Genomic DNA, 57,671 nt, shown 5'->3' with positions numbered 1-57,671 from the left:
TCATCGCGGCGGCCGCACTCAGCGATCGGGTGATCATGAACCCGAGCATGACGGCGATGATCAGCCCGAGTCCGAGCATCGATACACCCCAGGTGAGCCCGAAAAAGCCTGCGCTGCGCGGGCGTTCCCAGCGGCCGTACATCCGTGGGGTCATCGCCGCACCTCCCCCGGGCCCAGCGAATCCGGGTCCAGCCCACCGCTCTCGGTCGCCTCCCGGATCTGGCTCTCGGCCGCGGAGACTGTCTGCTGCCCAGCGGCGCTCACCGCGGCGCCGACCATCCCTGCCCCCGTTGCCCCGGTCGCGGCCGCCTCCCCAGCACCACCGGTCGCCGCCACACCCGAGGGCTTGGCTCCGCCGGGCGGATTCGCCGGTGTCGCACCACCTCCGGACGGGGTGCCGCTACCTAGTCCTGGTCCACCGCCGCCGGGCGGTGCGCCGCCACTGTCGCCGGAGCCACCGGACATCGACCGGCCTCCTCCACCGTCGCCACCCGGTGGCGGTGGTGACGGCGGTGCTGCTCCGGCCCCGCCTGCTCCCGGGGAATGCTCGCCTTCGGCGACTTTGCGTCCTTCCGCGCCGCCGCCGCTGCCTACACTCGCCATCGCAACCCCCGCGAGCCCGCCGGCCAGGGCCGCACCGGCTCCGCCGCCGCCTCCTCCGAGGGTGGCCACCGCGGGGGTGACCAGGCGCATGAGAGCGGGGAGCACGACCACGGTCATCACCAGCAGAATCAGGCCGAGCAGGATCATTTGCGGATCCTGGGTGCGCCCGGCGACGGTGAAACTCATCGCGTACACCAGCGCGCCAACCGGTTTCCACAACAGGAAGGCCAGCGACCAGCTCAGCAGCCGTTTATAGCCTTGAGAGCCCGGACCAGTCCCCGACGCGGCGGCCGCGATCGGCAGGACCGCGACCACGAGAATCAGCAGCGCCTGGCGGATGACCATCATCGTCAGTTGCACCAGCATGCTGATGGTCCCGAGCAGAAACAGCACCAGCAACAGACCTGATCCCAGGCTGCTGTTGTGTCGCAGATCGAAATCCACCAGATGGGTGATCGCACCGTCGAGATCGCCACGCGTAGCGTCTTGGATCACCCAGGTCGAGAACTGTTCTCCGGCACGGGTTCCCGCGGCGATCACCACGGCGAAGGTCATGCCCGCGAACACCGCTCGGCCCAGCGTCAGAAACGACTCCTGCGCTTCCCCAGCCGTCCCGCCACGCTTGGCCAGAGCCAACCGCGCGGCCGCGAACAGCAGCCCGCCGGTCAGGAGAAGGACCTGCAATCCACTGGTGTAGTCCCTGATCCCCGCCAAAACGGGACCTGGACTCCCATCACTGTTCGTCAGTTGCGGTGAAGGCGTCGTGGTCCACCACGTCATCACCATCCGCAATGCCCAGGCCATACCATTGCCGAGCTTGCTGACCAGATCGTCGAAGGCCGAATTCGCCACGTCGGAGGCGGCGTTTCCGAGGTATTCGCAGGCTTGCTGTGGTCCGCCGGGCAGGTCGCAGATGCCGGGAAGCTGGGTGTGGATCGGTGGGCCGGTGCGCGCGACGTTGTTCATGGCTGGCCTTTCCACGGCCCGAACCCCTCGTCCAGCGTCGGGGTCGGTATTCCTGGGCCCCAAAGGGTTTCGATGTCCTCGGGTACGCGCACACGCCAGTCCCCGTCGATCCAGGCCATGGGCCAGGTCGTGATCCGGTAGCCGCCTGTCGTCCGGTTGGCGAGCTCCACGACGGCCAGGTCGTCGCGGTATCCGGGCCGTACACGCACGCCGTCCGGAACAACGACATATCGGGCCGCGGCGGGGGTGTTCTCGCGGGAGCGCGCGAACCGGTTCACCAGTGCGGGTCCGCCACCGTAGTAGCGCTGCGCTACGACCTGCTGCCAGGTTCCCTCGGGCGCTGCCAGCGCCCGCCCGAGGGCGTCGAGAGCGGCCAGCGCCGCGCCTTGCGGAGTGTGGGCGAAATCCTGTGCGACACCGTGGACTATCCGTGCCGGTCCGTCGCTGCCGGAGACAGGCAACGCCGCTCCGCCCCATCCGCGCTGCCACTGCATACGGGCCGGTGCCGCGCTGAGGTAGCCCGGGCGCGCTGGGTCGGGGCGCGTGCCCGGTTCTTGTTTGAGCGCGACCCCGGATTCCTCTGCGGGTACTTCCAGGCGCGTGCCGAACAGATCGGTCGTCGGTGGCCGGGTTACCGGCAGACTCTGCGGCGGGTCGGGGAAGGTCCGCTCGGTCGGCATCGTGGTGGTGCCAGGATCTGCGGGCGTGTGCGCGGTGTCGTCGGCGCGGGTCAGGGTCCAGGCGAACGCCGCGACGACGAGGGCGGTGATGCTGGTGAGCAGGATGATCAGCAGGCGGAACGATTTCATCGACGGTGCTCTCCTATCGCGGTGCGAGCGCGACCATCTCGGCCGGGGGTGCGGTCAGGGCGGTGACCGGGCTGGAGGTGGGGTTTGCGGGTAGCTGTAGGCGCCAGTCCTCGCCGTGCCAGATCACCTGGGTGTGGTTAGCGGTGACGGAGTTGTCGGGGTACAGGCTGTAGACCTCGACGTCGGCGGCATCAGGGCTGTACTGGCTGATGCTGTAGCCCAAGACTTTTGGTGCCCCGCTCGTGGTGGGTGCGGTGATCGAGATCTGGGCGCGGGCGGTAGCCCAGGCATCACGGCCGGGGCCGGCGGCGAGCATGCGTTGCCCGACCAGGGGCCATTGGTTGTCGGTGGCGATCGACATCCGGACCGTGGCGTGAATCGCGGCCAGGGCCGCACCTGCGGGCCGCCGATCGAATGCTGTGGCGACCGCGCCGTCGATCTGGTGCGGGCCCTCGCTGCCGACGGGCAACTCGACGCCTTGGAAGGTCGTCCATCGCAGCGCGGTCGGTGCGGCGGTGAGAACGGTCGTGGAGATCGCGGGGTCCGTGGAGTCAGCGGGGTCGGTGTTGCCGCAGGCCAGCAGACCGGCTGCCGCGACAGGACCGGTGAGGGTCAGGATCGCCACTGCGACGAATCTGGTTGTGCGGGAAGATTTCACGGGTGAGTTCTCCAGTGTTCGGTCAGGTCGGCAGGACGTGGATGGCGAGCGAGCTCGCGGTTCCCACCAGGGCTGCCCCGGCGAGCGAGCCGATCAGTCCTTCGATCGATTCCTCGCGATACAGCCGGATCGCTAGTTGCCCGCCGGCCCAGATCGCCCGGGCGATACAGATCAGTAAGACGAACCAGGCGAGGTAGCCCAGGAGCTCGACCAGAGGCGAAAGCACTTGAGGGGGAAGCTGTTTGGCGGTCACGAGACACCGCCGGTGAGCCGATGGTTCCGGTAGGCGACTTCCAGTGCTGCCAGGATCGGTTGGCTGGCGCGGTCGGGATGGACGTGCGGGAGCGAGTGCCCGGCGCCGGGGACGGTGTCGTACTCGGCCCAGATCTGTTCGGCCAGTTGGCGCGACCAGCGCGGCGCGACGACGGGATCGAGTTGCCCGGTCTGCACCCAGGTCGGGATGCCGCGGAAAGCGTTGATGGCCTCGGCGCTCAAAATGCCACGCGGGTAGGCGGCCAGATCCGCCATCGTTGTCTCGATCGGCTCGTGCAGTCGCTGAATGGTCTCGGCCAGAGCAGGTGTTCGCGGACGTCTGCGGCTCCATCGGCCGCGCTGCGGTGCCGTATAGAGGTAGCGGCCTAGCTGTTCGCACATCGTGTGGCGCCCGAGCCGCTGGTGAGGTTCAGGTATTACTTCATGCGATGTCGCTGGCGCGTAAGGGAACTCGCCACATCCACTGAACAGGACGATCCCAGCCAGATCGCGTGCCCGGCGTGGGTCACGGCTGACCCATTCGTGTATCAGGAGTGAGGCCACCGAATGGGCTACCAGCACGAGGGACCCGTGTACGTGGTCCAGGACCCGGTCGAGGTCCTCGGCCAGCGTCCGCAGGCTCAGCCGGGTGTGCGGGCCGACGCGGTCGGAGTGGCCGTGGCCGCGCTGGTCGTAGCGGATCTGGGCGATGCCGCCGTCGAGGTGGCGATGCAAGTGTGAGATCAACGGCAGCCAGTAGCCGGCGTTGGTGAGCATGCCGTGGACGTAGACCACCGCCGCCGGTGCCGAGGCCGCGCCTGTGCGTATGGCTGAAAGCCGGAGCCCGTCGTGCGCCGTGACCGCGAAAGCGTGGTCATCAAGGGTAGGGATCATGCGGGAACCTCGGGGCGAGTGGGCGGCGGGGGAATCGCGTTGACCCGGTCGCCGAAGATGTCTGTGCGGAGGTGGGGATGGATCCGGGAGGCGCGCATGGGGTTATCCGCCTCCGGTCACGACGGCGTTCATGATCGGCCCGGCGCTGGTGGCGACGATGCCGCCGAAGAGTGCGCCCAAAATGATCTTGGGTGATTCGACAGCGCCGCCGTGAAAGCGTTCCCAGCCGAATTTGCCGCCGCCGTAGATCACCGCCGCGATCCCGGCGAGGGACACGAACCAGGCCAGGTAGTTCACGAGGTTGACGAACTTGTCCATTTCCGGCGGGTTGCGCGGTGTGATCGTGATGTCTGCGAACAGGGTGAGCGCCTCACTGATCGTGTGCGCGGTACTCATGGTTGATCCTCCGAATCCTGTTGTGTGGCAGCGCGACTGGCTGCGAGGCGGCTGATGATGCGTGTGCCGGCTCGGTGCACGTCGAGCGGCACTGCTTCGGTGAGCCGGGTTTTGCGGCGCGCGGGGGCGGGATCGAATGGGCTGTATCGGGCGAGTTCGGCGAGGTCGAGGACGACGAGTTCGTCGTGCCAGCTGATGGTGTAGACCTCCTGCGCCAGCTCCGCGACGACGCCGCGGTAGCGGCGCACCGCGGCGGGGACCGCGCCGGGCCGGGCCGGGGTCAGCACCAGCCCGATCACGGTGACTCCCGGCGGGGCGGATCCGGCGTGCCATTCGCGTAGGCGTTCCGCGGCGGCGGTGAGGCCGGGGATGCAGAGCCGGGCGGCGATGAGCACGCGTTGGGTGGTGCGGGGTGAGCCGGGCCAGGCCGGGCCGGTGTCGGCCGCTGGAGCCCACCAGCGGGCCAAGGTCGACGCACCCGCGCCGCCGTGCGCGCCGAGTACCGCGAACAGCGGTGGATGTTCGGCGGTGGTGGGCAGCGCAGATTCGCGGACCGGCGCCCTGCGTTCGGGTGTGGGGCCGACGATCGTGGCCGGATCCAGCCGACCTCGTGCCGGGGTGTGCCGGTGGAGTTGCAGGGGCGCGGGGTACATCGGTTCAGCCCCGCTTCTGGATGTTGGTGATCACGGTGCCGTGCTCGCCGGCCCCGGCGTTGATCAGTTGCAGGTAGTCCATGCGTGAGCCGTCGGGGTGGCGTTCGGCCAGGTGCACCTCGGCGGCGGTGCTGTCGGCGATCGGGGTGATCGCGACGCAGTGCGTGGTGCCGGGCGGGATCGAGGTGATTCCCGCCGCGAGGCCCTCGAGGGTCAGTCCTGCCGTAGGCGCCACCACGGCGAGTGCGGCCGCGGCGTCGCGTAGGACGTAGTAGGCGTGTTCGAACGCCGCGATCACTCCCGTGAGGCTGGCGGTGTCGCCGGCGGTGTCGGTGACCGTCGTCCCGGACAACCCGGTGCACGCGTTGCCGAGTGCGGCCGCCGCGGAGCTCGGCGGTGCGGCGGTCGCTGTAGGCTGAATGGTGGCCGTGCCCGGTTCTCCGGCATGGCTGCCGACCCAGATGCCGGCACCGGCGGTACTCAGCACGGCGGTGAGCGCGAGCCCTATCCACCAGTGCCGCACCCGGTTCGGCGATTCGGGCTCCGGTGCCGGTGGTTCGGCGTCGGGGTTGATCCACTGCCATTCCGACCCGGTAGGGGTGTCTTCGCCATCGGCGAGGGTGGGCGAGATCGGTTGTACGGCTGCGGGTTGTGTCGGTTGCAACCATCCCCAGCCGTGTTCGATCTGGGGGTCGTCTGGGGTATGGGTGCTGGGCATGGCGTTCGCCTCCTTCACACAGTGGCGCGATTGTGAGATTGGGGCCCTCCGGGCGCGGTGCCGGGGAGAATCAGGCGACGGGAAGAAGGTGGGGTCGTCGGCTGATCCGTTGCGCCCGAAGGGGTTTAACGACCACCACTGGTCGTCGCTGGCGCGGTGGTGGTGTTGGTCTGGGGTTGCGGGGTGGTGAGCGCTGGTGTGGTCCGGGCGAGGTCGTGGGCCAGGGCGGTGAACCATTCGGCGGTCGCGGTCAGCGGTGAGCTGCCGGTCGGGGTGGCCGGTGTGCTCTGGTAGGAACCGTGGCGGCCGGTGGTGGAGCTGTATTGGGCCGAACTGGCCACGCTGTAGAGCTCTCGCTGGTCGGTGACGGTGCTGGTGATCGCCTCGAACGCGGCGTTGATCCAGCGGCTCGCGGTTTGGGGCGGCACGAGCTCGACGACCGCGTCGGCGACTTTCGCGCCCAGGGCCGCGACCGCGGCCCACGGGTTGGCCATGCCGACGACCGCGAGTTCGGCGATGGTTTGAGGGGTGATCACCTTCTGCGCGACCGAGATCACCGCGTTGAGCCCGATGGTGCCCAGTTTCATCAGCGCCGCCAGCGCGTCGTGCGGGCCTGGTGGTGTGGCGTTGGGCTGGGATGCTTCGGCCAGGCGCTGACCGAGCGGTTTGCCGGGCTCGTAGGACAGCTGGTCGAGACTGGTGCCGTGGAGGTCTTCGTTGATCACATCGACCGCGGTGGTGAACGCTGTCGCCGACAATGCCTCGGCGACAGTGGAAATCGCCGCGATCGGGTCGCGCAGATCCGAGCGGGCCGCGATATTGGCCACCGTCGTCGCCAGCGGCCCACCGATGGGGGCGTCGCAGGTCGCGTCGCCTGCCACGCACAGATCGGCGATCCGGCCGGTCAGCGCCCCATAACTCGACGGTGGTGCGGCGGTGATACCGGCACCGGTCAGTGCGGGGTTGTTCAGCGCGACGGTCGCCGTCTGCTGCCCCGCACTACCGGGTGGGGCGGCGGGCTCGGTAGCGTGGGGCCGGCCGGGCAGTACTGGTGTGTTCGCGGAGCGAGTGGGGTTGGCCAGCAGCGCGATTCCCGCGACCTGGTCGGGGGCGATCGGGGCGGAACCGGTGCCGACGTGCTGGGCGAATCGCGACACTGCCGGTGCGCCCTGGCCGTAGCCGGCGGCGGCGAGTTTGGTGGCCGGACAGCGGCGCACGAGTTCGGCGGCCGCGTTGTCGAGCCGTTGTGCTGCCGCGGTGACCGCGTCGTCGTAGGTCAGGTCGGTGCCGTTGCCGTCGCGGCCGAAGGGGATGTAGGAGCGTTGTACCGAGTCCCCGGCCTTCGCCGCGAGGGGTGCGAACATTTGACCCAGCGCGCCGCTGTCGCTGCTGAGTTGCGCATCCGGGCTCGACTCATCACCCCCCTGGACCCCGAACACGTAGAGGGCAGGGCACTTCGGGCCGATCGGCACGCTCGTATCCGGTGCTGCGGTGACCGCGCTCGTCCCGAGACCGGATACAGCGAACACCATCAACGCTGTCGCGATCACGCGCACTCGTGTGGACGTGACGGTCGTGAGGTTCACGGTGCTGTGCATGGCGTTTCACCTCCTTGGAGGGGTTGGCGAGGGGCCTGCCCGCACCCTCGCCGAGGGGGTTGCAGTGGGCGCGGGCAGGCGATTCAGGTGGTCTTAGGTGCCGCGGACGCGGGCGTCGTGACTCCGTCGGCTCGTGCGGGCCGTCGTTGCAGGTAGCTGGCCAGGCGGGAGATCGCTTCGCCGGCGCCGTCGGCCGCGGTCCCGAGGTGGCTGTTGTGGTACTCGCGGCAGCTCAGGTCGACACCGAGTTTGCGGTAGGCGGCGTAGAGTTTCCGGCCCATTGCGACGGGGACAAGGGCGTCATCGATGCCGTGGTAGAGGTGCACTGGCACTCGTGGTGCCACGCGAGCGCTCTGCTCGTTGGCCAATACGTACCGCCACATCGCGTCGTTCCAGGGATCGGGTCGTTCGCACCATCGGCCCAGCGGTTGATGGCGGTAGTCGGCCTGGATATCGGCCGCGTCCAGCTTCGAGGCCCGCTTGATGACCTCGCGCCCTGATTCGAGCAGGATGTGGTCGACCGGCAGGTGCCGGTAGGCGCGCCCGAGCCCAATCAAGCCAGCCAGGGCGAGCCCCGCCCACGGGCCACCGTCGATCTCGGAGATCAGCGCGCCGGGGTCGGCGACCACGGCACCGGCGGCCACGCCGCGCAGATCCAGCTCTGCGGCATAGTCGACGTGGGCCTCCCCGGTCCAGATCGCCGTACGCCCGCCATCACCGAATCCCCACACCGCACAGGGGCTCTCGGTCGCCTCCAGCTCCGGCATATCACGGACCGCGCGCGCCAGGTCCAGCACCGCTCGCGCGCCCGCGTGACCGGCCAGGAACTGGTAGGGGCCCAGATCGGTCATGCCCAAGCCCGGACCGTCCGGTACCGCCACGGTCCATCCGCGCTGTAGCCCGGCGGTGATGAATCCGGCCTCGGGCTCCTCGCCACGCACCAGCAGCTGCGATGGCGCGCACGGCCCAGCCAGTCCATGAAAACGCGGGCAATACAACAGCGTTGGACCGGCCCCGGCTATCTCCGTGGTCGACGGGGTGATGACGATCCCGGAGGCCGGCAGCGGCGCGCCGAAGCCGGTGCGGGTGGCGTAGACGATCTGCCAGGCGCTACCGGCGCCCTCGAGTCCCGCCAGGTCTACTTCTCGTCGACGCAGGATCGTTCCGGGCAGATGCTCGAATCCGACTCTGCCGCTGTAGAACTCGTCGCGCATGTTCGGTGTGCTCATCATCGGCTCCCGGCGATGTCGTGGGCGAGGGCGATCATCCAGGCGATGCCCGAGTTGAGTTGGCCGCTGGCGGCGTAGCCGGTGTGGCGGGCAACTGTGTCGGCGTAGCGCAGCCAGACCGCGGGGTTGACCAGGTCGGCGTTGTCGGCGACGAGTTGTCCCCAGGCTGTGGATAGTTGACCGGCGAGTTTGAGGATCAACGCGATCGGATTCGCCGCGATGGTGGCGGTGATCTCGGTCCACCGTGCCTCGGCAGCACCGCGTTCAGTCGGTGCGGACAGGCGGGGGTCGGCGGCTTCGATCAACCGGTCTGCCAGCGACAACTGCGGGACGTAGTCGACATTGCCGCCACCGACCTGAAAATCGGTGAGGACGACCGTGGTCCAGGCATCACCGAGTGCCGCGGAGAACACCGCTTGCAGCGAGCCCAGGGCCGTGACGGGGTCGCGCAGATCGGCCTGGGCGGCGACTTCCGCGCCGACCCGCAGCAGCGTCGCCCGGTCCGGTGCCGAGCAGGCCAGGTCGCCGTCGGTGCAGATGTCGGCGACGCGACCGGTCAGCGCGCCGTAGTTGGTGTGGCCGTCGGCGATTCCGGCGCCACCGGCGGGCGGGTTGGTGATCTGCACGCCCGAGACCGCTCCACCGCTGGTGCCTGGCGCCGGGTCCGGTGTGATCTGGCCGGGACGGCCAGGAAAGGTCGGGGCGTCCGGGGCTCGATCAGGGCTCGAGTACAACGCGATGCCCGCGATGCGCTCCGGCGCGATCGGCCCCGCGCCGGCGCCGACGTCGGCGGCGAAGCTCGATATCGCCTGGGCGCCTTGGGAGTATCCGATTCCGGCGATCATCGTTGCCGGGCAGGTCTCGGCGATCTGGGTCACTGCCGCGTCGAGCTGGCGGCGGGCCTCGGCGACCGACACCGCATACGGTGACGACCCACCGCCGGGGACAGCACCGCCGAAACCTGCGGGATAGCCGATATAGCTGCGCTGCACCAGATCCGGGACAGCGGCCAGAACCGGAGCCAGCAGCGAGCCGAGCATTCCGGTGTCGGCCAAAGGATCCGCACCTGGTGAGGATTGACCGGTCCCTTGGACTCCCAGCACGTATAGGGTAGGGCATCCCGGCCCGATCGGCACCGCCGAACTCGCCGCCGCGGTCATCGCGGCGGAAGCTCCGATAACTGCCACCACCGCCACTGCCCACGCCGTACTGCGCTTCTTCATCGCACGGGTGGTCATGGTTGCCCAACTCCCACCCCTGCTCCGAAACCCGCGCCGACCGTGCCTCCGGCGACCGCACCGACGGCGGCGGCCGGGATGCCGACGACTGCCGCTCCGGCCGCGGCACCGGCCGCAGCACCGAGGGCGGTGCCGGCGACTCCGGAAGTGACTGTGCCGATGACCGGTACGGGGATGACGGTGCCCAGGGCGGCTCCGGCGATACCGCCGATCGTGCCGCCGATCAGTCCGCCGACCACCGCGCCCGCGGCGGCGACCGGGACACCGGCGATCGCCGCGCCTGCCACGCCGCCGATACCCGCGCCGGCCAGCGTCGCGCCGCCGACACGGTCCGAACGTCCGGCCTCGATGCCGATCGAGTCCAGCGCGGTCGCGAGCTGTGCCTCGGCGTCGGCGGCAGTGGCGTTGATGGTGTCCGCGCAGTCCGGGGGAAGCCAGTCCTGGCGCGGGGTCTGCCATTGCCCGATCCGAATCGTGTTCTCCGGAGCCTCGATTGGCGCCACGGGCGCAACCGGTTCGGGGAGATGAAGTTCTTCGATCCGGATGGGTTCCACCGGCTCGTCGACCGGCGGAGCCGGCCGGGCGGAGGTCCCATTGCGCACCTCTGCGGGCTGCGAGTAGTACACCGGGGGTGCAGGCGTCGTCGGTTCCGGCGCCACAGCTGGCGGAGGAGGCGGCGGTGGGGCGGTTGTCCCCGGTTGTGACGGACTGGTCACACCCGGCTGATCGGCAATCACTGCTGGCGCGGTCACCGCACCAGCTGGACCCGCGACCGCGAGGACCATCGCGAGCGGCACCGCACTTGCCAGGATCACTCGACTGCCGCGAATGCTGTTGTTAGTCAGAGCGTTCCGGCGAATCGGTAGGCCCTTGCCGTGATGGGCACTGCCGCGGCGGAGACTCGAGCGTTTCCTTGATCTGGGCATAACGAATGACCCTTCGTCCTGAAGGTTGGAATGGGGATTAGTAGGCGAATGTGACGCAATGGCGTCACCCGCACCTCCCAGTCGCGAATGCTCCCGGGAGGCACCGCTTCTCAGGGCGTGTGTCAGATGAAAGGAAGGATCAATGCCAGCGCTTGATGAGCAAAGGACAATCCGCTGCTCAGCAAAGAAAATCCAGCGTTGACCCAACCCAGAATCATGAAGGGGTCCAATTCAACTTCCTCTCAATCGGTTCGGATGAGCACCCTTATCCAAACTCCGCGAGCGCCTGGATGACCAGGCCTTGGACCCATCTCATTTTCGCTAACGGTTGCAGTGTCAAATTGCAAAACCATAGCCTACCAGGACTTTTGGTGGCACTTTGACACTGAGACCGTTAAACGATACTTCTTCCGAAACCTGAGACGGGGCCAGATCCATGCTGTAGAGATCACGCCTCCAGATACCTTGCGGCAGCGAAACTCTGCCAACTTCCACATGACAGTTCTTGCCGGGTTGTGGCCAATCTGGTAAGAACGAACCAGCCACGAGGGGGCAATCTAATGGCGTATCGCTATCCGCCCACGGCGGAAGACACCGAACAGGGGACTTCGCATGAGCTGGGATCAAAACCTTCGCCCCGACAAGCCCTGGCGAAAGCCCAGCATCCCCAGCCTGGGAGCCACTTGTCGGCATATCCGCGAATATCGGGATCTGTCACGGGATACCGTGCGCAAGCGCCTCGGCCTAAGCACGTCGTACCTGTTCAGGATCGAGATGCAGGGAGTCATGCCCAGCATAGAAGTTCTCGACCAGATCATCGAGGGTTACAATCTCGACACCGCACAAGCCAGGCACCTACGTGAGCTTCGCGCGCCGACCGAACAGCTGGAACCCTCGCATGAACTTTGCCACCGGGTAGCCACAAATGCCGCGCATATGGCCCACCTGAACGACCTTGAATCACTGGGCGTGCTCGGCGCCTACGTCGATCCGTTCGCCTCAATCTTGGCTTGTAACAATCTATTTCGGTCAGCGATGCCGGGCATCGAAGATCTGAAATCCTATCCGATTTGGCTGTTCAGCTCGGCGGCGAAGGAGGTGGTTGTCGATTGGGAGCGCGAAGCCGATCACTGCATAGCAAGCAACAAAGCCACCCTTGGCCGCTACCGCGACGCCGGACAAGCCCAAGACTTCCTGCGACATCTGAGGAACAACAAAGAGTATCGAAACCGGTGGGCCGCGAACATTCACATCTCATATGGCCGTGACACCAACGATCTGCTACATCTTCGCGATCCGGGCAGTAAGGCAGTCATCGACTACAACTTCAGCCACTCCAACGAGTCTCGCAACGTAATGCTCTATGTCGGATTCCCCAAAGCCGATGCAGCGCAACACATCTCTTGAACTACAGGTCCGACGCGGATTGGCAGCCTGTTCAGAGCTCATTATAGCGAGAGACCCTGCAGAAAGCCCGCCGTCGATGCCCCTCTCGCCACAGCCACAGACCGCGTTGGCTTCTCGCGCACAATCTCCCGCCATGTCATCGCCGATCCGCACTACAGGCACGCCACCCCGGGCTCGGCCTATCGTAGTCGAAATCCCCTCGCTCTAAGAGGAATTGACCAAGCTCAAGCATCCAGGATTGCCCAAAACTCGCCCTTTCGCAAAGAGACGCCGTCGGCGGCCAGCCGTCACGCCCTCTTACTGCGGAATGTGTTCATTCTACGTCGCTTGCCACTCCGGGAGGCACTTACCCTGCTTTGCAACAACATTCAGCAGCATCAAGTCAGAGGTTTCGGGCACGGCCGACATCGTCAGGCTGTACGCCACAAGTTCATCGGATCCCGGAATGCGGAAGTACTCCAGATCGGTACTGTCACGACCGTAACTGATGTCGATATTACTGGCCCATATGCGACGAAAGTCGCTGTTGCGCCGGAGTCTTCGCAGGAGCGCTTGGGCCTGATCGCTCTCACGGTGCCGAGCGAGAACGGGTTTTGCCGCAGCGATTGCACGAGCAGCTTCGACCTCCCAATTGGCATGCACTTCCTTCGCGACCGGGGTGAACATCCACACTAGAATTGAGCCCGCTTCGTCGATAGCCGGGAATACCGACCGGAGCAGGTCATTGCACATCAGCACGGTGAAGAGCGGGTTGAGATAGGCACCCGGCATTCCCCGTTTCTGCAAATCGTCCAAATGCGCAGAAAACCCCGCCTGAGAAGCCACTCGTTTCCTCAGTTCCTCGTCCGGCCTGATGTCTACCGACCGGGAGCGAAGTTCGCGCAGGTAGCGCGCCTGGTCGTCATTCAGTTTGTAGCCGGCGATGAGACTGTTCAGCTTCTTCTGACTCGGCTGCGATAACCCATGCTCAAGTTGGGAGATGTAGCTGGGCGAGACACCACTACGTTTGTACGCCGTTGCCCGCGACAACCTCCGATGATCACGGATTTGCCGCAGAGTTGAAGGCAGCTCCAGGGCGTACACGTCAGCAGGACCGACCCCGTTACTGCCACGGCCGCCCGACTTCTCGCTCATGCTGGAATGCCCCCTTCCGTGTCAAGCCCTGGAACAGCCCCTACTGGAAGTCCCTCATCGCTCAGCAACCGCATCGCACACCGCGATTCAGATAGCCAATGCATCACTGCTGCTGCAACTGTCTCAAATATTTGCAATCTACCCAAGACCTCCTAGCAGGACGCAACGTCCTCAGCATCGGATTCCAGTCGCGTCAATCCGATTCGTCTCACGCCAGGGCGCGTAGGTCCCGGGAAGTCCGCGACTTCTCTGTATCTGTGGTTGTCATCGATCGACTGGTTCCAACGCCGCGGCCTCCTCCATGTGCGTCGTGCGGCGAACCGGAGACTATATCACAGAGCAGGCCGAAACCATCGCGACAAGCATGAAAACATGCACGCACGGAACAGAGTCGGAACATTGAGCGCGATAGCTCCGATGACTACGGGGTCGGGTTAGCGCCTTCGGCCACGATAGGCCTGCGACAGGTCGGAGTCAGATGACCCGGGTGGTTCCTTCCGATCGGATGGCCCCTGGTACACGTGCTGTCGCACGCATCCGCAGTTGCCGAGGTTGCGGCACAACCGCCAACGTAGGCCTGATGTCCGTACCTGGAACAATCTGCATCCGCCAGCGAGCGGCGACGGTTGCTAAGGCCAACGTCGCCTCCGTCACGCCGAAGTGGTCACCAATACATTTGCGGGCGCCCGTGGCAAACGGCAACCACGCGCTACGCGGGGCTGGCGTGGAGAGACCCGGATCGAATCGGTCAGGGTTGAACCGCTCCGGGTCGAGATACAGATCCGCACGGTGTTGAATCGCGTACGAGCTGTAGATCACGGTCGTACCAGCAACCAGGACGTGATCTCCGAGCTTGGTGTCTTCGGTCACCGTCCGAGTCTGCAGCCAAGCGGGCGGGCGCAGACGCAATACTTCGGCAATCACTTGACCGGTGAACTGCAGCCTCGACACATCCTCGTAACCGGCGGATCGGCCAGCAAGAACCGCATCGACCTCAGAGTGCACACGAGCGGCGAAGTCGGGATGCTGGTCCAACAGGATCAGCGCCCACGCCAGTGTCGCCGCACTTGTGTCGGTGCCACCGAAAAAGAACGCGAGCACCTGGTCGACAATCTCGTCGTCGCTCAACTGCCCGCCCTCCTCACTGTCGCGGGCAAATACCAACGCCGAGAACAAATCTCCGCGATCAACCCGCTCCGCGCGCCGCGTCGCGACCAGCTCGCTGAGGATAGTGCGCATTTCCTTCGCAGCCGTCTCGGTAGCCCGGTTGCCTAGAATCGGCAACCGACGCAGCCACTCGGGCATCATCATCTGCCGCAAGACACCAGCGAAAACGGTTTCTACATCGTGGAGTATCCGCTCCTGCGTCGCATCCGAGATCGCCCCGTCGAACAACGTCGACGCGATCACGCGTCCGGCAAAGGTGTGCAGGTCTGCTTTTACATCGACGACCTGCCCGTCCTGCCAGGAATCGACGAGTTCGGAGATCTTCTCTGCCATAACCGGCACATACGCGGCGATGCGTTTCGAACTGAACGCTGGCTGCAGCAAACGCCGTTGCCGTCGATGCTTCGCATGGGGACACGTTGCCAATCCCTCGCCGATCATCTCTCGACCGCTGTCGAATTCCGGCCCGCCCTTGTCGAAGATACGGTCGTTAAGCAACACCTGTCGGGTCAGTTCAAGATCGCAGACGACCACCGCGGTCATCGGTCCAAGCCCAATCCTGACCAGGTCACCGTGCTCGGGCAGTGACGCCACGAACCCCAACGGATCCCGCACCAGCGGAACCAGATGCCCGAATACAGGCAATCGACGCGGCGCCATCGCGATCGTCGCGAGGTCGCCCCGCCTGTCCATCTGCCTATCAGGCGCGCACCCTGCTATCCGACGCATTGTTGCTACCCACCGACGAAATCCAGACAGCTCACCCACGCCCATCTCCCTCCCGAGCAGGTACAACTACCCGTCCCAGTGTCCATCAATCCAAACTTCCCTACCACCACCCGCTTGGGTGGATTAAACCAGCAAGCGGCACCTGGTTTAGTTGAGTAGCTTCTCGATACCTCGGCTCGACGACGGTGCGTGGCAGTGGTTGGTTGCGCCCCAGGCGGATACCACGTGTGGGACAACAAGGCTGGCCGTTGATGGGGCGATCGCTACGAGTTGTGCCCTGACGAGCTCAACAATCCGCACCGGTGTGACCAAATCATCGAACTCGCGAGGCAGGCGCGCGCCCATAAGCCTTGAGCGGTGCTCACCTGCTGTGATGACCAACCACGCGGAGAGTCGACACCAGCAACACCACCGCCAGTTGAACATCCTCGACAGAGCGCACACGTTCTCGGTCTGAATCTGTGGACGTCGTTTCTCACGCGTCCAGATCCGCACAAAAGAGTCCCTGACTGGCCTGGAGGTCGGATTGCCTTGAGCCCACCTTGCGTGATGGCCATCACAGCGACTATGGTTGGAACCGGTTAAAGTGGTTCCAACGCCGAGTCAGGAAGAACTCAGATGGCAAGACGATCGCATCGACTGTGGAATGAAGACCTCCGTCCTTCGACCCTCAGGCCCTGGGGGACTTACAGCATCACGTCCATCTGGTTCGCCTGTATGCACAATCTCGGCGTATACACGGCAGCGGCAGGTTTTCTACTGTTAGGCCTGCCGGCCTGGCAGGCCCTGGTGGGCGTGTTCATCGGACTGTTAATACTGTGGGGTGCAACGCAATTGATGGCCGAGCCAGGGCACCGGTACGGCATCCCGTTGCCGGTCATTGCTCGAGCAAGCTTCGGCGTCTTCGGGGCGAACTTTCCTGCATTGATACGGTCAGTTGCCGCGGTCGCCTGGTACGGCATTCAAACCTTCCTGGCCTCACATGCGGTTATGATTATCGTGCTACTGGCATTCCCTTCGGGGGAAACCGCACTTGGGCGGTGGAACTTCGCTGGGCTATCCCTGCTGGGTTGGCTCTGCTTTCTGTTCACGTGGGGTCTTCAGCTGTTCATCGCTGAGCACGGCATGGAAACGATCCGTCTCGTGCAGAACTGGGCGGGCGCTGTCGTGTCGGTCGTAATGATCGTCATGGCTGCGGCATTGACGTTTCAAGTCGACGGAGCCGTTGACTGGAGTTTCGGATCAGCCGGGTTGGAGATAAGGAGCACGCTGTTGGTGATTCTGCAGATTGCCATGGCAATGTGTGTCGTCCATGCACCCATGGTGTTGAACTTCTGCGACTTCACCCGCTTCGCCCCCAGGGCCCGTGACGTGGCGCGCGCGAACCTCTACGGCCTGCCCGTCAACGGGCTGATCTTCGCCGTCACAGTTGTCGCGGTGACAACCGCTGGATACCGACTCTTCGGCGTCTTCATCGCCGAACCCACTCAGATCCTCGAACGCACCTCCAACAGGTGGGTCGTCGGGATCGGCGCATTGCTGTTCTTCGCTGCGACACTTGGCGTCAACATCGTCGCAAATCTTGTGTCGCCAGCGTTCAACTTCGCCAATGTGGCTCCGTCCAGAATAAGCTTCCGAAAGGGTGCATTGATAGCATCAGTCCTCGCCATCGCTGTAATGCCCTGGAAGATCTTCAACTCCCCGGCAACGATCAACTACTTCCTCGGCACGCTCGGAGCAATGCTCGGCCCGCTTCTTGGTGTCATCGTCGCCGACTACTACATCCTGCGCAGAAGAATTCTGCGCGTCGACGACCTGTATACCGAGGACTCAAACGCGATCTACCACTACTCCTTCGGGTACAACTGGCGTGCATTCGTCGCGGCGGCGGCGGGAATGGTGGTCGCCGTCCCAGTGTCGGTAATACCCCTCATACCTGGCTGGGCCAGTCTCGGCTGGTACGTGGGTGTCGCATTAGGCGCGACTCTGTACATCGGACTATCGCGCAACAACAAAGCGGCCATCGTAGAAATACAGGCTCTCGAAGTTTCCTTACCCAGACAGTGACGGGCATTGCGCCAAGCTGAGACCGCTGGGCCGCAGCTGGACACACCATAGCGAACCAGTTCAACTGGTTCACTATCGACTAACGGAAGGTTAAGAGCATGAACAGCGAACAGACCAGGGTGGCGGTGCTCGGCACTGGGATCATGGGGGCACCAATCGCCCGCAACCTCGCCAAAGCCGGCTTTGCCGTCAGCGCATGGAACCGCACTGCCGCCAAGGCCCAGCCGCTCGCACAGGACGGCGTGCGGATCGCAAGTACACCCGCGGACGCGGTTCGCGACGCGGACGCCGTGCTGACGATGCTCACTGACGCCGATGCGGCGCTGGACGCTATGCGGCAGGCCGCATCCTCGCTGCTCGAAACTGCAGTCTGGATTCAGACCAGTACCGTTGGCGAGGATGTGGACGAGTTGCTCTCCTTCGCCGCGGAGCGGTCGATCACCTTCGTCGACGCGCCGGTGCAGGGGACCCGCCAACCTGCCATCGAGGGAAATCTTCTGGTCATGTGCGCGGCCGATCGCGCGCTTCGCGACCGTTTGCAGCCCTTCTTCGACGCCATCGGATCGCGCACACTCTGGGTCGCGGATAGCTCTGCCCAAGGCACTGCAAGCAGACTGAAAATCGCCACGCACGCGTATGTCGCGGGTCTGACGCACGCTCTCGGTGAGGCGTTGTCGATGGCGACCGCACTAGACGTCGACCCACGACTTTTTCTTCAGGCAATGGCCGACGGACCACTCGATTGTGCGTTCATGCGGGGTAAGGCCGAAGTCATCGTCAACGCTGACTACACCGCGTCCTTCTCCGTCCTCAACTCCGTGAAAGACGCGCAGATCGTCCTCCGGGCAGCGGACCGACATGGCATCGCGTTGGACTGCACCAACGCAGGTCTGCATCGGTACGAGCGACTCGTAGACGCCGGCCGCGGCGACGACGACATGGCAGCAACGTATCTCGCGAGCTTCACCTCAGAGCTGCAGCAGCCCTGAACATCGGCACACTCCAAATGTTAGGAAATATCATGGCTTTCGAACGCCACACATTTGATCACATCGGCATTCCCACGACTGAGCGCCACACGGGTGAGGTGTTCATCGAAGAAACCAAAGTATGGCTGACGAGTCCCCGCGCCCACCCTGCAAATGTCGAATGGCTCCGATACGAGCCGGACACTGACGTTCCCGCACAGGTTCGAGACTGCCCGCATGTCGCCTATCGTGTAACCGACATAGAAGAGGCTGTCCAAGGTCATGAAGTATTGATGAAAACTTTCGAGATCGGAGGCGGATTCGCAAAGATCAGTTTCATCCTTTTCGAGGACGCAGTCGTAGAATTTATGCAGTATCGCAACCCTGCTGAGGACGGATGGTTCGAGTGAGCTGGTTGCACAGGCTTCGTACACGCCTCTCGGTGGAGCGTCTGCTGGTGGGAATGGTGTTCATATACGCGGGGCGGCGGGTGTTTTGCGATCCGGAGGGCCCGACCGCGAAGTTGGAGCGCGTTCTACCCACAACGCGATTCACGGCCGAGACATCGCGCACCGCCGTAAGAGCGAACGCCGCGGTCATGGTTATTGCCGGCACAACGCTGGGACTCGGCATCGCACCGCGCCTGTCGGCATATCTACTCGCCGGGTCACTGTCGCCCACGAACGTGGTCGGTCACGACTTCTGGTCACACACTGATCCGAACGACCGAGCTACGGAGTTGAGTTCGTTCCTTTCCAACCTGGCGATCACGGGCGGGTTGCTCTCCGTCGCGCGCACGAAGAGTGCGGCAAGCCTTGATCGACAAAGGCACAGGGCGTCGCATCCTCAAGTTGAATGAGATCTCCTGACAAGGAAAATTAGGTTCATGAGTCCAATCGCTGATTCACAATTTCGTCTCGACAATGAGTCCTTGGCGTTTCGCTTCACCGCCACGCTGACTGATCGATACGGAAGAACCCGCGAACGTTTGGATACCCCTGAGTCGTTGAGCCGCTGGTGGGACCTCAATGATCTCGATCTCGGGACCGCCGACTTGGGCGAGGTCGACCTCGCCAAAGCGCGAAGATTGCGCGAGACGATTCACCGACTGGGCACCTGCGTCGCCGAACAGTCAACCCTCCTTCCATCGGACGTCGATGCACTGAACAGCTTTTCGCGATTCGGTGGGGCGGACCTGGTACTCGACAACGGGCGAGCACGATGGGAACTCCTCGACGGCCTGGCGAATCGGGCGGCACTGAGCGTCGTCGCACAAGATGCCATCAGTACTTTCGGAGGCGCCAATGCTGACCGCGTACGAACGTGCGGACGAGACGAGTGCCGGGGCTTATTTATTGATACCAGCAGGGCCGGCAAACGCCGTTGGTGCTCGATGAATACCTGCGGGAACCGAGAGAAGAAGGCTCAGATGAGGCAGGCCGGCACCAAAGCCTCTTCATGACTCCGTGTCGGCAGTCGCATCAGCGGCTGCGTGTATGTGCTGTGTCATCGCTTCGCCGGCGGCATCACTGTCGCCGGCGAAGATCGCATCGACGATAGCTTGGTGCTGCGCCGATACGGTCGACGCCCACGCAGGGTCAGCCAGATTGGATACAGCTGACACCGCGATGCGATCCCATACCCGACCGAGGAAATCGGCGAGCATCGCATTATCGGCCGCTTCGACGATGTGCCGGTGAAACTCGAAATTCCGTTGCGCGATGATTCGGGGGTCACCAGCATCCACCGCGTCCTCGATCGCCTTGGCTTTGCGCCGTAGCTCCTTCAACATCACGGGGGCGAGTTCACCGTCACGTTGCCTGCGCGCTGCGGACTCGCTCGCCAGCCGCTCGAGCACGGCACGCACACGGAACAGGTCGCGTCGCTCCTTGTCGGACAGGCCGGCGACTACCGCACTGCGACCAGCCCGCGCAACCAGCCCATCAGCGTTCAAGCGTTGCAGCGCTTCCCTGACCGGAGTGCGGGACACTCCGAGCTCCTCGGCGAGTTCCACCTCGGCCAACCGGTCGCCTGGTGCATAGCGTCCGGCTGACAGCCGACTGCGCAACGTGGCATACACAGATTGGGCGCTATCGGCTGCTGTCGCGCGGGTCATGGGCCAACTGTACACAGGGAGTTCAGGCCACGGTCGCCGATTGACGATTTGAGCATGCATTGTATACAGTGAATGCATGAGCGTGCTGGGTGTCACATGGACCAACTGGGCTGTACTCGCGGCCGCGGGACTTCTCGCCGGAGCGATCAACACGGTCGCCGGTGGTGGCTCGTTGATCTCGTTCCCTGCGCTGGTCGCTCTGGGCTACAACCCACTGGTCGCCAATGTCACCAACGCCGTCGCCACGGTGCCTGGTTATGTGGGTGGATGCATCGGCTTCCGGACCGAGTTTGCTGACCAGGCAGCTGAATTGCGACGCCTGGGTGTCGCTACTATCTTCGGCGCTTTGCTGGGGTCCGTGCTGCTGATGACCTTGCCTGCCACGAGCTTTCAGAAGATCGTCGGGTGGCTCGTCTTGGGGTCGGCGATCCTGATGCTCGCCCAGCCTCGAATCCGGCGTGTTCTTGTTGAACGTGCACACCCTACGGCGGCGGACGCAACGCCGACTTCAGTGTTGAGTCTCTACGCCGCTCAGTTCGCCGTCGCAGTGTACGGAGGCTATTTCGCGGCCGGTCTGGGCGTGATGATGCTGGCGGTCCTCGGCGTCTTTCGCCACGACACCCTGAATCGCTTGAATGCGTCGAAAACGGGTCTGTCACTCATCGTCGGCGTTGTCTCGGCGGTGTTTTTCGCGTTCAACGCACCAGTCGCTTGGGCGCCGGCGCTCATCCTGGCAATCTTCAGCCTTCTCGGTGGGCTCGCCGGTGCCGGCATGGCCCAGGTGATCTCCGCAAAGTCCCTGCGTCGCATTGTCATCGCTGTCGGCTTCATCGCCGGAATAACCCTGTTGATAAGGAAATGAAATGGCTTTCGAACGTGCCGACGACCTACCGCAGCGGCAAACTTTACTCATACGCGGCGGCCTGGTCGTGGCGATGGACGACGACGAACCCCGCCCTGCCGACATCCTCATCGAGGACGGTGTAATCGTCGAGATCGGGTCTGAACTCAGCTGTGCCTCGGCATTTAGCATCGATGCTGAAGACCACCTTGTGTTGCCCGGCTTCATCGATACCCATTGGCACCTGTGGAATTCATTGCTACGGGGCACAGTGGGATCTGCGCCAGGCCATGACTACTTTTCGGTCAAGCGGGCATTGGCGCCTCACCACGATGTCGACGACTTTTATTGGGCTGCGCGCTTCGGGCTCGCCGAGGCGGTAGATGCCGGTTTCACAACCGTCCACAACTGGGATCACAACGTCCGCGATATCGATGATGTCGATGCCAACATCGCAGCGCACCTCGACGCCGGACTTCGCGGTCGGTTCTCCTACGGCCCGCGCGACCACAGCGGAGAAGGCGAGCTGATGGACCTGGCAGGAATGCGGTCCATGCTCGAGCGCTGGACTCCTGAACTTCTCGACAACCGCATCACCTTCGGCGTGGCGTTGCGAGGTCCATACCGGACCACGTCGGAGGTCTATATCGCGGAATGGAAGGCAGCCAGAGACGCCGGATTGCCTATTACGATGCATTGCGATCGCTGCCTACGCGAACCGAACTGCAATCATTGTGGTTTGACCCGACTGGCAGACGAGGGTCTCCTCGGGCCCGACGTGCAAATTGTGCACGCAGTGCATGCGTCCGGCGAAGATATCGAATCACTTGCTCGCTCGGGCACCACGGTGTCGTTGAGCCCCGTCACCGAACTTCAGACAATGGGATTTCCGCTTGTCTCCGAGTTACTCGCCGCCGGCGTTGCTGTGAGCTTCTCGATCGATACTTTGGCGATGCCTACCACGGCCGACGTCTTCACTGCACTGCGGACCGTGTTGTCCGTCGAAAAGGCCCGGACACAATCCGATGATGTCACGGCGCGACAGCTGCTGCGAATGGCGACTATTGACGCCGCAGCCTGCCTCGGGATCGGCGACACGACGGGATCGATATCAGTAGGAAAACGTGCGGACGTGATTGTGATAGGTCACGATGTGAATCTTCTCCCGACCGGAGATCCGTTCGATTCGCTCGTCTACAACGGCCGTACTGACAACATCAGAACCGTTGTGGCAGACGGTCGGGTGCTCAAACGTGATGGCGACCTGACCCAGGCGTCTGCGTCCAATGTCGGACTGATCGCACAATCGCGCCGCGATCACATCGTCGCTCGTGCTCGGGCTGCTGGCGACTGGCAGTACTGACCAAATAATTTGAAGGACGATGCATGTTAAACGACAGCCGTAAGAACACGAGCCCGAGGCCACTGAACGACACGGCCGCATGGTCGATGTTCACAGTACTACTACTGGCATATTCGGTCAACGCGATGGATCGGATGATATTTCCGGTGCTACTCACCGATATCCGTGACGAATATCACTTCAGCCTGTCGGCAGCCGGACTTCATTCCACGATATTTGCGCTGGGTATGGGAATGACGGGGATACCACTTGGTGTAGCGCTGCAGCGGTTCGGCCGTAAGCCCATCTTGGTCACTGGCACGGTTTTGTTTTCCGTGGCGACTCTGCTCACCGTCGTCAGCATCGGTTTCACCGACATGCTGGCGTGGCGGGTCCTGTCGGGTATCGGCGAGGCAATGCAGCTCGGCGCAATCCTCACGGTGGCATCAACTGCCTTTCCTCGACGCCGCGGGCTCGCAATAGGGGCCGTCAACACGGCCTTCGCGCTCGGCTCTGTCGTAGGGCCGGTATTGGGCGTGGCGTTGCTGGAGCGCTTCCACACATGGCGTGCCCCTATGATTGCCTTTGCCGTGATCGGCGTAGCCCTCGCCGCTCTAGCCGCTGGAGTCGTATCACCGAGACTGACCGATGTGGGCCGGCCGGCCCACGACGATCCAGATGGTTCATGGTCGGGTGGCGCGTTGCTCCGAAACCGCAACACCTGGCTCTTGGCAGCCATGGCAGCGCTCTTCGGCCTGATCGACTTCGCCTACATCGGAATGTACGCGACCTTTCTGCGTGAGCACCATGGATTCAGTGCCAGCAATGCAGGCCTGGCAGTGAGTTTATCGGGGCTAGCGGCATTCGCTTCTCCGCTCGGTGGATGGTTGACCGACCGCGTCAACCCCGCCCGGCTGCTCTCCGTGCTGTGTATAGCGCAGGCCGTGTCGGGCGCCATGCTGTTTGCCGGCCCGGCAAGCTTTGTGTGGCAGTGTGCGTGGTCGTTGTTGTTCGGCCTCATCGCCAGTGGCGGACTATATGTTGCGTTGGCAACGTCCATGGTCAGAAGCGTCGCTGCACACCATGCCAGTCTCGCGTCGGGGTTGTTCATCACTTGCATCTACGTCGCTGCCGCGTTCGCGGGACTGCTCTACAGCCGGCTGGTCGGAACCACATCCTGGACCGTCGCAGGCCTCCTCCAGATCACCGGCTTATCCACAGTATGCGCCGTGCTCACGCTTCTGCTGAAACGATCCGAGTTCGGCATGCCCTCGAAAGATCCAATGGCAATCGCACCGAAAGGAAATGCTCGTGCTGACACCACCACCACCAATTACGTCACCGTCGGTCCGCATTCTCGACACTGGCGAGAAATTCTACGTTCGCCGGATCTACTGCGTTGGGCGCAACTATGTAGACCACATCAGGGAAATGAAGGAGGGCAATGAACGCGACGATCCGTTCTTCTTCCAGAAACCGACCGACGCCCTCGTGCGTTGCGGTGCAGCCGTTTCCTATCCACCCGACACCCAGGAGTTCGAGCACGAGGGTGAGCTCGTTGTCGCGATCGGTGCCGAAGGCGCTGAGGTACCGGTCGAATCCGCGCTGGGACTGGTGTACGGCTACGCAGCCGGCATCGACCTCACGCGCCGCGACCGACAACGGGAATGCCGCGCCCAGATGCGCCCTTGGGAAGCCGGAAAGTCATTCGACCAGTCTGCACCATGCGGTGTGATCACCCCTGCGCAGCAGTGGGACGGCGGCTATGACGCCCAGCTCGCGCTAGCAGTCAATGGCAATATACGACAAAGTACTTCGCTTGGACTGATGATCTGGCACGTGCCCGAGATCATTGCTCAGTTGTCGAAACAGTACGTGCTGAAGCCCGGAGATCTGATCTACACAGGCACACCTGCTGGCGTCGGGACCCTGGTCAAGGGCGACATCGTCACTGTCCACATCGACGGACTGCAAACGCTCACAATTTCCATCAACTGAAGTCAATTCAAACAGCATCATCGGCAATCAAAACAATATGGAGAATCATGTTACCCCACGAGCGTATCAGCTATAGCGCAATCGGAGACCGCCCAGTTCGCCGACTACCGAACGGTAATCGCATGGCCGTATGGCTGATCGTCAATGTCGAGGAATGGTCACCCGAAGAACCTATGCCGCGAACAGTCCTGAGCCCGCCGGCCGGCGGTGTTCCAACGCCGGATATCCCGAACTGGTGCTGGCACGAGTATGGAAATCGAGTGGGTTTCTGGCGGCTCCTCAAAACGATTGACAAACACGATATCGCGACGACACTCGCGATAAACGGAAGCGCTATCACCGGCTATCCATCAATCACGGAAGCTGCCATCGAAAGGCACTGGGAATTCATCGGCCATGGCTTCGGGCAACGGAACATGCAGAAGGTTCCTGATGAACGCGCCGATATCCGCGCAACCACGGAGGCGATTATCGCCGCCACCGGTAGTGCGCCTCGCGGCTGGCTCGGGCCGGGACTGACCGAAACGTGGGAAACGCCAGATCTTTTGGCCGAAGAAGGATACGAGTACGTCTGCGACTGGGTGCTTGACGACCAACCGATGCAATTGAGCACCAGAACTAGGCAAATCACCAGCATTCCATATACTCAGGAGTGTAACGACGTGGCGATGATGCTTATACAACATCATTCCGCCGCAGAATACCGACGGCGCGCCATCGACCAATTCGAGCAACTGTACGCAGACTCTGCCGACTCGGCTCGCATTATGGCACTGGTCGTGCACCCTTACATCATGGCAGTACCCCACCGAATGAAGTATCTCGATGACGCACTCGCCCACATCCGCGGCCACGACGACGTCGTTTTCATGACCGGCTCGCAGATTCTCGATTGGCATCTGTCAACGCTGTCAGAGAGCTCGTCGCCGTCTGACATTACTAAGCCGGATCGCGCAGCAAGAATAGGACCTGTTCGAATACCGGTGTAATGTGTATTTATTGATCTACTTAATTCGAGCGGTCAAACTTGCAAGGCGATACCGCAAGTACTCGGCGCGACTTTCGATCGGGCCGGTTCTGACCTTCCCAGAAGGTTCGAACAGGTTGCGAAAGACAAACTACCGCTCGCACCGGATTTCAGGATAAACCTGGAGAAGCGTGCAGATCGGGAACTATTGCGTGGGCGAATTTCTGGGTCATTCGAGAACTTTGTCTCCTACATCGATCGAAAAGTACTGAGCGGCCCGATCACAGTTGTCGATAACGGCCTATGTGGCAGCACGCAAGAGATAATGGCCCACGTGCTCAAAAAGGACGTCAATGGCCACTACGCCTTTGTGTCAATATCCTAATCAAGAAAGGGCACGTATGTCACCTGCCGACAAACGGATGGCAAGGAGGAAACGTCCGCACTCTGCCCGAAGATCCGAGATTTACATTCCTATACCACAAATCTCTTTGGACCCTTGAATCACTGATACCTGGTCGGAGAGGGCCGTCACGACCTGGCGCGGCGGATCTACCACGGGAAGAAAGGCGAGATGACCCGCACCTACTACGAGGGCATGGAAGATCAGCTCTCCACGCTCGGGCTGGTCCTCAACTGCGTGGTTCTGTGGAACACCCGCTACTGTGACCGAGCCCTGGATCAGCTTCGCGCGCAAGGCTATCCGGTGCGCGATGAGGACGCGCAACGGTTATCGGCGTTCATCCGCAGCCATATCGGCATCGACGGCCACTACGCTTTCCATCTGCCCGATCTCGGCGGCACCCACCGGCAGCTGCGCGATCCCGACGCCCGCGACGACGAATGAATAACAGTTGGCGCTGTTGCACCGGGTAGGTGGCAACCGGGATGACCTGCCCACATCGTGAATACCCGGTAATCGGCGTCTTCGAGGATGCTCAATACTGGTTCCTGTTGCGGCCTGTTATACGCTGCCATCTGGTAACGTCCCGCCCTGCGGCGCGGATTCCACGGTTATCGTTCGATCCGCGGGTATTCCTTCCCGAAACTGCATTCGCGCCTCCGTCAGGATCGGATCATCGCGCGACCATACTTGCGCTTCGATGTATCGCCCGTTGTGAACTGCGTTGAGGTAATTCCGGTGTTCTCCATCGAAGTCAATCGAAGTGTCCGCATCCACACCATGGATGACGTGCGGCACGAGCCCCTCAGGTGTATTGGAGGCAGGCGTTCCCGCCACTATCTGGTAGTTGAAGAAGCTGTCCTCGACTGTGAACGTCAGGCGCTCGGCAGGGATCGAGTCGGCGGGAATTCGAATTACGACGGATCCTTCGGGGGCGGATATGTGCCTTGCTCGCTCACAAGCTTGAAGTAAAGTGGACTGTCGGCAGTCGGATTTCCTTTCTCCGCAGCGTGTGATCGCAGCCAGGCTTCGGCTTGCTTGCGAGTGTCCACGTAATCAGCGCCTTCAATCCTCTTTCCCATCTTGTGCGCGATCTCGGCCGCTTCATTATGGGGCAGGTCCATGATTGATGCGAAAGGGTCAAGCGAGTCTGCCGGTACCTTTCTTTCCAACCAGAGTCCACGAAATGGATGTGGCGGGCATCCGGAACCTACTCCGCTCTCGATGCTCTCGACGTTGCCGGGGTGGTGTCTGCTCGACCGCTCGGGAAAATATTGACCATTGTGACTGTCATCGCTGGGGTGTGATGACCGTTCCATCTCACGCGCGCTCGTGCTCGCCGCGATCTGCTTCCCATCATGCTCATCGGCGCCTTCAAACTTGCGCATCGCATTGCGGAGCTCAGCAGCGTCGCCCTTGTACCCGGCGGACAGGTGAGTGCCGACCTGGCGACTGAGCGGTTCGTCCAAGTCGTCCCGCAACCGCCGCAACAGCACATTCAGTTCATCAGAAGAGAAACCCTTCACCACAGACCACCCCGGTCGACACACGGCCGAAGTTCGAGCGCGGATCTCATCCCCTGGATCACCGCTCCCGCAGCCGACGCGGGGCAGGGTCACTGTCTGCTTGATAACGCCGCAGCCCCTCGTCGGACACCCGCGCATACTTCGCGAGGCTGCGCACCGAGGTATGTCCCGACAGCTTCATCAAAACCGGCGTCGACGCGCCCTCCTCCGCCGCGTGCGTCAAACGCGAATGCCGCAACTGGTGCAGCGTGTACGGCCCATCGTCGAAGCGGGCGGTGTGGGCCTCGAACAACTCAGCGGCGCGGCGGTAGGACAACCGCGCCCACCCCGTCGCAGGGTCAACGTCGTTGCTGGCCACCGATGGACGGGCCTTGCGGTCAGTGACGAACAACGGACCGGACTTGCGGCCGCCCAGCATCCGCGGCAACAACCTTGCGGTCCCGGTCTGCCACGCGATACGCTCCCGCGCCCCGCCCTTGCGGGTCACCACCGCACACCGGTTCGCGGTGTCGAGATCGGACACATCCAGCATCAACACCTCCTCGGCACGCGCCGAGGATTCGTAGAGCAGGTGCCACAACACCCGCTCCCGCAGCGGCGCATCCGATCCCAGGATCTGCCCGACCAGATCCCTGCTCAGTGCCTTGCTGATATCCGGCGGCGCGGGCCGTGCTCGCAACCGCACCATCGGGTCACCGACCAGCCAGCCTTGCGCCCGCCAGTACCCGCACGCCGACGCCAGCGCCGTCAGCCGGATGTTGAACGTTTTGGCCGACTTCCCGCCCACACGAACGTGAACCAGCCACTGACCCGGTCCGGCTCCTGATCCAGTAGCGACACATCCGTGTCCGCTCCGAAATCGGCCACCAACCGATCCACCGCCGCCGCGTACGTCATGCGCGCGTTGCGCACCGTGATCGTCGCCAAGTAGATCCGTGCCGCATCCGCCAGCCGCACACAACTCACCAGCGTCGGCGGCCTTTGAACCCGCCCCATCTGCCATTTCCTAGCACTACCGCACATAGCTTTCCGAGTCGATCCCGCCCGAAAGATGCATCGAGCCAGGACGACCCCGAGAGTACCGCATATAGTGCGACACTATATGCGGTAACTCCCGCCCGATTCGACGGCAGCGAGCGCGACGTCCGGCTTCTGGTGGACCACCACGAAGACCTGGTTGCCGAGCGCACGCGCATCATCACCCAGCTGCGGTGGCAACCTTCACGAGTTCGATCCTGCCCGGACACCGCCCGGCAAGCTAGAGCACACCAGCGCCTATGACCGCGTCGAGCGGCACCTCGCCCAGTTCGATGGGCTCGTCGGCCGGCTCGCGACGAGCCTGGTCACATACTTCGCCCGCCACAACGGCACCACACCGCTACCGGTCTGGTCGTCCAACCGTGCCAGACACCGACTGTCGCGCACCGGAATCGTCAATTCAACGCAGCTTCACCGCATGATCCTAACTCAAGTTCGCTGCCACCTGGACGCGCGGGCGCTGATGGCCAGGCGCAAATCCGGCGGAGACGGAGGAACGGAAGCCTTCCGAGTCCTAAGCGACGGCCCTTCGACGTCGTCTTCCACGCCATGCTTGCCGACCAACACTTGATCGACCTGACCGCGGCTTGACAGAGGAGCCGTTTACCGTCCCCTTTCGCTGGCTTCAGCGACTCCGATGCCTGCACGGCAGCACGTGGAATCACCATCGGAAGCGGTACAGAGCCGATGCTGGTGTAGCCCCGGCGACTTCTTTGATGTGCTTGTCAAGCTTCGAGTCGACCCTGGCTTCGGGACTCTTCACTGAAACCATCCGTGCGCCACTTCTTGAAAAAATATCGCATGTACAGCTCCTAGCCCATAGTCAGAAGGATCCGTTGGCCTCAGACACAAATCGAGCTGCTGGACGAAGCGATCGCCATGCACGTGGCGGACGCTGCGTCGCGGCCATGTGCCGATTTCCCTCTGCTGGGAACCGCTCGCCTGTAATCGCAGAATACTAAGACATGTCCAGGTCTGCGGAGGTACGAAGCTCAAGCAGCGACGATCTCCAGTTCGCGCGTGTTGCCCGCTCATGCTGCCACATTGAATCGATGACGTGTGACGATTCGATGTTATCGATTGTGGCAGTGCGCAGAGCGCTGGAGCTTATCGAGTGGCCCACCGGACACCATTCCAGCACCGAACATCGTGAGGAATGAATGCGCGAAAGCTTAAAATATCTTATGACACAGATTCGAGATTCCCTTCGCCGTGCCGCCCCAGATGTGAAAATGATTACCGCAGATCCGCTTAAACGTGCTCGCGATTCAGCTCGTGCAGCGGCCAAGGAAACGTCGGCAGTTGATCACAGTTTCCAAATGGGCCAGCGCACGCGCCCAGAGTCAGATCGTAACGCGCGGCACGTACGCCCTCTAAGGTCACGGCCGCAAAGATACCGACCCGGCGTAGCGGAGCGTGCGATGGCGGCACGTCGTCTTGTCGCACCGCTTCCAGGTGAAAGAACAGAGATCGGAGTGAGCAATTCGGCGCGTCTCTTGCGATCCACGGATGGTAACCGCAATGTTTACAAGCCCGTGTCCGGTGAGCAGCTCGGTCTCAGGTCGACGATTCCTAGCCGTCGGGGAGAGTATGCCAAGAGAGAGGTGGCTGCGTACCGGGTCGACGAGGCCGTTGGATTGGGAGTGGTCCCACCTACCGCAATGATACGCGGGCCAGACGGGATCGGATCTGTTCAGGAATTCCGTTCTCTTAACGCAAGACCGCTGTTTCCGCATGGAGGACATAACTCTCAGTCGGAGAAGATTGCTGTGCTCGACTACCTCATCCTGAATACCGATCGGGACTTCAACTATTCGACCGGGGTAGCCTACGATAATGCCCTGTCGTTCCACGAAGGACCAGTTGTCATCAGGAGCGAGTCCGTCCATTATTATCGAGGACGTGCACTGAGTGAGGGGATGATGAACAGTCTCAACGCGGTTGATATCAAGCGTCTGCGTGCGGGTCTCTACGAGGTAGGCGCAGGGGTTCTGGATGAGAGTGAGGTTGGTTTGCCTAAAAAGGTTGTCGACGGCGTAATCGACCGCCTCAGGGAACTCAAAAAGCTGGGCTGCATTCCTTACTACTGAATCTGTCGTAGTTGGAGGTAAGATCCGCGATCTTCAGGCCGATATGTCGCGGGCCGACCATGGCATGCCGCCTTTGTTCCCGCTGCATTCCACTCGACCCTCGCGCGGCGCGAATTTCATGATATCCTGGAAAACTCATCATTCTGCGGAATTACCCTACCGATCGACCTTATGTGTCATGTATGTCTATTGGAAGAGGACGAGCATCGAGCGAAGCCGACCCATGCCCTAGATATGGATCATCGCCAACAGACGCTGTCGGGACTGTTAGGCGCCAGATGCCAAGCGGTACGGATTGGAAATCGAGGCCCCTGAGAAAGAAGCTTCTACAGCATCTCTCCAGGCAGGGCGGTCCCCGATAGACCGCGTGCGACCGGTGGCATCGGATTGCAGCGGGCGGGTTATGTGCTCATGACACACCGCCACTTCGATTTCGACCGTCATCCGATGTCCACTCTGCAGAGAGGTCGACACCACGGACATCAGCGAGGGCTTGCAGCCCTTCCGACTCATCGACCGGGACACACGCGTAGGCATGCAAGCCGTCATCGTCGCGTCGGAGAATGTAGTGGTTGGTGCCGTCGGTCAACTGGTTGCCGGCGGCATCGCAGAACAACCACCGAACTTTGACGAGGAAGATCTTGTCGGTGAGTTGGTCACAGTCCACGAATTCGTGCCCGACCGAGGACCGAGGCCAGGCCGAGCTTGCGATACAACGGAAAAGACCGCTCAAGTGCCTGAGCCATGGTTTCCCGCGATTCGATGGTCCCCACGTCGCGGTCATCGAGGATCATTCCGGGCATCCCCACAGAGACGCTCCTACTGCGGCGTCGTAGTCAGTCAAGGCGCCAGCATAACGACTGAGGTAGTCATTGATTTCCTTTTTGAGTTCGTCCATGACATCGACCCTAGATCGAACAAGCGAGCAAGAAGCCGGTTCCGTGTGCCCACGAGTGACAACAGGTCGCAGACGACGCCGTGTGCGACCTACGTCAGCGACAATCAGCCTTACCGAGAGGAGCCTGCCCTGCGAGTTCGATTGAGCTGTGGTTTCGTCTGCGTGACATCGTTCCCCCTTGTCGAACATGCGATATCGGCCTCGGTACACCAAACTCCCTGTCCACAAATGATCCGCCCACAGCGCCATCGCTGATCCGATCGGGGGACGAGGGCACCTATATGCACAACTACGGGCGGCCTGCATGCTCGCCGACACTACGCAACCGCGGGTATGGCACAAGTCGCCTACACCCCAGTGCGGGGTTTCTGGTCGCAGCCGGAGATCAGCTCGACTTCACGGTCAGGCGCGAAATCTCGATCTAACAATCGAACCCAACGCGCACCGCTGACTCGCAGCGCCCACCCAACGCACATGGGGTAGATTGACTGCTCTGCCGGCCGAGAGGCCGCAGCGGTTGCCAGCCGTTCCTCGGCTGGGGTCAACCAGTTACTGCACACGTCTTTTCGTACCTGAGCAGTGTTCGACGTATGGCTGGCCCGCCTGCGGACGGCGCCCAGCGACACCACGTTGATAGAATCCACACAGGTCACACGCCACGTTGGTGAACGATCATTTCCGCGACGATGATGACTATTTGACGAACTTCAGCGGGCGGTCCAATTTTGGGAAGCTGGTGCTAGACGGAGCCGGAATAGCGGCGGATGCTCCTATGTATGTTCTCCCTTGCGCCCGAAGAATTCTCAGCCGAAGTCACCTACCTGAATACCGCGTCGTTCGGGCTGCCGTCCGCCCGCGCGCTGGCCGCCGGTCGCGACGCGACCGCCCGATGGGCGGCCGGTCGCGGCGTTCCGATGTCGAACGATTACCTGATCCCCAAGCTGCGCGAGTCCTACGCCCGGCTGCTGACCGGGGCCACCGCGGACGATATCGCGCTCGGCAGCGCCGCCTCGCAGTTGATCGGCCCGGTCGCCGTCGCGCTGCCGCCCGGTGCCGAGGTGCTGGTGGCCGAGGGCGAGTTCTCCTCGGTCACCATGCCTTTCCTGCACCGCGGCGATCTCGCGGTGCGCACCGTGCCGCTGGAGCGACTGGCAGAGGAGGTGCGGCCGGAGACCGCGCTGGTCGCGGTGAGCGTGGTGCAGTCGGCGGACGGGCGGATGACCGATCTGCCGACGCTGCGGGCGGCGACCCGCGCACATGGCGCGCGGCTGCTGGTGGACGCGACCCAGGCGGCGAGCTGGCTGCCGCTGAGTTTCGCCGACGCCGACTACTGGGTGTGCGCCACGTTCAAGTGGCTGATCGGCGCGCGCAGCGTCGCCTTCTTCGCCGCGGGACCGGAGGCGACCGAGTCGGTGCGCCCGGTCGGGCCCGGCTGGTACGCGGCCGCGGATCCATGGGCCGAACTGTACAACCCGACCAAACTGCCGACCACCACCCGGCGCTTCGATTCCACGCCCGACTGGCTCGGCGTGATCGCGGCGAGTGCGGGCATCTCGCTGATCGAGGAGCTCACCGTCGAGAAGATCGGCGCGCACAACCTCGACCTGGCCGACCGCTTCCGCGCCGGGCTGGCCGAGATCGGGCTGACCTCGGTGCCGAACCGGTCACCGATCGTCACCGTGCCCGGCGCGGGCGACGCCGCGCCGCGGCTGGAGGAGGCGGAGGTGATCGCGTCGGCGCGCAACGGAGGGCTGCGCTTCTCGTTCCACCTGTACAACACCGTCGAAGAGGTGGATCGGGCACTGGAAGTGCTTGCCACGCAATGATCGACGGAGGTTACGGTCGTGCTGCCGCCGGCACGGTGACGGCGTTGCGGCAACGCCGGACCGGCCGATACCCCCCGATCTCAATCTCGACCTCCAGCACGTCACCGTCGCGCAGGTACGGATAGCGATAGGGATTCAGCAGGTAGGTTGTGCTACAAGTTATGACTTTGCTGTGATACCGGCCGACCAGGTGGCTTCAGTCGAACAAGCTGTTGAGATTTACCTTGCGATGCGCACTACCCGTGTGCGACTCCGTCGCCGAAATCAATCATCGCCACAGCGCCAGAGGATGGCTTTCTGTCAGTCGAGACCACAGCAGATACTCCGGGTGTCATCGTGTCGACTTGGTCGCCGAGCCTTACTCACAATCTATGTTCGGTATTGGAACTGACGAAAGCGCGACCCAGCCGTGTGGGACCCCCAGGCCCACCGCCTATACACCCACGTGGGCGTGCTGATGTCCTCGTCAACGTCGGTGACGGAACTATCTTGCCGTATCTGACCAAGAAGTTACTCGAGGAGCTGCTCGCTGATCCTGCCGATCCGGACAATCCGTTCCTGGTCGTGGAACGTGAAGCCAACACTACATTCAGACGTACTTGGACTCCGACGGTACTTATGAAATGGAATATCGTCCTGTTCGGCCGAACAGCACTTATATGTCCATACCTGTGACTGCATCCTCGTCGGCGAGGTCATCTGGGCCTGGTCGACCGACAATCCGTGGTGGCGCGATGCTGTCTGTTGGCGCAACGCACACCAGGCGACCGACGAACTTTCGACTCTGATTGGGTGCGTGACGATGCAGTTGACCTCGATAGGTGATCAGGTGTCTGCCACATCAGAAATGATCTTGAATGCGACAGCGGTCGCGCTGACCGTCGCGGTACGGGCAGACGGTCCCATCGACGGCGAATCGGCTCGAACCCCTGATCGGCTACCGTCCGATTGAGATCGAACCGCCAGAATGAATCGCTCTAGGGTGTCCGGAGAGGTCTCCCGACACCCTAGAGCAATTCAGAAGGGCTGACTTGCGCAGCGGATGAGTCCAGCGGATGGATTGGTCAGGAGTTAGGAGCGCCAGGCAGCCCGTCGAGGAGGGCCGGCAGCTCTTCCAAACGTGGCGCGAAGATATTGTGCAGGGGTTTGATCGTGATCTCGGTCTTGCGGTCGATGCCCAACTTTTCCATAGCGGGAAGCATGCGCCGACGAGCGAAGTTCTCGAAGCCCTCCTGCGTCTCCCAGATTTCTATGATTCTATAGCCGAAGTCGGTTTGGGCGGTTATATGAAGGTAGATGCCAGGCTCCGGCCTGGACTCGACCCCCATTTCATCGAGCACCGCACGATACTCCGAATTGGGCATGTCATAAACGTCGATGGTGGTAACAACAGTCATTGTGGCTCCTTAGGGTAAAGCTGGGCACGCCCAAGGCTGCGCAGCTGCTTCTCTGTACTTCAGAGATGAGACCTGGGCGTTGTCTATGAATACTCTTCACCCCTCCCTGGCGTCCTCCCACTCCTGGGAACACGACGACATCGTCGAGCACGTCATCACCGCTATCAGGCAGATTCTCGTCGCCGACCGACCCAACGGCCGGTTCGGGCCGTTAACGATGACGTTGGCTACGTCAATACACCGCCGCAAGGGCGGTGACTACGTCAGCGTTTCATGCCACAAACGGCGATGGCAATAGCGTGTGTACGCAACTGCTAATCCACGCGTACCACACTCACCGACCCGGGAGCGCATCCTGGAGTACGAGCATCCACCCCACCGAAACGACACTTGGAATGGGCCAGACGGCCAACAGCAACCAACGCGGCAGCAGTAGTCGCCAACGACACTCATAACGCACCGACAAGATGCATCCAACATGCCTCCAATCGATGCGATCCATATTTCCCAGAACGGCCCGGACTGCCCCGCTGGTCGATAACGTCTCGAGAATCCAGAGGCAGCAATTTATCACAGCGTAGACAGTTGTTCCACATTACATGTCGATATCGGGAGTATGACTGAACAGACAATCCGCCCGGTGCTCGATCGCCGCAAAAGCCAACAAAGGGGATGCGGCCGATACCGGCAGAATCTGACGATTAAGCAGATCATACGCGTCGATAAGCCTGCCGAGAAGACCTCCAGCCAGTGATTCCGTTCCTACTCGGGCGTGCCCGTTTCGATCCAAAGCTCGAATGTTTCGACCCAAGCCGCCGGCCATTTACCATCGCAAGGCATAGCACCCTGTCGGACCTGGTCCAAGATCGCCTGGGCATGGACTCGCACATCGTCGATCGACCAGAGATCGAATGCGAACACCATCGAGTTGCGGTCGCGTGGCCGGAACAGCGGCTTGATATGCGCATCGAAGCTAACGGTCTCGTCCGGACTCGGCAGGGCGACCTGCGGTGCCACCTCCTCGACCGGCGCCAACGCGGACACCCTGATGCCAGGCGGGCCGGCTGTGGTGTTCCAATCCCAATGCGGCATAGGCATGTTCTCCGGCGGGTGCGATTCGGATTGCGAGTTCTCCACAGCCAGTCTCGACCCCCATTCGATGTAGGACTGGAATACCGACCGGAACTCGGGATCGTTCGGTAGCTCTGCATCGCTAGCGGCCCGCAGCAGCAGCTCAACCCATCGTGCGCGCATCTCCTCCGTTATTTTTTTGCCTATGTGCTCGGACAGCATCCGCTTGTACCCGCCATACCCCGAGCTGTACCGCGTCGGACCACCGAACACCTCACCCAGCCATGCGGCAACTCGTTCAGGATGATCAGGCGACATATTCGAGAACACCGTCGACAGCAGCGGATCCTCGGGCACATATTTCTCGTAGAACAGCTTGGTCATACGCGTGAAGGCCGGGAAGCCACCAGCCCAGCGGAACATGCTGGGAGTCTCGTCCTCGGACAAAACCGGGTCAGTGAACTGGACGTAGTAATGCATACCACTGCAGAAGGGCTTGTTTTGCGACTTCCCGCACCGGCACAGTGCGTAATGCTCACGCGAGGCACCCTGCGCCCGCGTCAGATCGTCACCCGCCGCGTCCTGCAACGGGAGACCTCCCGTTATCCGGTACGGACCGTTGACAGTGGCCATGATGCTCTGGGGGCGGCGATCGTGATGGTCGACAGACCCACGGGCCTCGACGCCGTCCATCGAAAAGCTCAGTGCCCCAGACGGACAATCGCGTACTGCACGCATGATTTCGTCCATGCGCCCACCACTGGGTGCGACGAATGGCTCGGCTCCCGCCCGGAACACCGTCCCGAGGCGGTCTGTGCAAAGACCCGAATGCTGGCATATGCCGCGGTTGTCGTGAATCGTCACTTGTTGACCGACGTAAGTATCCCGCCGATCGGGTTGCCGATCGGGGCTCACTTCGTCGGTGAATCCACTGTCGAGGTGACTACCGTCGCAATAGGGTTTGCGGTTCGATTCACCACAGCGACACAGCGCCAGCAGTGGTCGCACCGCGAGCGGGCAGCCGAATCCGTCGGTCAATTCCGTCGCATTCAAAACCAAATAGGGACCATTCTTCGCGGTCCGGATGAACGCCCCCCGGTCGCTGGTCAATGCGGCGAGCCGAGCCAGGTTCGACTCGATAACCGACTCGTCCGGTTGTTCATCCCAGCGGCACGCCAGATCTTGCAGCGCAGCCGCGGCCTCAGCGAACTCGGTCGCACCGTCCTCAGCGAACAAACGGGTGGCTGTTTCGGCCAAAGCCCAGAGCACAGAGGAGTCAACGCTCACAGAAAGGGGCTGGACTGTCGCCTCATCCGCCTCGTCACCGAGCAATCGGTTCAACGGCGTAAGTACGGAATTCGCTACGCCCGGGGCGAACGCCGCCACCCTGGGATCAGCAGCGGCCGTACACGCGTCATGCAGCCCGACCACCGAAGCACGTAGTACCGCAGCATCTGGACGAACGCCTGTACCGTAAGTCGTCATCAGCTCCACCTATCAAGCTCGAGCCGGGAACCGATGCCCAGGCACGATTACACCGACATTCCCTCGTCGACAGCACGACCACCACGCGAACGACTTCCTATCTACGGGCCGTCGGCGCCACCGCAACTTGTCCGCCGCGGCCGCGTCCTCGCTCAGCGAACCGCGACTTTGTCTCTGGTCGGGACGAGGATCTCACCCGACGATGAAGTCTGCCCGACTGCCCACATCACGCACCACGATCGGCTTCCCACCACTGGGAAGCTCCCAATTCGCGGGCAGTCAAACCCGCAACTCAACGCGGAAACGAGCCGGTTTCGGCACTGCCATCGGAACACTGCTACCGACGAATGGCACCTTCATGCGAGCCCGTCACATGCCTCGCATCGCCGGGCGCCCGCAGGCGGTTTCCGAGGGCGACGACAGGCCTGACGAATCTGGCGCCCCACGCCGCAGAAGTCACGCCGAGCCTCTGGGGTACGCACTATCTCGGCGGCATACAGGTAGCGGTTGTCAGGGCAGTACGACGAGGCGGCGTCCCCGCCAATCGGTTCTCTGCCAGGCCGATTCGATCTCGTTCAGCGGGGTTGGCGCCACGTCGAAAGTTAGTTCGCCCGCTCGTGTCCACTGGACTATCTGTTGATAGGACTCCGTCATAGAGACCGGATTGGCGCCTTTTGCCGCACCGCAAATTTCGACTCCTGACGTCCGCAGGCTCGCGGAGGCGACGGAAACCACCGGCCCAGCCGATTCGCCCACCTGTACCACCATCGTGGGTTTGGCGGTCGTGAATTCGCGGGGAACGAGCGCGCGCAACAGGAGTTCGGTTGGCCGACCCCAGAGGAAGTCGAGGACAGCGTCATAACCGTCCCCCTTCGCCTGAATGAACGCCTGAACGAGTTGATCGTCGGGAACGGCGGTGTTGATCACCCTGTCCACCCCCAGAGCAGCCAGCTCTTGCAACGCTTCATCATCGCGGCCAGTTGCGACGATTCGGCCAGCACCGAGCAGGCGGGCCACCCGCACCGCCAATCGCCCGGCAACTCCAGTGGCACCTTGAATCAACACTGTCGCTCCGGGCTCGAACCGGGCGGCGAACCGAAGGCTCATCGCCGGCATGGCCGAGCTGAGCACGACCGCGTCCACCGGGTCCAGACCCTCGGGCACCGCTGTGACGTTGCCGCTGGGCACGACGGTCTTCTCCGCCAACGCTCCGTAGGGCTGGATCGGGTTCGCGAAGCCGACGAGAGTGCCATCAGGCAGCACACCCACCCCGTCGAAACCTGGTATTGCAGGCAACTGTGCCACATACCGCTCGGAGGCGTAATGCTGTCCAGCCGCGATCATCTTGTCGACATTCTCGACAGCTACCGCTTTGACCTCGATAACGACCTCACCCTCGCCAGCGACCGGGTCAGGAAAGTCCTGATAGGACGGAATTCCCCCAACTTCATGTAATACCGCCGCCTTCATAACGCTCTTCCCTTCACTCAAGACTCTAACACTGTTAGACGTCCACACTAACAGTGTTAGAGTGGACTGCACAAGGAACTGATCGCGAGGTAAACATGCCGCTGAACAGGCAGCGAGTTGTCACGGAAGCCGTTGCGCTACTGGACGAAGCCGGCCTAGACGGCGTGACACTACGCAAACTCGCCCAACGGCTGGGGATACAAGCACCAACGCTGTACTGGCACCTCGAGAACAAGGCCGCACTCGTCACCGCACTCGCCGAGGAGATCCTGGCCCAGGAGTTCACCGCGCTGCAACCACCACGACAGGATGAGCCGTGGCAAGACTGGCTGATCCATCTCGGCGAACGTCTTCGGCAGGCACTGCTCGCTCACCCGGACGGAGCACGAGTCGTTTCCGCCGCACATCTCTCTTTGCGAATGGCAGGTATTTCCGAACTAGCCATGAAAACGTTGGTAGAGCGCAATATCCCGCTACGCGAAGCACGCCTCAGAGTGCTGGCAGTCGAGCGATTCACCATCGGACACGTCCTCGAAGAACAGGCCGCCAAACCTGGCCTTGCTTCGCACACCGACTTCGACGCCGATGACTTCGGCCGACGGCATCCCACGATTACAGCCGCCATCACAGAATATTTCCAACCCGGCCGAGATCTCGACGATCTCTTCCGCGACACCCTTCGGTTGATCGTGAACTAGCCGGCAGAACACCATGCCCAGCTAGATCATCGCGCACTAACGGGCTCGGACTGCAATACGTCCACGTGCATAGGGCAACCGCTGATCGAACAACTCTCATCTGAGCGTGTAAAGGCGGCAAATAGCGCAGGAGCGCGAGGGGCCACCGGTGCACATAGGATCCACCGCCCGAGAGGGTATCCGTATTGGACACGCACCGACAAGTAGCAACGGTTATGCATCCTCAGGCGTCGCGCGCATCAGCAGTAGGTTCAGCAGATACGCGGCCGCTGCCATCAGCAGCACCCCGTCGAGATAATGACACGCCATTGCACCCAGATAACCCGGCCCTCCCCACGCGTTGGCGGTGAAGTTCGGGTCGAGGCCGCCAAGGATCTGCATACCCATACGAAACGGGCTATACAACAATATGGCAATAGGGAGCAGGCTACCCACTATCCGCAACAACGCGGTCGGGTGCCGGAGCGCAGAACGCACCGTCACTGTCAGTCTTTGAACAGCGCTGACACTCAGCGGCGCCAGCAGCAGGCGAACAGCAGCAGCCGCGCCACGCTGAAGAATTATCACGATGATTCCGACGACCGCCAATGAAAACAAAAAGGCGTGCGGAATCCAGGCAGAGGTTCCGTCGACATGATGCTTGAGATCGGCAGACCGGTTAAGGTACATCTTGCCGCCTACCGCGACCCCGGCTGCCACCAATAACGTGGCAACGGCGAGCAGTAGGGGCGACAGGTGCAGTCGAACACTACGGTCTTGCATCGCTGGCATCCTCACCTCTGGCAATGGGCAGATAAATAGTTGAAGACTGTCCACGCTTTCCCGTTCCGAGGAACCTCCTCAACGTAGTCCGTCATTGCGGGTGGCACGCAGAACTCTTCCCACTGGCGGTAAACCTACGCTTTACCGCCAGGTTTCGAGTCGGCCGTAGGGCAGCCCGGCGCGCATTATCGCGCTGAGGCAACCAGCAGTGACGATCATCAGCCAAACGGTCCAGATCCCGACCATCGCATCAGAACACCTTTATTACGTCACGTGACGCCATCACGGTTGGGGCCACGAACCACGATTCGCGACGCAGACTGGACGAAGCCAAGTCCCGGACCATACACGGTGACCTCGATGCACCGCGTAATAAGTCCGGGGACCAGGGAAAGGATCTAAATAGTGTAGTCGAGGGTATATGTGTACCCATCGCTTGAGGGCTCCAACCTGCCGGTCCCGCTGATGCCTTTGAGCTCGCCAGTGCCAGAGTTCGGGATAACCCGGGCTTCCGCTCCGTAACTAGACGGATCGAACGTGCCGGTCAGCAAGACGACAAACGTGCCCTTTCGCCCACTAATCACACATTCCATGCGCTGAAGACTATAGAAGACGCCCGAATCCTCGGCACCCCCGAAGGTCACGCCGGACATCGAAGCGGTCCCTTCGATGTCACCAACGTAGCGATCCGTGCCGCTGATCGTCGTCAACGCGACCGTGTCATCAATTTGTGAGAACGGCGTCTGATTCCAGGTTTCGGCTTGGATTGTGCCGCGTGCAATAGTCATGTCCTCGACAGTACGAAGCCTCATCAGCGCAGTCTTGAACAAACGCGCATAATGTCGTTATGACCGGACTGCTGCACCCCGGCGCCGGGGACGGCGCATATCACGAACGGATGAGTCCATCTCCCCCGGATCTGACCGATGTCGTTAGCCACTTCTGGCACGTGCGCTGGGATCTCTCCGCTGGTCGCGGGCATAATATCGACGTACTGCCGCCACCTTGTATCCAGCTGGTTGTAGAAGGTGGCGTCGGCCGGGTTCATGGTGTTGCCCGAGGTAAGTACCACCGCCGGCTGACCGGAGCCGGCGAGATCTTTGGGATCACATTGCGCCCGGCTGCGTTCGGGCTGTTCAGCTCCATACCCGTCAGAGATCTGACAGAGCGCGTCGTATCGGCCGACATTCTCGATATCACTCTCCCCGTGTCGGTCGCGCGAGCCGAAGCGGTGATCCGCGCCCACGTCCGCTCAGTTCCAGAACGAGTTCTATTTGTGAACTCGATCATCGATGCGATCGAGACGGACCGGACACTCACCACAGTCGACTCCATCACGCAGCGCTTCAACATCGGCAAGCGATATCTACAGCAACTCTTTCGAACCCATATCGGAGTCTCGCCAAAATGGGTTATCCAGAGATTCCGTTTACAAGAGGCAGCGATGCTGATCGACACTGGCGCCACGTCACTGGCCCAGCTCAGCGCAGACCTCGGCTATGCCGACCAGGCTCACTTCACCCGAGACTTCGCCGCCGTCGTCGGGTACACGCCGGGCACCTACCGCAGTGCAAATTCCTGAGTAGTATCACCGCGGTAAGTGCGCGATCGCTGCGCCGGCCGGTGACTCGCGAAATAGCGGCCGATGGGACACACCTCGTGCCACAGTTGGGGCGGACATCGGCACTGTAGATGAGTCGCAATCTCCTGGCCGACAACGGGATCAGTGCTGCGAGCTCGATCCGGACCGACGAAGCTTCTGATGGAAGCGAGCCACCGGGGAGCATAGGCATCGAGCAGGAGCGCTACCCACGCGGCAGCCCGCTACACCGAAACACGTTGACTGCCAGCGGCGTTCAGCAGACCACTGACCACCGAGCGTTTTGGTGCGCCCCAGGTCCATGCAGCTATGCGGATGCTCCGTGGCGACAGCGATGAAGTCCGCCCGCGCGCGAGAAGACAATGCAAGCGGAGCCCTCAGCTCGACTTTAGCGTCTGGCCACATGAAGAGCGACAGTTCATAGCCGATACGCCTGCAGAGGGTCAGGATACATAGCTCCACGCAGGTATTTTGCCGCCGCCCAGAATTCAAAGCCTCAGCCTCCCCAATTATGGGAACGACCGCGCCAAGCCGTTGTCCTAACCTTGCGGGCGGACGACTTTGCGACGGGGAACTAAGGGAGACGATGAAGGTTAGACGCGGCCGTTGTCTGTACATGCTCACTGTCACGGTCGGTACGGCAACTTCACTGGTGATGCCAGCGCACGCGCATCCCGAGCCAACGAAATCTTCAATTGTCGCGGTGCGGCAGATCGATACGCGCAAAGCGACGCTGACAATTCATTCTGTGGCGATGTCTCGTGATATCCAGGTCGAGACACAGCGTGCACTCGATACCAGCACGCCGCGCCCTGTCCTGTATCTACTACAGGGGGCGGGCGGTGGCGAGGACGGTGTGACGTGGGCGACCGAAACCGATGTAATGGAGTACCTTTCGCCGAAAAACGTGCACGTTGTATCGCCAATCGGCGGACAGTTCAGCTACTACGCGGACTGGGTCGCCGACGACGAGCGACTCGGGCGGCAGAAGTGGAAAACCTTTCTGACCCAGGAACTCCCGCCGATCGTCAATGAATACCTAGCGAGTAACGGTCGCAACGCACTCGCGGGTTTCTCCATGGCTGGTACTACTACACTTGCGCTTGCCGCGACCACCGGCAATCTGTACTCCAGCGTTGCCGCATACAGCGGATGCGCACAAATCAGTGATCCGATCGGCCAAGAGTTCCTGCATCTTACTGTCGAAACATGGGGCTTGGCGACCATGGCAAACATGTACGGACCGCCCGGCGATCCGCGCTGGGTCGCCAATGATCCCTACATTCAGGCAGAGGGGCTACGCGGGAAATCTATCTACATCTCCAGTGGTGGCGGAATTCCTGGGAGATATGACGAGCTGGACGGTAAGTATTCCTTGCCTGGTGTCGATGGCTTTGCGGCGCAGCTCATCAAAGGCGGCGCCATTGAAGCAGCCACCAATTATTGCTCGCGCAATATGCAAAACAGACTGAACAGCCTGGGCATTCCAGCTACGTACGACATTCACCCGGACGGCACTCATTCGTGGGGCTATTGGGAAGAAGCATTCAAGAAATCTTGGCCAACGCTGGCCACTCCATTGGGAATTTAAATGTGGTTTTGGAAAAAGCCCGGGCGAATCGCCGGGCTGCATCGGGCTGCGCGCATCACTGGTCTCGTCATGGCCACTGGCTGTGCAGTCGCACTGAACATGCCGATAGCGGCGGCTACACCGAATCTTCCACCGATGCGTGCCGCGAACGACACAGCGTGCAAGCCATCCCAGGGGCGACCGCATCCGGTGGTGCTCGTTCACGGCTCCGGCACCGACGCGGTTCGCAGCTTCTCGCTGCTCGCGCAGAGGCTGGAAGCCGAGGGATATTGCGTTTACGCGGCGAATATCGGCGAGGCACCCAGCTTCCGCGATCTGGTCAGTGGCCAATCCGGATCCAGCACAACAGGTGTCGGTCCGGTCGGCGCCGCGATGCTCGGTCGCACCATCTACGGCGTCGCCGACATCGATCGCATGGCCGCCGAGTTGACCGAGGTCGTGCAGGCGGTGCGCAACGCCACCGGCGCGCGGCAGGTGGCACTGGTCGGTCACTCCACCGGCGGCACGGTGATCCGGCAGTACCTGCGCGCCCAGGGCGCGGACGCGGTCACGCAGGTGATCACCCTCGGTACCCCGTATCGCGGATCGACCTGGGCCGGACTCCGGACGAACTATCCGGATCTGGCCTCGCTCGGCCTGGAGAACGCGCAGATCGCGGCCCAGGTCTTCGGAACTCCGGGACAGCAGCAGGTGGTTGGGTCACCGCTGCTGAACCGGCTGAACGCGGGAGGCGAGACCGTGCCCGGTGTCCGGTACACGGCGCTCGCCTCCCGCGCCGACGAAATCATCACCCCGCAGGAGACCGCGTTGCTCGCCGCACCCACCGGCGACAACCGCAACATCTGGCTGCAAGACGGCTGCCCGACCGATATCGCGAATCACAGTGGGATGCTCGCAGACCATCACACCTTCGCCGCGGTGCTGGCCGCACTGGCCGATGACAGCCGCGCCCAACCCTGCTGAGCTTGATGTACTGACCATGGACGTTGGTGACGGCGTGGTGAGCTGACATAGCGAAGACCTCCGAGTGAAGTGAGAGCTGTCTAGGAACTCATTCACCTGCCGGAGGTCTTCGTGTCTCACCGTAATGCCCCGCTCTCGGAGTTGGGCCGGTTACGTCTTGCTCGTTGTGTCGTCGATAACGGCTGGCCGCTGCGACGGGCCGCGGAAAGACTCCAGGTCTGCCACAGCACCGCCAAAAGATAGGCCGACCGCTACCGAGACCAGGGCGCGGCCGCGATGGCCGACCGGTCCTCCCGGCCCCACCACAGCCCGGCCCGGACCCCGACCCGCACCGAACGCCGCATCATCAAAGTCCGGGTCCTGCGCCGGTGGGGCCCGGCGCGCATCGCCTACCTGCTCGGGTTGAATCCTTCTACCGTGCATCGGGTCTTCTCGCGTTACCGGCTTACTAGGTTGCGGTGGCTCGACCGAGCGAGCGGCGCACCGATCCGCCGCTACGAACACGAGCACCCCGGTGATCTGATCCACCTCGATGTCAAGAAACTCGGGAAGATCCCCGACGGTGGCAGCTGGCGCAAACTCGGTCGCCAGCAAGGCCGAAAGAACTTCCAAGCCGACAAAACCAGTGGCGTGATCAGCGCAATCCCGTGCGCGGCTACCACTACCTGCACACCGCCCTCGACGATCATTCCCGGCTGGCCTACAGCGAAATCCTGGCCGATGAACGCCAAGACACCGCGGCCGCATCCTGGACCCGCGCTCAGGCATGGTTCGCAACCAACGGCAAAACACCCGAAAAGTGTTGATCGACAATGGATCCTGCTATCGCTCACGCACCTTCGCCCAGGCGCTCGGCTCGGTCGTGCACAAACGCACCAGACCCTACCGGCCTCAAACCAACGGCAAAGTCGAAAGATTCCACCGCACCCTGGCCGAGGAATGGGCCTACGCACAGCTCTACCGCAGCGACACCGAACGATGCACAGCCTTCACCACCTGGCTCCACACCTACAATCACCACCGCGGCCACACCGCACTCGCAGGCCACCCACCAGCCAGCCGCGTCACCAACCTCTCAGGTCAGTACAGCTAGACATCTATCAATGTCGACATCGGACTCGCGGTCACAACGATTGCAGGCTCGCTGCGATTGTCAGCGACCCCGCCTCCGCCATCATATCTACATCTTCAACGAATGGCCGGGCATTGGGATCAGGACGGCTGGTACACCAACAGCTCATGCCTGCACGACAGCATGCCCGCACCGTGTGCTCGGGGCTGGACAACAGCTTCGGCAACATCGCCGGCGGTCACCTCAGCCACTATGTCTTCCCATAGCGGACAAGGCACGCTGACATCGGTAAGGCAGGATGCCAGAATGGAGTCTTCGGTCGATGATGAGTCGCTGATTTTAGAGCTGATCAAGCAGTTCCGGGCGTCGGTGGAGCGAGGGATCCCTCGCGAGATGGCTGCATTGATGTGCGCCGCGGAAGCCGAGCAGTTCGTGGACAGTTTGTCTGATCCGGACTTTGACCTACCGATTGTTGAGCCGATCGGTGCGCTGGCCCTCGGAGTTTCGGACGTCCACGTCTTTGGAGATATTGCCTTCGCGCAGCTCACTCATTCACCCCACAATGTCACCACTCTATTCTTCCGGCATGAAGCCGGCCGATGGACAGTATGCGCGGATGCCGGCGAGGATCTGTCGTTGGAGCAGCTCAAAGACGACGCATGGCCCGCGATGCCCGCAGATGCAACCGATCTGATGCGCAGAGTGCATGAGCTGCGGCGCAAACCGATCGGAGGTCTGACGGAGGAAGGTGTTCGATGCCTTCTACAGCAGAACGAAGGCGTGGATGTCCTCTTGTCACGCGCGTTGCAACAGCTGCGAGGCAATCCGCTTGCCGAAGGCGATTTATATCCCGGTGACTTGCTGGTCGCGGTGCTCGGCGTAGGCCGTGAACATTGGTGGCCAGACCCGGTCGCGGCGACTCGCATCGGAATCGTCATCGACAAGGTGCGTGACCTGGGTGATTTGACCGAGCACGGTGCACCGCACGAAGAAATTTGGAAGCGCATTACGGATTTTCTGGCTGATCAGCCCAGCAACAACCAACAGCCGCACAGGCCGACCGACGTCGGTCGCGTTGCGTTCAGGCCCGGCTTGACCTGACACCCGATACCAGCCTGATACCTAGCGGCAATCGAAAGAGTGGTTGACGCTGGAGCAGTCTTTCCACGGGTCATATCTGGGAGATGGGTCTGGTTGCGGGTCATCGGGATTCGGGTCGGGGATGTAGTCCCACTGGTCAGGGGTATCCGAATTCGGCACGGTAGCGCCGATCCCGGCACCGATCGCCCCGCCGAGCAATGCTCCACCGAGGAGGCCGAGCGGGAGCGTAAGCAGGGCAAGCACACCCGCACCCGCGATACCGATCGCGAGCCCGATGACGCTGCCGGTCAGCGCGCCAGTGAACGCACCGATAGCGAGTCCGTTCTGAATACTGCGGTCCTTCGGGGAAGTCTGTCGCCAGTGACCGATCGGCTCGGCGGTGAGGTGGGCGCCGGTGGCGTCCAGCCGTGGACGAAGTTCGATGGTGCCTTGGTCCAATTCGATGATCAAAGGCAAGTCAGCGACGACGGCGCCCGCATGATCGGTGACACGGACAGCGTTATCGGTCAGTACGAACGTGCCACCGAACAGGTCAGCCGACAAGCTCTTTCCATCGGCCGCCGCCGACGCCTCAAGGGTCATGTCGTGCTCCGAGCCCCTGACCGTACTCGGATGCACGCCGACTGGCGCGGGCATGGCATGCGCGGCTCCCCCCGACGCACCCGTTGCCGCGAGAGCAAACGTCACCGCCATCGCAACCTTCTTGATCTCCATGCCATTCCTCCGGCTCTGCCGAGTCCGCTATGCGCAACACACAACGGGGCTACCCTATGGGGCGGAAGGAGTGTCGAGCCTCCCGCTCATGGGAAGCACTGAACGCCCCAATTTGAACGAAAACTTGCGCCCGGATGCCCAGCCGTCGGCACCGTTCTCGTCAGTGGCCTCGACCAGTTCGTTAATCCGTTGGGCGTTGATCGACCGCTCGGGTATTGCCAGGACAATCCGTGCCGGATGCCAGTTTGATCAGAGATCAACCGGGTCACGGGTAAGTGTGAGACATGGAACTATCGTCGTCGCCGTTAGCGGTTTCCGCAGATTCTGTGGCAATGAAAGGCTCCTGGGCGCCGGCCAGCGGGCTTCGAAGCATATCGCTCGCTCGACTCAGCAACTGCTTGGCCTTACCCGGTTGGATCCGCACATTGGTAGCGGCCTCATCGATCGATAGCCCTTCGGTATGACAAAGCACAACGAGGTTTGTCGCAGTGCTTGCTTCCGGCAGGCCAGCTAACATCGCCCCGACGGTCACCAGTAGGTCCGTATCCTCGGTCGGCCGCGATCCGCTTTCCGCCACGTCGTGCGAACCCAGCCTGGAAGGACGATTGGACTGCTCAGCTATCGGAGCGTCCAAGTCCACCGCTCCCTGCGCAATCAGTTGTTGGGCTTCGATTACCTGTTTTGGCGTGAGACCGACGGCACTTGCATTGTTCGCTGCATCCAAAGATGTTCCGGTTTCGGCGAGGCCGCGCATGTGCAGCTCGATCTTACCGATCGACTCTCTTGTTGCGGGATCGAGATTCGGATATTTGCATTCAAGCAGATATCTATAGGCCACGCCTCGGAAGTTCGCCCACACACGGGGGATGAACGCGGTCGACGGCGTGTGTCTTTCGATTGTTGCGAGCATTGATATATTGGAACGCTGAGAAAGCTCTTCGGTAGCCCCGCGAACAACCTTGTAACGGCGCGCTGCCATCTTGATAAGCCAGGTAAAGCGAAGAAATATCTGATTTCTTACCTGCTGCTCCCGCTCCGAGTCGAGAGGTGCTGTAATGAACTGCCAGAATAGTGCCGCTTCGTCAGACGCGGCTTTTCGCGAAGCAGGGCCCGCGTAGAATCTCTCAATAGACCCCACCGGTATCTCGTTCGCGAATTACGAGACCGCCTCCGACGCCCCGAGTCCGCCCCCACACTCCGAAGGCGAGCCCCATGACCACACCGGAAGCTGTATGGGCGCGAGGTCATCGCGCGAGCGGCGTTTACCCCGTTACCCCCCCCGCGGCTCAGCCGTTGGACGGAGGTGCGTGTCGGGCGGCGGCATCGAGTTGATCGCGGAGGGTCGAGATCACCGTGTCGCGAGACGAATTTTCGGGGTTGGCGACGCGGGCGGTGAGTATATTGATCAGAACAATGGCAGGCGTGAGAATCGGTGAAACATCAACTCCGATAATGACATCCGGTGGTTTTGTCACGATTACCGGTTCCAGATCCGTGAGGCCGGCAAGTATGTGATTGAGCGCCTGCCCTGGATTGTCGGGGTCGTCGAGTGCTGTTGCTGTTTCCAGGAGGAGGCCGCCGACGCGGCTCGCGTGTTCGGTGAGACCGACTTGGGCGGGGGTCCCGGTAGCGAGTCGGTCGTCGTCCGCGAGCACGCGGTCGGCTCGGATCTGAAGCGCCCCAGCGTGGCCGGACCGGGTGGTTATCGAGACATTGATTCCCGTTGGCCTACCATCTTCGTCCCACAGGGGGTACGTCGTCATCGTCGGATTGCGGGTCGGAGGCGAGGTCTTGGACCGCGGATCGGTCGACGGTGCCGCCGACGAGTGGCATCCAGATACCCGTTATGTCGTGCGGTGCGTTCCCGTTCAGCGCGACGGGCCATTTGCCCGCCATGACGGTTATCTGGCCGAAGATGTCGTAGTCGTCGGATATCTCTGACGTATCGACGGAAGCCAGGGGCGCGATAGCCCGAATGGCATCGGCGAGGCCATGGACTGAGTGTGTCGACGATGTCGACCGCGAACGCGCCGCCTTGGTCCGGGTTCGTCCAGTCGATGTCCCGGTCGAGGCGAATCCACCTGTCTGCGAGCTGACTGATCTGACGGGCGCCCGTCGCGCCCACCAGTCGACATCGCCGCGCACGTGGTCGGCGACGCAAAAAATTCCGCTTGGTCCCAGCCGTAGTTGTCTTTGATCGTGCCGGTCGCGTAGCCATTCGCGGTGACGACGAAGTCGCCGGCGACCGTGCCGAATGTGGTGGAGTATGCCGCCGAGACCCCGACGATCCCGCTCCCCGTGAGCCGGTCCGCAGCATTGAGGAGTCCTTCCGATGGCGAGTTGACGATGGATTGCCACTCCGGAACATCGTTGGACACACAGTCTCCGCATTGGTCTTCGTTGCGCTGTGTTTGAGCCTGAGACCGATACACATGTAGCTGTTCCATGTGATGGGAAGGGACGGCATGCCGGCGCATCGGTCGCGGAAAGAATGTTCCTGATGCGTTGTCCACCAACGTTTGCCGATTCAGAGGGCCCACCAGGTTCAACTGGCTAACCGACAGCGACCTTGTTGCCGTGCAGTCCCTCCACGCTGTCGTCGGCACGGACAGCTACATGCTTACCGACCTGCGAGCCGATTTGAACCGATTCACTGCCGTTGTTCAGAACATCAGGATCCCGCAGAAGACCTTCACCCGCCACCGTGCTGACACACCCGACGACCGGACACGCCGATCGGGGTGACGTCGAGATTCATGGATACACCTGCCCTAGATCGACCCCGAGTGACACCAGGATTCGTGGATAGGCGGTCTTGCAATTCGCACTTACGGCCAATTGCCGAAATCTTCTAATAGCAGAATCGCAACGCGTCGAAGCCTTGGTGCTCCCATCACCGAGAGTAGCTGCACAGCGATTCGCTGTGCTGGCCACTTCAGCTGCCGGGCATCCGCGTTCGGAACATTGCCATCGTTATCATTGCCAAGGTCGTGTCTGCGATCAGGCATCGTTGGATTCGCGTGCTGGGTATAACTCCCACATGGACACACCCTCGTCGGCCGGGGAACTAGTCCCTTCGACTGCAAGATTGCTGCGCCCTGAAGGCGGGTTCCCAGATGATCTGCTCACCACGGCTTAAATACACGTCGTGCTCGAAACCTTCCGTTCCTTGCAGAGCTTCAGCAAAACGGGTTCCAATCGTACTGCTCTCGGTTCTCAAGTCGCCCGCAAGCACGACCATAGGAAGCCTTGGCTCGATATTCGCCAGCCGGCGAACAACAGGATCGTTGACCACCAGCTCGGCGAAGGCTTCCGGCAGAACAGTCATAAGCGTGCCACTGTCGTAGTCGTGCTCGAACACGTCGAAAGCAGGCGCGTCAACGTTGATATGGAATACCTGGTTCTCCGGATCAGCAACAGCATGCACGAGTATCGCCCGATCCGATGGCCAAGCGGATGCAACGCCGAATTCATCTTCTACTAAATTGCGACGGCGGGAAAAGGTGCCATGGAAATCGAGCTTGTCACGCCACCGAGATCGACTCAGGAAAGCCGCCGCGCCTCGCGTCGGTGCGTATGAAATGCCAGCTAGATCACCCATTCCATGATGGAGTGCAGCCGTTCGAACATCTCCCGACCAGAATGCGATCTCCCTGCCATTGCGGTCGAGACCGCGAATCGGCACACCGCGTATAGGCGGCGGAGCTTCCGATGATCGACCCCACGGCTCCGACGCGTCCCATTTCGTCGTCCCGCCGTTTATTCGGTCTCGCTCCAGGAAGTCGTCACTCACTTCGGCCAGCCTGAAGCCCGCGCCACGCATATGTTCTTGCGCGATCACATGTGCGGCATCGTCAGTAGCCTTCAGAAGGCGCCCGAGGACCAAACCAATTTCGGGAATAGGAGCCATACCACGCCTACAAACTGTGACGATCGGCGCCAAGCATTGGAGGTGTCGGATGTGGATGTCCAGTAGAGCACAGTTCCTAGTCATGTAGCTGCCGAACTTCCCACTGTTGGGACGATAATCTGAGCCTCGCACGTCGAATCATCGCAGTGCTCCGGCGTATCCGCCGTCAGGACGGCCCGGCTCGCCAACTCGATTCGATGCGCAGCGTGTGATCGTCGCCGCGCTTGCACTCGACCTTCGTTGTATTCACCGGCCACGACAAGGGCCTCAGCAGCTCCGGCCGCAGCGTGTGCGCGAATTCCCGCCCTCGAGGACTCCGGGGCTAGCAAGTTACCCTCCGATCGTGATCTCGGTCTCGATATACGTCGCCGTGGGTGTGACTTCAGCCCTCGTCCTTCTAGGTGTTGTATCTGCGATAATTATCCGAAATCCTGCGGGGTACTACGAAAACGATAGGCCTGTAACAAGCGGTTCATCAGCAGATAGCGAACCTCCCAGCCGACTGAACGATAACGTCATATGGACACCTTATTGGCATTCACCGCCCGAACAGCCATTAACTCCAGAAGAAGCGGAAGACATCTTATACGACGAGCGGCATACATATTGCACCCCAGAGAATTGCCCGTGCCTCGCGGCAGCATACGCGGCACTGCACTACGCGTGAGGATGCACACTATTTGCAACCCGCCAATAGGATGGCGTCCAGCATACTCCTCGGCGGCTCTCCCCAGGAGTGGGGACATCTGCGTATGCAAGTTCGGACGGCACCGCGAGGATGACGGTTGGCCTTGGACCTGGTAGGGCTTAATCGTGCGAAGGAAGCGGTTCGATGAGGATTTATCGTGCAGTTCGGCTCGGTGTGGGAGTTGTCGTCGCTGTCGCCATCGCGGCGTGCGGCCATGATGAACCCACCACGCCTGTTGATCACGCTCGCGAAGGCAGGCTGACCATCGGCATCAAGTTCGATCAGCCCGGCCTTAGTGTCCGTGAGAGCGACGGTTCGTACCGAGGCTTCGACGTCGAGGTCGCGAAATACGTGGCCGGGAAGCTCGGGGTACCACCGGACAAAATTACCTTCAAGGAGGCGCCGTCCGCTCAGCGCGAGGCGCTGATCACGGATGGGACCGTGGACTTCGTCGTCGCTACATACTCGATCACGTCCGATCGCAAGGATAAAGTCGACTTCGCGGGCCCGTATTATGTGGCTGGTCAAGCACTGCTGGTGAAGGCGGACAATACTGCCATCAGCAGTATCGACGCACTGGCAGGCGGCAAAAGGCTTTGTTCGGCCGAAGGATCGACGTCAGCGAAGTACGTCAAGGAGAACTACGCGAAAGACGTTCGGCTGTTGGAATTCCCTACCTATTCGCAGTGCGTCGATGCGTTACGCAGGGATGTCGTCGACGCGGTGACCACGGATGACATCATCCTCGCCGGGTTCGCCGGCCTTGCCCCCGGCGAATTGGCCGTGGTCGGTGACACATTCACGGTCGAGAAGTACGGCATCGGAGTGAAAAAGGGCGACCGCGAGATTCGAGCCAGAATCAATGATGCGATCGAGGAGATGGTCGCCGATGGTTCCTGGCAAAGTGCGTTCGAGGAGACGATCGGTCCATTGGGCGCCTCGACGTTGACCCCTCCTGTCGTCGAACGATACTGAGCGCAAGGGATGCCGCCTTGGCTGCACACTTTCCACGCCGCGGCTGCCTCTATCGCACCGCATCAGACGTGCTCCTCGGGGACTGACGTGAGCTGGGCGATTTCCGCCGTGCGGACGGCACTCCGGCGCACCTTTCCGCGTCGTCTCGAATCGGCGTGTCGACGAATCTGCTAGGCCGCGGCGCCTTGTAGCGGACAAGTCATGCGGCGATGAACGCCTAAAGAGCTTCGAAGCGGAACGGTCGCACCGAGCGTGTCGTCGACCTGGACAACAGTGTGCGGGCGCCGGCCCAGATCGTCGTCCGACAGTCCGACCACGGCGCACAACAACACGCCTAGATAAGCCATGAACGCGGCTTCAATTTCCGAGGGCTACACATTGGCTCCGCCGACGAGGATCATGTCGGATCGACGGTCGGTGAGATAGAGATAGCCGTCCTCGTCGAACCATCCCAAATCGCCCAACGAGTCCCAGCCGCCCGCACGAGTGTGGGTAACAGCGCCGATGTAGTGATACGCCGGCGGGGAGTCCGCGGATCTGCGTAGAAAGATCTCGCCGACCTTCCCGGGCGCTACCAGCCTGCCTTCACAGTCGAGGATCTGGATTTCACCTACTACCGGACGGCCGACCGAACCTTTGTGCGGCATCCACTCGGCACCTGTGATGACGGTGACAGTCTGTCCTTCCGTGCCGCCGTTGCTCTCGAAGACCCGGTCGGGTCCGAGGAGATCGATCCAACGTCCCTTCAGCCACTGCGGACACGGTGCCGCTGAATGCCACATGGCTTCGACCGCAGAGAGATCGAACATCTGGCCTCTGCTCGAGAACACGCAACATCCGCAGCATCATGGTCGGTACCAGATTCAGGTAGGTGACCCGACGCCGACTGATCATGGACAACGCGACTTCCGCGTCGAATTGGGCAGGGTGACGGCGTGCTGTCCCAGAATTGTCCCACCCAGCCCGGCGACAAGAGGTCCATTGTGGTACAACAGGCCGGGCACTAATTGGACCTGTCCACGTCGGAGTCCGAACGGCATCGACAGGATGTTCAGATCCAACGCTGCCGATCGAGCGGGCACGATCAGTTTCGGTTGCCCGGTGCTTCTGCCGGAGGTCGTTGTTTCCACGCCGGGGAGATCCGGGACGTGTCAGCCAATGTCGGGTCCGGTTGGTAACCCGGTGGAACGCTAGTCCCGTTCCCCTTACCCGCACTGGAGAGACCGACGACAAGTGCGGGTGCGGCAAGGTCCAGCACACCGCGTAGTTCAGGTGCGGGCAGCCGGAAGGAAACCGGCTCTGGCGCGGCCCTCAATTTCCATATCGCATAACACCTCTCGACGAACTCGATGCCGTTAGGCAGGCAGATACTGACGAAATCGCCTTGTCGGACACCGAGATTCGCGTAAGCACAAGCCAACCTGTTCGCTCGTGACTCGAGCTGTGCATAGGTAATAGTCGGGCGCCGCAGGTGACGGCCGGACGTTCCGGAGAGGTCACCGCATGCTCGGTCCGCAAGTCCCCCGGCGGTCGCAACACCGCAGCGTCGGACAAATCACGCTCCTTCGGTCACCGTTGACGGCGGTTCGATCTAGACGCCCAGTTCCTCCGGCGACGGGTTGTGCAACCGCCGATGACTCCGGTCATCGAATTCGAGCCCGGCGCGTTTTGCACTTTCATATCGTGGCCAGGTCGGGATGCCAGGATGATTGGGGTCGCCGTCGCTGATAAATGACACCCATGCTCGGTGAATGTCGTCTGCCAGTCGCTGAGGCGGAGTCTGTCCGGTGAACCGGAGTCCACACGGCACATCGAGTGCTTACGCGCTTCCAACACTTCCACTCTGCCGATCACTCGACTCGCTGAGCATCGCAGCAACCCTTCCGAGTTCATTGGGATGCATTTTTCAGTCCGGTCGCAAGGATGCCATTGGTCGAGGAGATAAAGGGCCGTCACACCAGCGAACACCTACACGGTCGGGCGCTTGCGCGATCAGCACATCAAGACCCCGGCACCGCGGAATCCGTCATCACCCGTATGCTCGACGACTACCAACGTCCAGGACGGCAGGCTGGCGCCAGCTTCTACGACTACCACGAACGGAACCGAATCGGACTTTGGCCCGGGTTACCTGACGCCTTTCCGGTTTCCGTCGGATTCTCCGTTTATCGATCCCATCGAACGGCTGTTGTTCATCGAGGCAATCGAGGCGGCACGTTGCCTCGAAGAGCGAGTCATAGAGTCGGTTGCCGACGCGAATGTCGGATCCCTGCTCGGAATCGGATATCCGCGGTGGACACGCGGCGTACTGCAATACATCGACGGCTACCGCGATGGACCACGTGGATTCGTCGCACGAGCCCATCAAATCGCAGCGGCACACGGCGCCCGCTTCCGTCCGCCCGCCTCCGTGCTGGAGATAGCGGATCGCGGCACCTGTTACGCCTCACTGCCGCAATGACTCAGTACACCCCAGCTTTACCTGTAGGTGTGCGGTAGATCTCTTCGATGTGAGCGCGAAGGTCTATCCGGTTTCCCAGCAGATCGGTGGCGTGATGGCCAGCATCATGATACCGAAGATTGCGGCAGTGGCCGAATGATCGACAGCGAGTAGCCCGTTCCATCGGGTAGATGCCAAGTTAAGGCGGGTGTTCGAAACCTTTGCCCGGCTTCGGTCAGAGTGGTGAGAAGCTGATGTGGCTTTTTCAGAATTCGCCACTCACCGAAGTTTCGATCTGCACCACCGGATCCGTTGTGGAACTGTGAGTTCCGCAGGTAGATTGCAACTGATTAACCATGTAGCTTGAGGCAGTTTCCGGAGAGTGCACGCTAGCAGTCGGTGCCGCCTCGGATCCCGAATCGATCAATATCGTGGACAGCGCATCCATGCCGAGGACGGTCTGTTCTGCCACTGCATCGCGCATGGGACCCGCGAGGGCAGCGAGCGGAGTGATTGAGGGTCAATTCGATACCGGCATCGGACAATACGATATTCAGCAATTCTGCATAGAGCTCAATCATTTTGCGAGATCTTCGATCCAATAGTCGAACCACTTGAGCACCGCGCTCAAGTCGATCATCCCGTCGGCGAATGCACCGGGCAGAGAGCGGTAGTACTGAACATGGGGAACATCAATGGTGATACCCGCAGTCTCGGCAGCGAGCTCATACCGCGCGTCCGGACGGGACCGAAAGTCTCGGCCTCGCCGCACTAGGTCGCCCAGAAGCACAGCGCGGAGGCACCGAGCTGGTCGCTCCACGTAGAAAAAACCGAAATATCGTGTTCAGGGAATAGGTCCGAAACCGACGAAACGGTAGCCGCGGTTCGGTATATGCTCAAGACACCTTGCATGTGGTCCGAGCCTACGTCTCAACAGAATCACTGCCGACTTCTCGACTTGCGGACTTAATTCGTTGTCCTCCCAGATCGACTGCCGGAGTTCACGAGGGGAAACTACCTCTCCCGCTCTATCCATCAAATACTTAAGAATATCGAACTGCTTCGCAGCCAGGAAGTACTCAGAATTGCCGATCAGTACCCGCCGTGGCGCAATTTCCAACCGAACTCCGCCAACCTCGATTGCATCAGTATCAAAATCAGGCACAACCGGAAGGCGGTCATCTCCAATGCCCATAAATCGAAACCCGATATCTGGCACTATAGTCAACCATTTGTCATCCGAATCGCCAAATTTGATCTTTATTTCGCGCATAAGTGCCCTGATCGACTTCTGGCCAGCCTCAGCCTTCCCCCAAATTGTCTTTCCAATTTCTGCATATGAAACGACTTTTCCTGCGTTCTCCATCAATACTCTGAGTGCTTTGAATTGCCTTTCCGGTACGAAATACTCCCTTTCACCGATCAACACTTGCCGCGCCGCCGCCTCAAGACGGATTCCACCGATATCAATGCCAAAGGTGCCGGTTCCGCCTGATTCTGCCATATTCAACTTTCCGTACCGGCCAGATCTTGACGAAGGCAGCACGCGATTTCCTTCGACTCCAATAAATCGATATCCGATTTCTGGCACCGTCGTAATGCAATCAATGCCGGCATCACCAAGCTTGCGCCTTAACTCAACTACTGCGCCGGGTACCGTGCGCGGGTTCAATTGACCCTCGCCGCTTACCTCCCTCCCGATCTCCGAGTATGGTACAACTTCTCCTGCTCGCTCAATCAGAACCTGCAGAACATGGGCTTCCACCTTCCCTAGGCGGATATGCCGACCGCCCACCAAAGCATGGCGAACCTTCGTATCAAGCTCAATGCCACCTACTGATAGAAGGGTGGAATTCGATGCCTCATCGACGGCTTCGACAAGCGCCGTTGGGTGAGGATCTTCAGCTATCGACACACGCTCTTCGGCGATGCCTATAAATCGATAGCCACCTGGAACAGCCGAAAGACAGTCGGAATATGCTTCACCAAATTTCCTCCTCAACCGAAATACATGAGCATGCACCAAGGCGATTGCGACATCCGTATCAGACACAACCTGCCGCAGCAGCTCCGTAGACGAAACGGTTCGGCCCGGCCGCTTCATTAATGCGCTCATTATATTGAATGATGTAATTGTCAAGAAATGCTCCGTGTTGCCGAACAGCACCCTCCGCATCCTCGGCTCCAATCGAACCCCACCCACCTCAACAGCATCAGGATCAACCTCCGGAACAACAGGCAACCGAGCCTCACCAACACCCATGAAGCGATAACCGA

Annotated in this window: 53 protein-coding genes and 1 pseudogene (1 of these 54 running past the window's edge); 23 read left to right on the top strand and 31 right to left on the bottom strand. The window is 61.6% G+C overall.

The window, feature by feature from the left end; all coding sequences use genetic code 11:
• From ACFQ9K_RS02865 to ACFQ9K_RS02805, 13 genes are all read right to left on the bottom strand, one after another.
• On the bottom strand, positions 1-154 hold the start of the coding sequence (locus ACFQ9K_RS02865) for an SCO6880 family protein (RefSeq protein ID WP_378713533.1). The gene continues 1,319 nt to the left of window position 1, outside the view; 154 of the gene's 1,473 nt are visible here — the first part of the coding sequence; its start codon is at positions 152-154; its stop codon lies off the left edge, out of view.
• Positions 151-1,584 (bottom strand): hypothetical protein, encoded by a 1,434-nt coding sequence (locus ACFQ9K_RS02860; protein WP_378713532.1) that lies wholly within the window; start codon positions 1,582-1,584, stop codon positions 151-153. Before ACFQ9K_RS02860 ends, ACFQ9K_RS02865 begins: the two co-directional genes overlap by 4 nt.
• Positions 1,566-2,378: a hypothetical protein gene (locus tag ACFQ9K_RS02855; protein ID WP_378713531.1), complete on the bottom strand. Its 813-nt coding sequence runs from the start codon at positions 2,376-2,378 to the stop codon at positions 1,566-1,568. The genes ACFQ9K_RS02860 and ACFQ9K_RS02855 overlap by 19 nt, the downstream gene beginning before the upstream one ends.
• Before the next feature lie 13 nt (positions 2,379-2,391).
• Positions 2,392-3,003: a hypothetical protein gene (locus ACFQ9K_RS02850; RefSeq protein WP_378713530.1), complete on the bottom strand. Its 612-nt coding sequence runs from the start codon at positions 3,001-3,003 to the stop codon at positions 2,392-2,394.
• Positions 3,004-3,058: 55 nt separating this feature from the next.
• Positions 3,059-3,289, bottom strand: a complete 231-nt coding sequence (locus tag ACFQ9K_RS02845) for a hypothetical protein (protein WP_378713529.1) — start codon at positions 3,287-3,289, stop codon at positions 3,059-3,061.
• Positions 3,286-4,065 carry an alpha/beta fold hydrolase gene (locus tag ACFQ9K_RS02840; protein ID WP_378713607.1) on the bottom strand — a complete coding sequence of 260 codons (780 nt, stop codon included), beginning with the start codon at positions 4,063-4,065 and terminating at the stop codon, positions 3,286-3,288. The genes ACFQ9K_RS02845 and ACFQ9K_RS02840 overlap by 4 nt, the downstream gene beginning before the upstream one ends.
• 219 nt (positions 4,066-4,284) lie before the next feature.
• Entirely contained in the window at positions 4,285-4,578 is a 294-nt protein-coding gene (locus ACFQ9K_RS02835) for a hypothetical protein (RefSeq protein ID WP_378713527.1), read from the bottom strand.
• The gene (locus tag ACFQ9K_RS02830) at positions 4,575-5,231 is read right to left on the bottom strand and encodes a hypothetical protein (RefSeq protein ID WP_378713525.1); all 657 of its coding nucleotides are present in this window, start codon (positions 5,229-5,231) and stop codon (positions 4,575-4,577) included. Before ACFQ9K_RS02830 ends, ACFQ9K_RS02835 begins: the two co-directional genes overlap by 4 nt.
• Positions 5,232-5,235: 4 nt before the next feature.
• Positions 5,236-5,949, bottom strand: coding sequence for a hypothetical protein (locus ACFQ9K_RS02825; protein WP_378713523.1), 714 nt, complete (start codon positions 5,947-5,949; stop codon positions 5,236-5,238).
• A gap of 125 nt (positions 5,950-6,074) precedes the next feature.
• Positions 6,075-7,547 carry a cutinase family protein gene (locus ACFQ9K_RS02820; RefSeq protein WP_378713521.1) on the bottom strand — a complete coding sequence of 491 codons (1,473 nt, stop codon included), beginning with the start codon at positions 7,545-7,547 and terminating at the stop codon, positions 6,075-6,077.
• An 83-nt stretch (positions 7,548-7,630) separates the two neighbouring features.
• Positions 7,631-8,776, bottom strand: a complete 1,146-nt coding sequence (locus ACFQ9K_RS02815; protein ID WP_378713519.1) for a lipase family protein — start codon at positions 8,774-8,776, stop codon at positions 7,631-7,633.
• Positions 8,776-9,831 carry a cutinase family protein gene (locus tag ACFQ9K_RS02810; protein ID WP_378713517.1) on the bottom strand — a complete coding sequence of 352 codons (1,056 nt, stop codon included), beginning with the start codon at positions 9,829-9,831 and terminating at the stop codon, positions 8,776-8,778. The genes ACFQ9K_RS02815 and ACFQ9K_RS02810 overlap by 1 nt, the downstream gene beginning before the upstream one ends.
• Positions 9,832-10,010: 179 nt before the next feature.
• Positions 10,011-10,517 (bottom strand): hypothetical protein, encoded by a 507-nt coding sequence (locus tag ACFQ9K_RS02805; protein WP_378713516.1) that lies wholly within the window; start codon positions 10,515-10,517, stop codon positions 10,011-10,013.
• A gap of 1,035 nt (positions 10,518-11,552) precedes the next feature.
• On the opposite strand from ACFQ9K_RS02805, the gene ACFQ9K_RS02800 reads away from it, so the two are divergent.
• A complete protein-coding gene (locus ACFQ9K_RS02800; protein WP_378713515.1) occupies positions 11,553-12,347 on the top strand; it encodes a helix-turn-helix domain-containing protein in 795 nt (264 codons plus the stop codon).
• 318 nt (positions 12,348-12,665) lie between these two features.
• On the opposite strand, the gene ACFQ9K_RS02795 is transcribed toward ACFQ9K_RS02800, so the two are convergent.
• A complete protein-coding gene (locus tag ACFQ9K_RS02795; RefSeq protein WP_378713512.1) occupies positions 12,666-13,481 on the bottom strand; it encodes a helix-turn-helix domain-containing protein in 816 nt (271 codons plus the stop codon).
• 474 nt (positions 13,482-13,955) lie between these two features.
• Entirely contained in the window at positions 13,956-15,341 is a 1,386-nt protein-coding gene (locus tag ACFQ9K_RS02790; protein WP_378713510.1) for a cytochrome P450, read from the bottom strand.
• A 654-nt stretch (positions 15,342-15,995) separates the two neighbouring features.
• Between ACFQ9K_RS02790 and ACFQ9K_RS02785 the strand changes: the two genes are divergently transcribed.
• From ACFQ9K_RS02785 to ACFQ9K_RS02765, 5 genes are all read left to right on the top strand, one after another.
• Positions 15,996-17,444, top strand: coding sequence for an NCS1 family nucleobase:cation symporter-1 (locus ACFQ9K_RS02785; RefSeq protein ID WP_378713509.1), 1,449 nt, complete (start codon positions 15,996-15,998; stop codon positions 17,442-17,444).
• A 98-nt stretch (positions 17,445-17,542) separates the two neighbouring features.
• The gene (locus ACFQ9K_RS02780; RefSeq protein ID WP_378713507.1) at positions 17,543-18,433 is read left to right on the top strand and encodes an NAD(P)-dependent oxidoreductase; all 891 of its coding nucleotides are present in this window, start codon (positions 17,543-17,545) and stop codon (positions 18,431-18,433) included.
• A 32-nt stretch (positions 18,434-18,465) separates the two neighbouring features.
• The gene (locus tag ACFQ9K_RS02775) at positions 18,466-18,822 is read left to right on the top strand and encodes a hypothetical protein (protein ID WP_378713506.1); all 357 of its coding nucleotides are present in this window, start codon (positions 18,466-18,468) and stop codon (positions 18,820-18,822) included.
• On the top strand, positions 18,810-19,271 hold the full coding sequence (locus ACFQ9K_RS02770) for a DoxX family protein (protein ID WP_378713504.1): 462 nt from the start codon (positions 18,810-18,812) through the stop codon (positions 19,269-19,271). The genes ACFQ9K_RS02775 and ACFQ9K_RS02770 overlap by 13 nt, the downstream gene beginning before the upstream one ends.
• A 27-nt stretch (positions 19,272-19,298) precedes the next feature.
• Entirely contained in the window at positions 19,299-19,874 is a 576-nt protein-coding gene (locus tag ACFQ9K_RS02765) for a CGNR zinc finger domain-containing protein (RefSeq protein WP_378713503.1), read from the top strand.
• Here the strand turns inward: ACFQ9K_RS02765 and ACFQ9K_RS02760 are convergent.
• Positions 19,869-20,528: a GntR family transcriptional regulator gene (locus tag ACFQ9K_RS02760; RefSeq protein WP_378713501.1), complete on the bottom strand. Its 660-nt coding sequence runs from the start codon at positions 20,526-20,528 to the stop codon at positions 19,869-19,871. The genes ACFQ9K_RS02765 and ACFQ9K_RS02760 overlap by 6 nt on opposite strands.
• 76 nt (positions 20,529-20,604) lie before the next feature.
• Between ACFQ9K_RS02760 and ACFQ9K_RS02755 the strand changes: the two genes are divergently transcribed.
• The 6 genes from ACFQ9K_RS02755 to ACFQ9K_RS02730 all read left to right on the top strand — a co-directional run bounded on the left by ACFQ9K_RS02755 (position 20,605) and on the right by ACFQ9K_RS02730 (position 26,523).
• Positions 20,605-21,390 carry a sulfite exporter TauE/SafE family protein gene (locus ACFQ9K_RS02755; protein ID WP_378713499.1) on the top strand — a complete coding sequence of 262 codons (786 nt, stop codon included), beginning with the start codon at positions 20,605-20,607 and terminating at the stop codon, positions 21,388-21,390.
• Position 21,391: 1 nt separating this feature from the next.
• Positions 21,392-22,732 carry an amidohydrolase family protein gene (locus ACFQ9K_RS02750; protein WP_378713497.1) on the top strand — a complete coding sequence of 447 codons (1,341 nt, stop codon included), beginning with the start codon at positions 21,392-21,394 and terminating at the stop codon, positions 22,730-22,732.
• Positions 22,733-22,755: 23 nt separating this feature from the next.
• Positions 22,756-24,159, top strand: coding sequence for an MFS transporter (locus tag ACFQ9K_RS02745; protein ID WP_378713495.1), 1,404 nt, complete (start codon positions 22,756-22,758; stop codon positions 24,157-24,159).
• Positions 24,143-24,709 (top strand): fumarylacetoacetate hydrolase family protein, encoded by a 567-nt coding sequence (locus ACFQ9K_RS02740; protein WP_378713494.1) that lies wholly within the window; start codon positions 24,143-24,145, stop codon positions 24,707-24,709. Before ACFQ9K_RS02745 ends, ACFQ9K_RS02740 begins: the two co-directional genes overlap by 17 nt.
• A gap of 122 nt (positions 24,710-24,831) precedes the next feature.
• Positions 24,832-25,698: a polysaccharide deacetylase family protein gene (locus ACFQ9K_RS02735; RefSeq protein WP_378713492.1), complete on the top strand. Its 867-nt coding sequence runs from the start codon at positions 24,832-24,834 to the stop codon at positions 25,696-25,698.
• Positions 25,699-26,190: 492 nt separating this feature from the next.
• Complete coding sequence (locus tag ACFQ9K_RS02730; protein WP_378713605.1) at positions 26,191-26,523, top strand: Tn3 family transposase; 333 nt, start codon at positions 26,191-26,193, stop codon at positions 26,521-26,523.
• 470 nt (positions 26,524-26,993) lie between these two features.
• Here ACFQ9K_RS02730 and ACFQ9K_RS02725 read toward each other — a convergent pair whose 3' ends face one another.
• The 3 genes from ACFQ9K_RS02725 to ACFQ9K_RS02715 are packed head-to-tail and all read right to left on the bottom strand — an operon-like array spanning position 26,994 to position 28,562.
• Positions 26,994-27,608: a hypothetical protein gene (locus tag ACFQ9K_RS02725; protein ID WP_378713491.1), complete on the bottom strand. Its 615-nt coding sequence runs from the start codon at positions 27,606-27,608 to the stop codon at positions 26,994-26,996.
• Between the two features lie 55 nt (positions 27,609-27,663).
• The gene (locus ACFQ9K_RS02720) at positions 27,664-28,392 is read right to left on the bottom strand and encodes a tyrosine-type recombinase/integrase (protein ID WP_378713489.1); all 729 of its coding nucleotides are present in this window, start codon (positions 28,390-28,392) and stop codon (positions 27,664-27,666) included.
• Positions 28,353-28,562, bottom strand: a complete 210-nt coding sequence (locus tag ACFQ9K_RS02715; RefSeq protein ID WP_378713488.1) for a hypothetical protein — start codon at positions 28,560-28,562, stop codon at positions 28,353-28,355. The genes ACFQ9K_RS02720 and ACFQ9K_RS02715 overlap by 40 nt, the downstream gene beginning before the upstream one ends.
• A 1,850-nt stretch (positions 28,563-30,412) precedes the next feature.
• Here ACFQ9K_RS02715 and ACFQ9K_RS02710 point away from each other — a divergent pair.
• Both ACFQ9K_RS02710 and ACFQ9K_RS02705 read left to right on the top strand, forming a co-directional pair.
• Positions 30,413-30,733 carry a hypothetical protein gene (locus ACFQ9K_RS02710; protein WP_378713486.1) on the top strand — a complete coding sequence of 107 codons (321 nt, stop codon included), beginning with the start codon at positions 30,413-30,415 and terminating at the stop codon, positions 30,731-30,733.
• Positions 30,734-32,407: 1,674 nt separating this feature from the next.
• Positions 32,408-33,457 (top strand): aminotransferase class V-fold PLP-dependent enzyme, encoded by a 1,050-nt coding sequence (locus ACFQ9K_RS02705; RefSeq protein ID WP_378713485.1) that lies wholly within the window; start codon positions 32,408-32,410, stop codon positions 33,455-33,457.
• A gap of 1,064 nt (positions 33,458-34,521) precedes the next feature.
• On the opposite strand, the gene ACFQ9K_RS02700 is transcribed toward ACFQ9K_RS02705, so the two are convergent.
• The 3 genes from ACFQ9K_RS02700 to ACFQ9K_RS02690 form a co-directional block, all read right to left on the bottom strand.
• On the bottom strand, positions 34,522-34,854 hold the full coding sequence (locus ACFQ9K_RS02700) for a hypothetical protein (RefSeq protein ID WP_378713483.1): 333 nt from the start codon (positions 34,852-34,854) through the stop codon (positions 34,522-34,524).
• 762 nt (positions 34,855-35,616) lie between these two features.
• On the bottom strand, positions 35,617-37,410 hold the full coding sequence (locus ACFQ9K_RS02695) for a CDGSH iron-sulfur domain-containing protein (RefSeq protein ID WP_378713481.1): 1,794 nt from the start codon (positions 37,408-37,410) through the stop codon (positions 35,617-35,619).
• Positions 37,411-37,920: 510 nt separating this feature from the next.
• Positions 37,921-38,901, bottom strand: coding sequence for a zinc-binding alcohol dehydrogenase family protein (locus ACFQ9K_RS02690; RefSeq protein WP_378713479.1), 981 nt, complete (start codon positions 38,899-38,901; stop codon positions 37,921-37,923).
• Positions 38,902-38,975: 74 nt separating this feature from the next.
• Between ACFQ9K_RS02690 and ACFQ9K_RS02685 the strand changes: the two genes are divergently transcribed.
• Positions 38,976-39,578: a TetR/AcrR family transcriptional regulator C-terminal domain-containing protein gene (locus ACFQ9K_RS02685; RefSeq protein WP_378713477.1), complete on the top strand. Its 603-nt coding sequence runs from the start codon at positions 38,976-38,978 to the stop codon at positions 39,576-39,578.
• Positions 39,579-39,791: 213 nt separating this feature from the next.
• Here the strand turns inward: ACFQ9K_RS02685 and ACFQ9K_RS02680 are convergent, their stop codons facing one another.
• Positions 39,792-40,340 (bottom strand): hypothetical protein, encoded by a 549-nt coding sequence (locus ACFQ9K_RS02680; protein ID WP_378713476.1) that lies wholly within the window; start codon positions 40,338-40,340, stop codon positions 39,792-39,794.
• A 398-nt stretch (positions 40,341-40,738) separates the two neighbouring features.
• Positions 40,739-41,128: a DUF3224 domain-containing protein gene (locus ACFQ9K_RS02675; protein ID WP_378713474.1), complete on the bottom strand. Its 390-nt coding sequence runs from the start codon at positions 41,126-41,128 to the stop codon at positions 40,739-40,741.
• A gap of 59 nt (positions 41,129-41,187) precedes the next feature.
• Between ACFQ9K_RS02675 and ACFQ9K_RS02670 the strand changes: the two genes are divergently transcribed.
• From ACFQ9K_RS02670 to ACFQ9K_RS02650, 5 genes and pseudogenes are all read left to right on the top strand, one after another.
• A complete protein-coding gene (locus tag ACFQ9K_RS02670) occupies positions 41,188-41,922 on the top strand; it encodes a helix-turn-helix domain-containing protein (RefSeq protein ID WP_378713473.1) in 735 nt (244 codons plus the stop codon).
• Between the two features lie 634 nt (positions 41,923-42,556).
• Positions 42,557-43,531, top strand: a complete 975-nt coding sequence (locus ACFQ9K_RS02665; protein ID WP_378713472.1) for an alpha/beta hydrolase — start codon at positions 42,557-42,559, stop codon at positions 43,529-43,531.
• A 135-nt stretch (positions 43,532-43,666) separates the two neighbouring features.
• Positions 43,667-44,494, top strand: coding sequence for an esterase/lipase family protein (locus ACFQ9K_RS02660; RefSeq protein WP_378713470.1), 828 nt, complete (start codon positions 43,667-43,669; stop codon positions 44,492-44,494).
• A gap of 111 nt (positions 44,495-44,605) precedes the next feature.
• Positions 44,606-45,587, top strand: a pseudogene (locus ACFQ9K_RS02655) (IS481 family transposase).
• A 285-nt stretch (positions 45,588-45,872) separates the two neighbouring features.
• Positions 45,873-46,667: a contact-dependent growth inhibition system immunity protein gene (locus tag ACFQ9K_RS02650; protein ID WP_378713468.1), complete on the top strand. Its 795-nt coding sequence runs from the start codon at positions 45,873-45,875 to the stop codon at positions 46,665-46,667.
• Positions 46,668-46,688: 21 nt separating this feature from the next.
• Here ACFQ9K_RS02650 and ACFQ9K_RS02645 read toward each other — a convergent pair whose 3' ends face one another.
• The 4 genes from ACFQ9K_RS02645 to ACFQ9K_RS02630 form a co-directional block, all read right to left on the bottom strand.
• Positions 46,689-47,381: a hypothetical protein gene (locus tag ACFQ9K_RS02645; RefSeq protein ID WP_378713467.1), complete on the bottom strand. Its 693-nt coding sequence runs from the start codon at positions 47,379-47,381 to the stop codon at positions 46,689-46,691.
• Positions 47,382-47,646: 265 nt separating this feature from the next.
• The gene (locus ACFQ9K_RS02640) at positions 47,647-48,519 is read right to left on the bottom strand and encodes a hypothetical protein (protein ID WP_378713465.1); all 873 of its coding nucleotides are present in this window, start codon (positions 48,517-48,519) and stop codon (positions 47,647-47,649) included.
• 148 nt (positions 48,520-48,667) lie between these two features.
• Positions 48,668-49,144 (bottom strand): hypothetical protein, encoded by a 477-nt coding sequence (locus tag ACFQ9K_RS02635; protein ID WP_378713463.1) that lies wholly within the window; start codon positions 49,142-49,144, stop codon positions 48,668-48,670.
• Between the two features lie 1,304 nt (positions 49,145-50,448).
• Positions 50,449-51,291, bottom strand: coding sequence for a hypothetical protein (locus ACFQ9K_RS02630; protein WP_378713461.1), 843 nt, complete (start codon positions 51,289-51,291; stop codon positions 50,449-50,451).
• An 832-nt stretch (positions 51,292-52,123) separates the two neighbouring features.
• On the opposite strand from ACFQ9K_RS02630, the gene ACFQ9K_RS02625 reads away from it, so the two are divergent.
• Positions 52,124-52,954, top strand: coding sequence for a glutamate ABC transporter substrate-binding protein (locus tag ACFQ9K_RS02625; RefSeq protein ID WP_378713460.1), 831 nt, complete (start codon positions 52,124-52,126; stop codon positions 52,952-52,954).
• A 371-nt stretch (positions 52,955-53,325) separates the two neighbouring features.
• On the opposite strand, the gene ACFQ9K_RS02620 is transcribed toward ACFQ9K_RS02625, so the two are convergent.
• Both ACFQ9K_RS02620 and ACFQ9K_RS02615 read right to left on the bottom strand, forming a co-directional pair.
• Positions 53,326-53,763 carry an AMP-binding protein gene (locus ACFQ9K_RS02620; RefSeq protein WP_378713458.1) on the bottom strand — a complete coding sequence of 146 codons (438 nt, stop codon included), beginning with the start codon at positions 53,761-53,763 and terminating at the stop codon, positions 53,326-53,328.
• Between the two features lie 275 nt (positions 53,764-54,038).
• A complete protein-coding gene (locus tag ACFQ9K_RS02615; RefSeq protein WP_378713604.1) occupies positions 54,039-54,410 on the bottom strand; it encodes an AMP-binding protein in 372 nt (123 codons plus the stop codon).
• Positions 54,411-54,701: 291 nt separating this feature from the next.
• Here ACFQ9K_RS02615 and ACFQ9K_RS02610 point away from each other — a divergent pair, with 291 nt between their 5' ends.
• Both ACFQ9K_RS02610 and ACFQ9K_RS02605 read left to right on the top strand, forming a co-directional pair.
• Positions 54,702-54,899 (top strand): 3-hydroxyacyl-CoA dehydrogenase NAD-binding domain-containing protein, encoded by a 198-nt coding sequence (locus ACFQ9K_RS02610; protein ID WP_378713457.1) that lies wholly within the window; start codon positions 54,702-54,704, stop codon positions 54,897-54,899.
• A 39-nt stretch (positions 54,900-54,938) separates the two neighbouring features.
• Positions 54,939-55,415 carry a hypothetical protein gene (locus tag ACFQ9K_RS02605; protein ID WP_378713455.1) on the top strand — a complete coding sequence of 159 codons (477 nt, stop codon included), beginning with the start codon at positions 54,939-54,941 and terminating at the stop codon, positions 55,413-55,415.
• Between the two features lie 823 nt (positions 55,416-56,238).
• Here ACFQ9K_RS02605 and ACFQ9K_RS02600 read toward each other — a convergent pair.
• Positions 56,239-57,671, bottom strand: a 1,433-nt coding sequence (locus ACFQ9K_RS02600) for a winged helix-turn-helix domain-containing protein (RefSeq protein WP_378982720.1), incomplete at its 5' end; no start/stop codon positions are given.

Source organism: Nocardia sp. NPDC056564, from assembly GCF_042793755.1.
Lineage (GTDB): Bacteria > Actinomycetota > Actinomycetes > Mycobacteriales > Mycobacteriaceae > Nocardia.
Note: the sequence above shows the minus strand (reverse complement) of the source record. Positions and strands in the feature narration are given on the sequence as shown.

Excerpts from the sequence above, each read along its gene's own strand:
- ACFQ9K_RS02855 (WP_378713531.1), bottom strand. The coding sequence starts at position 2,378 with ATGAAATCGTTCCGCCTGCTGATCATCCTGCTCACCAGCATCACCGCC.
- ACFQ9K_RS02840 (WP_378713607.1), bottom strand. The coding sequence starts at position 4,065 with ATGCTCACCAACGCCGGCTACTGGCTGCCGTTGATCTCACACTTGCAT.
- ACFQ9K_RS02835 (WP_378713527.1), bottom strand. The coding sequence starts at position 4,578 with ATGAGTACCGCGCACACGATCAGTGAGGCGCTCACCCTGTTCGCAGAC.
- ACFQ9K_RS02830 (WP_378713525.1), bottom strand. The coding sequence starts at position 5,231 with ATGTACCCCGCGCCCCTGCAACTCCACCGGCACACCCCGGCACGAGGT.
- ACFQ9K_RS02825 (WP_378713523.1), bottom strand. The coding sequence starts at position 5,949 with ATGCCCAGCACCCATACCCCAGACGACCCCCAGATCGAACACGGCTGG.
- ACFQ9K_RS02820 (WP_378713521.1), bottom strand. The coding sequence starts at position 7,547 with ATGCACAGCACCGTGAACCTCACGACCGTCACGTCCACACGAGTGCGC.
- ACFQ9K_RS02815 (WP_378713519.1), bottom strand. The coding sequence starts at position 8,776 with ATGAGCACACCGAACATGCGCGACGAGTTCTACAGCGGCAGAGTCGGA.
- ACFQ9K_RS02800 (WP_378713515.1), top strand. The coding sequence starts at position 11,553 with ATGAGCTGGGATCAAAACCTTCGCCCCGACAAGCCCTGGCGAAAGCCC.
- ACFQ9K_RS02795 (WP_378713512.1), bottom strand. The coding sequence starts at position 13,481 with ATGAGCGAGAAGTCGGGCGGCCGTGGCAGTAACGGGGTCGGTCCTGCT.
- ACFQ9K_RS02790 (WP_378713510.1), bottom strand. The coding sequence starts at position 15,341 with ATGGACAGGCGGGGCGACCTCGCGACGATCGCGATGGCGCCGCGTCGA.
- ACFQ9K_RS02785 (WP_378713509.1), top strand. The coding sequence starts at position 15,996 with ATGGCAAGACGATCGCATCGACTGTGGAATGAAGACCTCCGTCCTTCG.
- ACFQ9K_RS02780 (WP_378713507.1), top strand. The coding sequence starts at position 17,543 with ATGAACAGCGAACAGACCAGGGTGGCGGTGCTCGGCACTGGGATCATG.
- ACFQ9K_RS02775 (WP_378713506.1), top strand. The coding sequence starts at position 18,466 with ATGGCTTTCGAACGCCACACATTTGATCACATCGGCATTCCCACGACT.
- ACFQ9K_RS02770 (WP_378713504.1), top strand. The coding sequence starts at position 18,810 with ATGGTTCGAGTGAGCTGGTTGCACAGGCTTCGTACACGCCTCTCGGTG.
- ACFQ9K_RS02765 (WP_378713503.1), top strand. The coding sequence starts at position 19,299 with ATGAGTCCAATCGCTGATTCACAATTTCGTCTCGACAATGAGTCCTTG.
- ACFQ9K_RS02760 (WP_378713501.1), bottom strand. The coding sequence starts at position 20,528 with ATGACCCGCGCGACAGCAGCCGATAGCGCCCAATCTGTGTATGCCACG.
- ACFQ9K_RS02755 (WP_378713499.1), top strand. The coding sequence starts at position 20,605 with ATGAGCGTGCTGGGTGTCACATGGACCAACTGGGCTGTACTCGCGGCC.
- ACFQ9K_RS02750 (WP_378713497.1), top strand. The coding sequence starts at position 21,392 with ATGGCTTTCGAACGTGCCGACGACCTACCGCAGCGGCAAACTTTACTC.
- ACFQ9K_RS02745 (WP_378713495.1), top strand. The coding sequence starts at position 22,756 with ATGTTAAACGACAGCCGTAAGAACACGAGCCCGAGGCCACTGAACGAC.
- ACFQ9K_RS02740 (WP_378713494.1), top strand. The coding sequence starts at position 24,143 with ATGAAGGAGGGCAATGAACGCGACGATCCGTTCTTCTTCCAGAAACCG.
- ACFQ9K_RS02735 (WP_378713492.1), top strand. The coding sequence starts at position 24,832 with ATGGCCGTATGGCTGATCGTCAATGTCGAGGAATGGTCACCCGAAGAA.
- ACFQ9K_RS02705 (WP_378713485.1), top strand. The coding sequence starts at position 32,408 with ATGTTCTCCCTTGCGCCCGAAGAATTCTCAGCCGAAGTCACCTACCTG.
- ACFQ9K_RS02700 (WP_378713483.1), bottom strand. The coding sequence starts at position 34,854 with ATGACTGTTGTTACCACCATCGACGTTTATGACATGCCCAATTCGGAG.
- ACFQ9K_RS02695 (WP_378713481.1), bottom strand. The coding sequence starts at position 37,410 with ATGACGACTTACGGTACAGGCGTTCGTCCAGATGCTGCGGTACTACGT.
- ACFQ9K_RS02685 (WP_378713477.1), top strand. The coding sequence starts at position 38,976 with ATGCCGCTGAACAGGCAGCGAGTTGTCACGGAAGCCGTTGCGCTACTG.
- ACFQ9K_RS02680 (WP_378713476.1), bottom strand. The coding sequence starts at position 40,340 with ATGCAAGACCGTAGTGTTCGACTGCACCTGTCGCCCCTACTGCTCGCC.
- ACFQ9K_RS02675 (WP_378713474.1), bottom strand. The coding sequence starts at position 41,128 with ATGACTATTGCACGCGGCACAATCCAAGCCGAAACCTGGAATCAGACG.
- ACFQ9K_RS02670 (WP_378713473.1), top strand. The coding sequence starts at position 41,188 with ATGACCGGACTGCTGCACCCCGGCGCCGGGGACGGCGCATATCACGAA.
- ACFQ9K_RS02665 (WP_378713472.1), top strand. The coding sequence starts at position 42,557 with ATGCTCACTGTCACGGTCGGTACGGCAACTTCACTGGTGATGCCAGCG.
- ACFQ9K_RS02660 (WP_378713470.1), top strand. The coding sequence starts at position 43,667 with ATGCGTGCCGCGAACGACACAGCGTGCAAGCCATCCCAGGGGCGACCG.
- ACFQ9K_RS02650 (WP_378713468.1), top strand. The coding sequence starts at position 45,873 with ATGGAGTCTTCGGTCGATGATGAGTCGCTGATTTTAGAGCTGATCAAG.
- ACFQ9K_RS02645 (WP_378713467.1), bottom strand. The coding sequence starts at position 47,381 with ATGGAGATCAAGAAGGTTGCGATGGCGGTGACGTTTGCTCTCGCGGCA.
- ACFQ9K_RS02635 (WP_378713463.1), bottom strand. The coding sequence starts at position 49,144 with ATGACGACGTACCCCCTGTGGGACGAAGATGGTAGGCCAACGGGAATC.
- ACFQ9K_RS02630 (WP_378713461.1), bottom strand. The coding sequence starts at position 51,291 with ATGGCTCCTATTCCCGAAATTGGTTTGGTCCTCGGGCGCCTTCTGAAG.
- ACFQ9K_RS02625 (WP_378713460.1), top strand. The coding sequence starts at position 52,124 with ATGAGGATTTATCGTGCAGTTCGGCTCGGTGTGGGAGTTGTCGTCGCT.
- ACFQ9K_RS02620 (WP_378713458.1), bottom strand. The coding sequence starts at position 53,763 with ATGTTCGATCTCTCTGCGGTCGAAGCCATGTGGCATTCAGCGGCACCG.